The organism is Lewinella sp. JB7 (assembly GCF_024297185.1).
Lineage (GTDB): Bacteria > Bacteroidota > Bacteroidia > Chitinophagales > Saprospiraceae > Neolewinella.
Genome location: NZ_JANCTD010000003.1, coordinates 287,431 through 345,101 on the forward strand (window position 1 = coordinate 287,431; position 57,671 = coordinate 345,101).

Consider the following 57,671-nt stretch of genomic DNA (forward strand, 5'->3'; position numbering starts at 1 on the left):
TTCGTCGTGTTCCCATCGATTACCGCCGGGAGCGGATCCACACCGACGACGGCGATTTTCTCGACCTGGACTGGCTCGATCACCCCGACAGTCGCCGACTGGTCATCCTGAGCCACGGACTGGAGGGCGACAGCAGCCGGGTGTACGTAGCCAGCGCGGCCCACTACTTCGCCCGCCACGGCTGGCAGGTGGTCGCCTGGAATTGCCGCAGTTGCTCGGGAGAGATGAACCTGACCCCGAAGTTATATTCCCACGGCCAGAGCGAAGACCTGGCGGCCGTCGTGGATCACGCGATAGCCCAGGACCGCTTCGATCAGATCGTCCTCGTGGGTTATAGTATGGGCGGCAACCTCACCCTGAAGTACCTGGGTACGGTGGGCGCCGATCGCCCCGCTCAGGTGACTCACGGCGTGGCCTTCTCCGCGCCCTGCTTCATCGAGCACAGCGTCGATAGCCTCGAACGGCCGGATAACTGGGTGTACAAGCGTAAGTTCTATAACTCCTTGTCCGCCAAGATCGCCGCCAAGGAGGCCCAGTTTCCCGGCACCGTTGACCTAAGTTTGTTGGAGGGTATCCGGGTGTGGCGGGACTTCGACCGCGCCTTCTCCGCCCCCATCGGCGGCTACGAGGACCTGGATGAGTTTTATGCCTACCTCTCGTCCGGCAACTTCGTCGCGGAGACCACTGCCCCCGTGCTGATCGTGAACGCCCAGAACGATCCCATCGTGCCGGAAGCCTGCACCCCCGTGGAGCTCGGCCGCAAGCATCCCCTGATCACCGTGGAGCAGCCACGGCGGGGCGGACACGTCGGATTCGCCCTGCGCGGCAGGGACTACAACCGGATGGACGAACGGGCCCTGGCTTTCGTGAACGAGACCGCCGCCCCGCGCGGCATTTGCGTTTAGCGTTCCGCGATTCGGACGAGTACGTTAGCCGAGCGGGGAGCCGCCGCTAAATTGCCGGACTCCGGCGCGGAAGTGATGCCGGTCGGCACGACCCGTTCTCCGTCCACTACCTGGCGCCACTGTCCTTCCGGCAGTTTGACGCTCCGGCGCTCCGCCGCCCCGTTCAGCACGACGAAAATGTCCGACCACTGGTCGCCGGGGGCGTCCGTGATCCGGTACGCGATGAGTTGGCCGTCGCCCGTGGGTATAAAGGTGAGGTGGCGGGCGATCCGGTCGGTACTCCCCAGGCGAAAGGCGGGATGAGCCTTGCGCAGGGCGATCAGGTCCCGCACGTAGGCAGCCGTCTGGGGGTGCCGTCGCTGACCGTCCCACCGAATAGCGTTGACCGCGTCCCCGCTTTGGTAGCTGTTCTCGTCCCCGTCCTTCGAGCGCAGCATTTCCGTACCCGCGTGCAGGAAGGGAATGCCCTGGGACGTGAGGACGGTGGCCAGCGCCAGACGCTGCATTTGTTCCCGGGCGGCGGGAGCATCACCGGCGTTGCTGATGGCCAGCCGGTCCCAGAGCGTATGGTTATCGTGACAGCTCGCGTAGTTGACGCACTGGGCTGGTTGGCGGGCCCAGGGGGCGCGACTGTAGTTGACGCTGTCGTAGGCGATCTGTGGATGGGGCACGGCTCCGACGATCCCGAACTTTACGGATTCCGCGCGATTTCTGGCGCCGCTGACGAACCCCCGTTCCTCTACTTCGAACACACTCCCCTTGAGTCCGTCGCGCATATCGTCACTGAAAGCGGCGATCCGGGTCAGGCGGGCCGTATTGGCCTTGAGGGCGCGCACGCTGTCGGGCAGTGGGCTGTCGCCGGCCGTCCAGCCCTCGCCGTAGAGCAGAATGGTGGAATCGATGCCGTGGAGCGAGGCGCTGACTTCGTTCATCGTGGCGATGTCGTGAATGCCCATCAGGTCGAAGCGGAAGCCGTCGACGTGGTATTCGTCGACCCAGTACTCCAGGGATTCGCGAATGAACTTGCGCACCATGGGCCGCTCGGAGGCGACTTCATTGCCGCAGGCGCTGGCATTGCTGAAGGTGCCGTCCGGATTGAAGCGGTAGAAGTAGTCCGGCACGAGGAGTTGAAAATTGCTGTTCTCCGTACGTCCGGTGTGGTTGTAGACGACGTCCATGACGACGCGGATACCCGCCCGGTGCAGGGCCTGCACCATCTGCTTGAACTCCCGGATGCGGACCTTTCCGTCGGCCGGATCGGTGGAGTAACTTCCCTCGGGCACGTTGTAATTCTGGGGGTCGTAGCCCCAGTTGTACTGCTCCGTGTCGGTGTCGGCTTCGTCGACGCTTACGAAGTCGAAGCTGGGCAGCAAGTGCACGTGGGTGACGCCCAGTTTGACGAGGTAGTCCAGGCCGGTCGTATCTCCCGCCGGCGTGGTGGTCCCGCGTTCGGTGAGCCCCAGGAACTTGCCCTTGTGGGTAATACCGGAACCGGGGTCGCTACTAAAATCGCGGACGTGCATCTCGTAGATCACGGCATCGGTGGGTGCGGTGAAGGGCGGGCGACGGTCGTCGGCCCAACCCGGGGGGTCGGTATCGAGAATATTGACTACCTGCCCACGCATGCCGTTGGTGCCCACGGCGGTAGCGTAGATGTCGGTGGCTTCGGGCAGCCAACGCCCGTTCATTTTGATCTGGAAGGTGTAGTAGGTGCCGTCGATGTCCCCGGCGACGGTGGCGGTCCAGGCGCCGTTTTTCCGTTCCAGATCGATGACTTCGTCGGGTTCGGCCGCCGGGTCGTCGGAGGCGTACAGCCTGAGCCGGGCGTCCTGGGCTGCGGGGGACCACAGTTTAAAGGTGGAGCCGGCGGGCCGGTACGCCACGCCCAGATCGCCGTAGGGGTATACGGGATAGTCCTCCAGGGTGTTGTACTGGGGGCGGGGGTCGGAACAATTCACGAAGAGAATGCTTAGGAGAACAAAAACCAGCGGGCGGATCGGCGTCGGGCAAACGGTGGGCATAAGGGGTAAGTTACTCCAACTTACTTAGAGAGCAGACGATCCATGGTGCGGTGGAAGCGGGGGTGCAGAATGGCACCGCGGTGGCCGGTATCCTCGAGTTCGATCAGCTCCACCCGGTCGGGGGCCGCATCCCGTATTTCCTCGGCCATCGCGTAGGGAATGAGGCCGTCGCGATCGCCGTGCAGGATGGTGATCGGACAGTTCGCCCGGGCGGCGTGGTCCACGTTGTTAAGGGGATACTTGAGGATAAGGTCCGGCACGGCCCACAACCATAGATTTTTCATGGCGGTGATGCTGGCGTAGGGAGCTACCAGCACGCAGTGCCGGGGGTGATTATTGGCCGCCAGGTAGGTGGCCATCCCCGTACCCATGGAGTAGCCGACGAGGATCACGTTGGATTCTCCGTAGCGCGTCGCCAGCGTGTCGTAAACCAGTTGAGCGTCCGCGAAGAGCTGAGTCTCGGACGATATTTCGCCACCGCTCTTTCCGTACCCGCGGTAGTCGAAGAGGTAGAGATCGTGGTCCGTGTCAATGAGATCCCGTGTCTGGTAAAGACTGCGGCGGTTGCTGCCGCGGTTCCCGTGGAGGTAAAGAATCACTCCGGCGGGCGCTTCCTGCTCGAACCGGAGTATGCTCAGATCCACGCCGTCGGGCGTACGCAGACTAGACTCCTCGCCCTGCTCGAAAGCGTAATCGGGCGGCAGCGCGTTCGGGCGGAAAATCAGCCGTTCCTGGAACCCGTACAGCACCAGGCAGAGCAGCAGGTAACCGAGGCCTAGTACGATTCCAATCCGTTTGATCCACTTCATACTACCCTAACGATCGACCGAACGCAGTAGTCCCATTCCGGTGATAAAAAAGATCACGCCGACGATGGCCACGCCCCAGGCGTTCTGTCCGAGGGCCAACTGACCCGGATTGAAGATGGCCAGTACGCCGAAGGCCAGACCGATGGCACCGATGATGGTAAAGACGAGGGCTAAAGACTTTTTCACTTGCTACGATTTGGCCGCGAAGATAATCTAGGCCAGTAGATCCCGGACCACGTGACCGTGCACGTCCGTCAGGCGGTAGCGACGCCCCTGGTGCCTGAAGACCAGGCGTTCGTGGTCCACGCCCAGGAGGTGCAACATGGTAGCTTGCAGATCGTGCACGTGTACGCCCCCCTCCCGGATGTTGTAGCCGAAATCGTCCGTGGACCCGTACACCATCCCCGGCTTTACGCCCCCGCCGGCCATCCAGATGCTGAAACAGCGCGGATGGTGGTCCCGACCGTAATTGTTCCGGGTGAGCGTGCCCTGACTGAAGCTGGTACGCCCGAATTCCCCGCCCCAGATGACCAGGGTATCCTCCAGCAGCCCCCGTTGCTTGAGGTCCTGTACGAGCGCCGCGCTGGCCTGGTCGCTGCTCTTCGCGAGCAACTGGATGTCGTTGGGCAGGTTCCCGTGCTGGTCCCAGCCCATGTGGTAGAGCTGCACGAAGGGAACATCGCGCTCCACCAGCCGGCGGGCCAGTAGGCAATTGGCGGCGAAGGTGCCGGGCTTACGGGCCTCTTCTCCGTACAGGTCGAATACGTGCTGGGGCTCGTCGCTGAAGTCGGTCATCTCGGGAACGCTCGCCTGCATGCGGTAAGCCATTTCGTACTGACTGATCTTCGAGTCGATCTCGGGATCGCCCCAGTGTTCCTGCTGTTCGCGGTCCAGGGCGGCCAGGGCATCGAGTTCGGCGCGCCGCCGGTCCCGGCTGATCCCGTCCGGATTGTTCAGGTACAGCACCGGATCGTTACCGGAGCGAAACTGTACCCCCTGGTGGTGACTGGGCAGAAAACCGCTGCCCCACGACTGCATGTTGAGGTTCTGTACGTCGGGTTTACCGCGGGAGAGCAGCACGACGAAGGCCGGCAAGTTTTTGTTGCTGCTGCCCAGTCCGTAGCTCAGCCAGCTGCCGATGCTGGGGCGGCCTACCTGTTGTGACCCCGTTTGCATGAAGATGGTCGCCGGTTCGTGGTTGATGGCTTCGGTGTACATAGAGTTTACGACGCAAAGGTCGTCGGCCACCTTCGCGGTGTGGGGCATCAGGGAACTGAAGTACCCTCCGGTCTTCGCGTGGCGGGTAAAGGGGAATACCGAGCCTACCAGCGGGAAACTCGACTGGGCGGCCACCATACCGGACAGGCGCTGATTGCCGCGTACGCTGTCGGGGATCTCCTGCCCCCACCGTTCGTTCAGGACGGGCTTGTAGTCGAAGGTTTCTAGCTGGGAGGGCGCTCCGGCCTGGAACAGGTAAATGACCCGTTTGGCGCGCGGGGCGTGGTGCAGTTGCGAGAGTATGCCCCCGCCCGGTCCCCCGGCGGTCGGCGTGGAGGTGGCGGTCAGGCCGTTCGGAAGGAGTAGCGAGCTTAGTGCCAGTCCGCCGAGTCCCTTCGTCGTCGTCTTCAGGAATTCCCGCCGATTGGCGCGGTACAGTGCGCGGTGCAGATCGTTCATGCTTGGCCGTGGTTGAGAATCCTGATGATTTAGTTTTTGTAGTACCCTTCCGTGGAGTTCATGACCGTGTTTGCCACCCGTGCCATGGCGGCTACCCGCGCCGGTCCGGCGGACAGATCGGTCGCGTGAAAACCGGTCCCGAGAAATTCCCGGGTGGCCCCGGGGTTATCCGTAAAGTAGGCGAGCTCATCGTCGTAGAAGTCGGCGACCAATTCGGTTTCCGCTTCGGTAGGCCGGCGGCCGGTGAGCATCCGGAAGATGTCGTCCACAGCGGCCTCCTCGTCGGCGGTACGCGCCAGGGCATTACTGGCCAGCACGCGGCAGGCCTCAATGATCTGGGGGTCGTTGAGTAGCACCAGTGCCTGCAGGGGCGTACTGGAACTTTGTCGCCGAACCTGACACTCACTGCGAATACTGGCGTCAAAGACCATCATGGCCGGCGGCGGAGCGTTGCGTTTCCAGAAAGTGTACATGCTCCGACGGTAGATCCCGTGGACGCTGTCGATCCGGTATCCCGGAAAGAAGGAGTGGGACATGGTTTCCGACCACAGTCCCCGGGGCTGGTAGGGAAAGGTGGAAGCCCCCCCGATACGGGGTTCCAGTAGTCCGCTCGCTGCCAGGGCGTTATCCCGGATCATCTCCGCCGATCGCCGGTACCGGGTGCCCCGGGCCAGCCAGATATTGGACGGGTCCCGCTCCGCCAGTTCGGGGCGGACGACGGACGACTGGCGGTAGGTGGCCGAGGTCACCATCATGCGGACCAAGCGTTTCACGTCCCAGTCACTTTCCCGGAAATCCACGGCGAGCCAGTCCAGCAGCGCCGGATGGGAGGGCAACGCTCCCTGGTTTCCGAAGTCCTCCACCGACTCCACGATTCCCCGCCCGAACATCAGGTACCACATTTGATTCACGGCCACCCGCGCGGTAAGGGGGTGGGCGGGATGGGTGAGCCAGCGACCGAGCCCCAGACGGTTGCGGGGCAGATCGTCCGGCCAGGGCAGCATCGTTTGCGGCACGTCGGCCTCTACCCGTTTGCCGTGGGCATCGTACACCCCCCGCTCGAGGATGTAGGTGGGTCGCAATCGCGTGTCGTCGCCCATTACCATCACCTCACGGACCGTATCGATGGTCGTTACCTCACGGCGGCGCAGCCTCCGTATTTCATCCCGTTGGGCACGCAGGGTTTCGTCCTGGTGGAGGGCACGGTACTCCGCCAGTTCCCGGCGATCATTGCCGACGGTGAACGTTCCCTGCGGGTGCTCGTAGAGATAGCGGGCGACCAGGTCACCGGCCTCGACGTTCAGTATGCGGACCTCGTCGAGTTGGCCGCCGTTGAAGTCGTCGTCGTAGTGGCGATCGCCGATCGTGAAACCACCGTAAGTCATGTACAGCAGGGCCTTCGAATCCGTGTAGGGCCGGGTGGAACGCACCAGGTGGTTCCGGATCACGGTGGGGTTCACCTGACTCCCGTCGACGTACACCCGCATACCGCCGGCGTCGCTGCTGCCGTCGTAGCTCCAGACGAAATGCTTCCAGACGCCGTCCTCCAGGGCTTCGTCGATCCGTAAATCGATGGATTGGTACGGATGAGCGTGATTCAGCCGCAGGTGCACCCGGTTACTGTCCACGATCACGTCCCAGCCTTTGTAGGCCTGAGTGCGAGCGTTACTGTTGTACATCAGGTGCCCCTCCTCGTAAAATTTGGGGGCCATGATCCAGAAACTGACCGTAAAGGGATCGCTACGCTCGAATTGGGAGGCCGTACCGTCGCTTACTAGTTGTCCGCCCGAAAGGGAGATCGCCTTTCCCACCTTTCCGGGCACGGTTTTGAGGTGATTACGCTTTAGGTCGGAGACCGGAGCCAGATCGCGGACCGGTGCCTGATCAAACGTGAGGTGGTGCACGCCATGCTGCGTCACGTAACGCTCCAGGGCAGCCGGCGTCGGGGTTTCGGGCGGGGACGCGGGAGCGGTACGTTGGAGGGAGTCCAGCCGTTGTTCCTCCGCCGCGATCATTTTCAGGAGGTAGTCGTGGATCCGCTTCGTTTCTTCATCGGGCAGGGGCAGGGTGGGTCCGGCATTCATAGCCATGCTGTCGGGGACCATCTGACCGTTTTCGATGCCGTTGTAGCCAAAGATGGCGTCACCCCGCTCGACGGTGTTGTTAAAGAAACCGAACAGCTGGAAGTAGTCCTGCTGACTGAAGGGGTCGTACTTGTGGTCGTGGCAGCGCGCGCAGCCTACGGTGAGGCCCATGAAGGCGGTACCTACGGTATTGGTGCGATCGGCTACGTTCTCCACGCGGAACTCTTCCGGGATGATCCCCCCCTCCGAGTTTTGCTTGTGGTTCCGGTTGAAAGCGGTGGCTACGATCTGCTCCCGGGTGGGGTCTTCGAGCTGGTCTCCCCCCAGTTGCCATTCGATGAAGGTATTGTAGGGCAAGTTGCGATTATAGGCATCGATGACCCAGTCGCGGTACGGCCACATGGCGTGGTGAAGATCATCGAGGTAACCCTCCGAATCGGCGAAGCGGGCAACGTCGAGCCAGTGGGTGGCCATCCGCTCCCCGTAGGCGGGCCGCTCCATCAGTGTATCCACCATCTGCTCGTACCAGTCGGGGTCCGGCCGCGAGACCCACCGATCGATCTCCTCCAAGGAGGGGGGCAGTCCGTTCAGGTCGAAGTACGCCCGACGGATCAGGTAGGGGCGTTCGGCCTCCGGGGCCGGATCTACGTTCTCCAGTTCCAGCTTTTCGGCGATGAAGTGGTCGATGGGGTTCTTCGCCCAGTGAATCCCCGCGGCGGGAACCTCCGGCTTTTCGGGCGCGGTGAAGGCCCAGTGGGGCTTGTATTCCGCCCCCTGTTCCACCCATTTGGTTAGGATGGCTATTTCCTTTACCGAGAGCGTAAGGTGCGACTCCGGGGTCGGCATGATGACGTCCGGATCCAGTGAATTGATCCGTCGTACGAGCTCGCTGCTAGCCGGTTTTCCGGGTTTGATGGCTACCCCGTTTCCGCTTCCGAGTTCGGCGTAGGCGCCTTCCTCGGTGTCCAGCCGCAGGTCGGCCTCCCGTTGCTGGGCGTCGGGACCGTGGCAGGCGAAACAGCGGTCTGACAGGATGGGTTTGACGTCAAAATTATAGTCGATGGTGGGGGGCAAACCGGCGTAAGCCTCCGCGACGCCCTCCCGCAGATCGGGACCACAGGACATCAGGGAAATTGCCCAAAAAATGGACAGCGAGGAAAAAATCGCGGTGCGCAAATCGACTACTTTAGGGTGCCTAATTTACCGCCTTATTTCGACTTGCTTATTTTGGCCAAAATTGTCCGCCTTGCCCCACCTCAGTCGCCGCAGCTTTCTGACCGTTGCCGGTCTGCCCGTCGTTTTCGGTGCCGTTCTTCCTCCCGGCGTCCGGCTCGTCGGTCTCGATACGGAGGATCCTCTGCCCGGTAAACATCCCGGGCTCACCATCCTCAACGACCGCCCCGTCAACGCCGAAACCCCGCCACACCTCCTCGATCAGGAGGTTACGGGCGCCGACCGACTCTTCGTGCGTAATAACGGCATTGCTCCCGCGTCCCCGCCCGATGACCCCTCCGGCTGGACGCTCCGCATCGCCGGCGAAGCCGTCCCCGAACCCGTAGTATTTACCCTCGCGGAACTGCAAGGTCGCTTTACCCACCGGTCGTACCAACTGACGCTCGAGTGCGGGGGGAACGGGCGCAAGGAGTTCAGTCCACCGGCTACCGGTAATCAGTGGAGCACGGGTGCCGTGGGTTGTCCGGAATGGACCGGCGTGCGTTTGCGGGACGTCCTTGAAGCCGCACGCTACGATCGCGACAAAGCGGTCTACATCGGCTACTACGGCCGGGACACCCACCTGAGCGGCGACCCCGATAAAGTGGTCATTTCCCGGGGGGTGCCCATCGCCAAGGCCCTGGAGAACGAGACCCTGATTGCGTGGGCCATGAACGGCGAGCCGATCCCCCACCTCAACGGCTATCCGCTGCGCCTGGTGGCCAGTGGCTACCCGGCTAGTGTATCGGGTAAGTGGTTGTCGGAGATCGTCGTGCGCGACCGGGTACACGACGGGGAGAAAATGAATGGTGCATCCTACCGCGTACCCTGCAAGCCGGTGGCCCCCGGCGCTAAGGTGAACGACGAAGACATGTGCATCATCGAGGAGATGCCCGTCAAATCCCTGATTACCTCCCCCAAGACGGGAGCCGTGCTTACGAACGACCGCACGCTGCCCATAGCGGGTCATGCCTGGTGCGGCTCGGGAGCCGTCGCGCGGGTCGAGTACAGCATCGATTTCGGCAGCAGCTGGCATCCGTGCACCCTTACCCGACCGGTGAACCGCTACGCCTGGCAGCATTTTCGCGCGCGGTGCACCTTTCCCGAATCCGGCTACTACGAAGTCTGGGCCCGGGCCACCGACGAGGCCGGCATCGCCCAGCCGATGGTGCTCCCGAACTGGAACCCCCGCGGATACCTCAATAATGCCTGTCACCGTATTGCCGTCAAAGTGGTCTGAGCGATGAAGTCACTACGCCACTTCCTACTCCTGGGCATCGTGTTGCTCACCCTGACCCTAGCCTGCGGTGAAGCGGATACGGACGCCCCTCCCCCACCCCCGCCCCGGGAAGACGTCGTCGACGGGCTGGATTCCCTGACCGGACTGATCGCCCAGGGCGACTACCGCCTGGTGAAGGGCAATTGCCTGGCCTGCCACAGTGCCAAACTCATTACCCAGAACCGTGCTACGCGGGAGGGCTGGGAGGACATGATCCGCTGGATGCAGGAAAAGCAGGGACTGGCCGATCTCGGTCTCCACGAAGGGCCCATCCTGGATTACCTAGCCACTTATTATGCTCCCGAGGAAACCGGTCGGCGGCCACCACTGGATAGTGTTAAATGGTACATACTGGAGCAATGATTGGAACCTGGGCGATACTTTCAGTTATGAGAAATCCCGTCCACTTCCTATCTGCACTGCTGTTATCCCTTTCTTGCCTCGGCATGGGCGCTCAGACCCTGCCGCCGGAGCTGGTATATCCCGATACCCTGCGGGCGCCGAATGATTCCTTCTCCGTGTATTTTCATTTTCCCAATAGTAGCGGCGAGGTACGTAATAGTCTGTACGACACAGGGTCACACGGTACGGACGGCCTGCCGGGGCGGCGTATGGAATTCCGCACGCAGTACGACACGGTATCCGTGGGTTCGGTGAACACCGTGCACGACCAGCACCTGCTCATTCCCGTCATCGGCCGCACCGACACCTTTTTGTACCGTTTGCGCTTTAACGGCGTACCGCAACCACTTCCCCGGGACTACCGCGAAACTCACGCCGGACGGGTCACCTACGCCGTACCGGAGGTTTACGAACTGGCCAACGTGATCCTTTACCTCAGCACTCTCAGCGACAGCACCGGAAACCACCCCACCGGGAGCGATTACCACAGGGCGGTGGACGAACACTTCGGTGGGATGCGCAATCACGCCCTCGTCCGGTTACTGAATCGCCGGGCCAGTGCCGCTCCCGCGGGTTTCGATCTCTACTACAGTTTCCGGGAAAACAGTTTTGGCTTCACCTTCGATGAGTTTGACCGGCTGACGCCCGTTCCGTATCACCTGCCCGTGTACTTTAACGTCACCTCGACTTCGGCGACGGCTACCTTCATGGAGTTTACCGACCTCCTGTACCTCGTCCAGGACTTCGCCGAGCGGTCGGATTTTCGCCGGTTTTACCGCACCCACGCGGCGTACTATGCCGACCAGGTACGACAGCAACGCGAGTTGATGCCGGTCGAGCGGATGACCGACTGGCTCGACAACGAATTTACCGACCAGACGGATCACTACGTGGTAATCTTCTCCCCGCTCATCGGCGGGTCCCACTCGACCCGGCAGTTCAGTCTGCGGGAGGATCTTGTCCCCGTCACTTACACGGAACGCGTCATGTTCGTAAACGGTCCGGCGGGTATCCTCGCGGCGGATTATGATGTACGGACGAAGCAGGCGCTGCAGTCCGGAATCGTTTTCACCGAGATCGACCATAACCACGTCAACCCCCTGACCGCCGAGCACATTGCCCTCGTGAAGGAACGAATGTCAGACCTGGTCCGGTGGAACGGCCGTGCCGGTACGGGCTATTATGATTCGGCCTATGCCACCTTCAATGAATACCTGACCCACGCGCTTTTCTGCCTCTACGTGCGGGAGACTTACCCCCCGGAAGTAGCGGATCTGGTCATCGAGCGGCGCGAAGCCCTCATGGAGCGGCGCGCGTTTCCCCGCTTCCGTGCCTTTAATCAGGCATTCATGAGCGAGTTCGCGCGGGACAAGCGGACGAGGCCACTTCGCGAAAGCTACCCCGCGATCCTATCGCTACTTACGACGGATTAGCGGTTGATCACGTTCTTGAACCGGGGCCGTTTGGGGGTGACATCTCCGAGACGTTCCTTCTTGGCGGCCTCGTACTGGGAGTAGTTGCCCTCGAAGAATTGGATCTGCCCCTCGTCCTCGAAGCTGAGGATATGGGTGGCCAGTCGGTCGATGAACCAACGGTCGTGACTGATCACGAGTACGCAACCCGCGAAACTGTCGAGGGCATCCTCGAGGGCCCGCAGGGTGTTGATGTCGATGTCATTGGTCGGCTCGTCGAGCAGCAATACGTTGCCGCCCTCCCGTAGGGTCATGGCCAGCTGCAGGCGGTTGCGTTCCCCGCCGGAGAGCACGCCGACTTTTTTCTGCTGATCCGCCCCGGCGAAATTGAAGCGGCTGAGGTAGGCGCGGGCGTTGACGGCCGTGTTGCCCACCTCGATCATATCGTGTCCCTGGCTGACGACGTCGTAGATCGTCTTGTTGCCGTCCTGGAGTTGGGTGTGGGCCTGATCGACGTAGCTGATCTCGACCGTTTCCCCCAGCTTGATCTCCCCGCCGTCGGGCTGCTGTTCGTTGACGAGTAGGCGGAAGAAGGTCGATTTGCCTACGCCGTTCGGTCCGAGGATGCCGACGATGGCGTTCTTCGGAATGGTGAAGGTGGCGTCGTCGAAGAGCACCCGGTCACCGAATCCCTTCTTCAGCTGGCTGACCTCGATCACGACATCGCCGAGGCGGGGCCCCGGGGGGATGTAGATCTCCAGATTCTTCTCCCGCTCCTTCCCCTCGTCGCCGGCCAGCTTATCGTAGGCGTTCAGGCGGGCCTTACCCTTACTTTGCCGGGCCTTCGGGGCCATCTTGATCCACTCCAGCTCCCGCTTGAGGGTCTTCTGCCGTTTGCTCTCCTGCTTTTCTTCCTGGGCCAGTCGCTGCGCCTTTTGCTCCAGCCAGCTGCTGTAATTGCCCTCCCAGGGAATGCCCTCGCCGCGGTCGAGCTCGAGGATCCAGCCGGCGACGTTGTCGAGGAAGTAACGGTCGTGGGTCACCGCGATGACCGTGCCGGGGAAGTTCTGCAGGTACTGTTCCAGCCAGTGTACGGATTCGGCATCCAGGTGGTTGGTGGGCTCGTCCAGGAGCAGGATGTCGGGGTTACTGAGCAGCAGACGGGCCAGGGCCACGCGACGACGCTCTCCGCCGGACAGGACGGCTACCTTAGCCTCATCGGGCGGGCAACGCAGGGCGTCCAGGGCGGTATTCAGCCGGTTGTCCAGGTCCCAGGCGTTGCGGTTTTCGAGCTGCTCCATGAGCTCTCCCTGCCGCTCGATGAGTTTGTTCATCTCGTCGTCGCTCATCGGTTCGCTGAACTTCAGGTTCACCGCGTCGTATTCCTTCATCAGGTCCACGGTGTCCTGTACGCCCTCCTCCACGATTTCGCGCACGGTCTTCGTGGGATCCAGGGTCGGTTCCTGTTCGAGGTACCCGATCTTGTACGTACCGTCGAAGACCACGTTGCCTTCGTAGTTCTTATCCACGCCGGCGATGATCTTCAGCAGAGTCGATTTACCGGAACCGTTGAGGCCCAGTACGCCGATCTTGGCGCCGTAGAAGAAACTCAGCCAGATGTTATTGAGTACTTTCTTGTTCGCTCCGGGAAAGGTCTTGGAGACCCGCTCCATGGAGAAAATGATCTTATTATCGGACATAGTGCAGCGATTTTAGGAGGGCGAACTACCGCCGGGGGGGCGGCAAGGAACGCCAAATTTCGGCATCCACCAAGGTTTCCAGGCGTTCGATGAAGCGGTTCAGGGCATGGGGGGCTCCGTAGTATACCGTAACGGACCGTGGCCGGCCGTCCGCGTCGGGAAGGACCAATCGGGTAAATTGCAAATCGGTCGGCACCTCATCATCCACCGGATAGAGTGGCTCGAAGACGGTGTTCCGGAGGCTGTCGACGACAGTCAAAAGATCCCGTTTGGCAAAGTCGTCCAGTTGCCGCTCGTAGGCACCCTTACCCATTAGTCCGTTGCTGACGTTGAGAAGCATGTTGCCGTCGGGCCGGACTTCGAGGGTATACACGTCGCAATCCCCGTAACAGGCCGACTTACTGAAGGAAAACAGGGGAGCCTCTTTCCGGGCTGCGTCGTCGTCCGCCGGGGCAAGGGGCGCGGTGCCTACGTTGGCCTGATTTTCGATCCGGGCGGTTTCGTTGTCGGTCTTCCCCCGTTGCCGTTCGCGGTACATGTCGCGGGCCGCGGCCGGGTCGGCTACCGTGCCGGCGGACTCACGCGCGGGCACCGCATCGACCGGCCGGTCTTCCGGACGGGCGGGGGGCGGAACGGCGTCTTCCACCGTCGGCTTGGGTACGGGCGGCACGGTGGTAGTAGCTACCCGAACCGGCTGACGGGAGCAGGATACCACCAGTGCGAGCAACACGATCAGGGAGGATAAGTAGCGCACGGTGGGCTTATTTTTTCTTGGACTGGGCGGCCGCCTGCTGGCGTTGCTGTTCCTTCAGGGCTTCCTGCAGGCGTGCGCTAAAGCCACCCTTTTTCTTGGGTTTCTTCTTATTGGCATCCAGCTTGGCCCGCAATTTATCTTCATCGATGATGAAGTTCTTGGTGATCAGCGTCTGGGCGATGTTGAACACGTTGCTGAAGAAGAGGTAGCAGGTCAGACCGGCGGCAAAACTGTTGAAGAAGCCGAGGAACATGATCGGCATGATGTACTGGAAGTACTTCATCATGGGCTGAGCCGAGTAGTCCATGTGCCGGCTGTTGTAGTAGGCGTAGATCACGGTGGTGATGGCCCACAGCACGGCAAACAAGCTCAGGTGGCCCTGCATGAAGGGAATCCATTCCGGAAGGCGCATGATGCTGTCGTAGGTGCTCAGGTCGTTCGCCCAAAGGAAGTTTTCCTGCCGGAAGGTGATCGAAGCCGGGAAGAAACGGTAAAGCGCAAACCAGATCGGCATCTGTAGGACCATGGGCAGACATCCCCCCAGGGGGCTGGCCCCGTATTCCTGGTAGAGCTTCATGGTTTCTACCTGGGCCGTCTGACTGTCGTCCTTGTGCTTGGCCTTGAGCTTTTCAATCTCCGGCTTGAGCACCTGCATCTTCTGGTTGCTAACCAGCATCTTGTAGGTCAGCGGGTATACCAGCATCTTGACCAGCAGGGTCAGTACCAGGATCGCGATGCCCATATTTCCGATGAAGCCCGAGAGGAAATTGAACAACGGCCGGATCACCCAGCGATTAATGGTACCGAAAATGGAGGATCCGAAACTGACGACGTCCGACAGGTCGTAGCCGATGGCCCGCAGACGCTCGAATTCGTTGGGGCCGACGTAGAACGACATGCCGAAGGTTTCCGAAGCGGAGCTGCCGATGGGTAGGTTGAGGTCCGAGACCAGCAGTTTCAGTTCATCGTCGTTCAGTTTATCCTCGTCGGCCACCGTAGTAAGCACGGCGCTGCTGAAGCGATCGTCGGCAATGAGGGCGGAGGTGAAGAACTGCTGGCTACCGGCTACCCACTTGAGGGGCTGGTCGTCCAGGGTTTCCGTATCGTCGCTGGTACAGGAGCAGTAATCGGTATCGTCGTCTACGGGCTTGTAGTAAAGCGTGGAATAACTGGCCTCGTACTGACTGTTCTTTTCAATCTTGTCGAGGTGATTTTCCCAGTGCAGGCGCACGGTACCGTCGGTATTCGCCATGACGGTATTCAGCCCCTCAAATCGGATGTCGTAGTCGATCAGGTAACTTCCGTCTTCCAGGGTATACCGCTGTTCGAAGTAGCCACCCCCCTCTACGGGAGCCCGCAGCATTACGCTGTTGCCCTCCACGGTGGGCGTGAAGTACAGGTCGCTGGTACGCACACCGTCCCCGGCCACGCCGTTGACGGGAATCACGTACTCAAATTTGTTTTTCTCGTCCTCCAGCAGCAACAGGGGGAGGCGTATTTCCTCCTCTCCCCTGCGCTCGACGACCTTAGCGTAGTTCTTCAGTTCCGCCTGACGGATGGTCCCTCCCTTGGTGCTGAAGGTGACTTTCATCAGGTCGTTCTCGAGAATGACGTCTTCGGCGGTACCGACGGCCGAGGCGGCAAAAGCTCCGAACCTGCCCCCGAATTGCACCTTGCGCAGGGAATCGGACAGTTCCGTCGGCGGCACGTCCGCTTGCGGGGCCGGTTGTTCGCCGGCGCGCAGTTCAGCTTCGCTGAGGGCGGCGATGGAGTCCTGATAGCGTTGCTCCATCTCGATCTCCGCCGCGCTGGGGGCGGCTACGTACTGCCAGGCCAGGAACAGCAACATGATGAGGACGATACCAACGATGGAAGTTCTGTCCATCTCCATAAATTAGTCTTTTTCCGTATCTAAGAACGGAACCAGCGCCTTGCTGACGGGTTCCGTTTGGGGCCGCAAAGGTACGTATCAATCGTTTATGCTTCCACCAACAAAAGACAAGACGCCCCCACCCGCCGACCGAGGTCTGGAGGAGGCCTACCGAGCCGCCCGGTATACGGTAAACGGCATACCCCTGCGAATAGGTGAGTCCCACCCGGATTTTGACCGCTGGCTCACGGAGCGTTCCGCCGTCCAGTACACCATCCTGACGGCCCATAACCCCCGCTCGACCCCGCTCCACCCCCCGGTCAATGAGGCACGCCACGCTACCTTGCTGAAACTTCTCGATCAGCTGCGCCTGGACTACGTATCCGCGCGTGGCGAAGACCCCGCCGGTGAGTGGCCGGCCGAGGAGGGTATTTGCCTGCTCAACCTCCGGCCCAACGAAGCCCTCCAGATCGCCGTACTCTACCAGCAGCATGCCGTCGTGCAGGGCGAACGTGGCGGTGTTCCCCGTTTAGTCTGGGTATGACCCCGCCCGGTAGATGGCCTGGATGACGTCCACGACCATCCGCCCCTCCCCCGCCGGCGTGGCCACTTCGGCCCGCCCCCGTAGCACTTCCACCACATTATCGATGACGAAATGGTGGTTAGCCGCCGATCCCTCGTAGGGGCCGTAGTGATTCGGAGGGGCACTGGGCGGGAGCGCGGGAGCAGTGACACCGGCTACGTGACAATACCGCAGGTCGTTCATGTACTGTCCGCCGAGCTTCACGGTTCCACGACTGCCGATGACCGTAAGCGTGGATTCGAAGTTCCGGTCCCAGATCACGGTACTGAAGTTCAGACTGCCGAGCCCGCCGCCCGGAAGCCGGAAGTGAACCATCCCGGAATCGGGGAAAGGATGAACGTTACCGTGGGTCTGGTTGGCCAAAACCACCCGGTCGACTTCGATCCGGCCGAAGGTCCAGCAGAGCAGGTCCACGAAGTGAGCGAACTGGGTGAAGAGTACGCCGCCATCGAGCGCGGCATCCCCGTGCCAGGGATGGGGTTCTCCGTCAGCCGTGCGGTAATAGCGCAGATCCCGGTTCCAGAAACAGTCCAGGTGTACCTGAAGCACCGCTCCCAGCGTCCCCGCATCTACCACTTCCTTCAACCACGCGGAAGCGGGGCTGTACCGGTTTTGCATAACGCCGAATACGTGCAACCCCCGACGGTCGGCGGCGGCCATCAGCGCATCGCATTCGGCCACGGTCAGGGCCATGGGTTTTTCGATCACGACGTGGTGGCCCGCGTACAGGCACTCCAGGGCCTGAGGGGCGTGGAAACCGTTGGGCGTACAGATGCAGGCAACATCGAACCGGACCTGCCGCAGGAGCTCCGTGAGTTCACGGGTATAGTACACGTCCTCCGGGACCCCTTCCGGCCAGTCGAGGGCCTGCCGGGGGAGCCGGTCGCAGATGCCGACTACCTCCGCCTCCGGATGGGCGGCGATGAGCGCGGCGTGCCGCCGACCGATGTGACCGAGTCCGACGACGACGAAGCGAATGGCCATAGTGGGGGTTTGAATTGGGCGGACGAAGGTAGTAACTTACCGTATGCCCGTCAGGATCCGAGCTACACGTCCCGCCGGCTCACCGTCCCGTCGTGCAGGAGGTAGCGCTCGCCGGATTCCGGACAACGGGCGCGGCCCAGTTCGTCAAATTCCAGGCGGTGGCCCGCCGCACTCATATAGCCCGCGGGCCGGGCCGGCACCCCGACGACCAGTTGGTAAGCGGCTACGTCCTTCGTCACCACCGCTCCGGCAGCCACGAAGGCGTACTCGTGCAGGGTTACCCCACACACTATGGTGGCGTTGGCCCCGATGGTCACGCCGTCGTGCAGGACCGTCGTGGCGTACGCCCCCCGTCGATCCACGGCGGAGCGGGGATTGCGCACGTTCGTGAAGACCGCCGACGGACCGATGAACACGTGGTTTCCGATCACGAGCCCGGCGTACAGGCTTACGTTATTCTGCACTTTGCACCCCCGCCCCATACTTACCCCGCCGGCCACGAAGACGTTTTGTCCCAGGCTGCAGTCATCGCCGATTTCGCAGGCGGGCATCAGGTGACAGAAGTGCCAGATCTTGCATCCCGCCCCGACGCGGGCACCGGGATCGACCACGGCCGTGGGATGTACGTAAGGGTCCACCTAAAAGAAAATGAGAAGGCCCAGACCGCCGATGAGCAAGAACTTGATTTCCATACTTAATTTATGGTAGTCTACCTGTTGGCGAGCGCGTGCGAGTTGCAGCAGAATCACCGATATGGCCAGCAGTAGAATACCAATGCAAATGAGCATGGGAGGCTGCATGAATGCCGGCCACCCCAGGAAAACCGGGCTCAGGATGCTGACGATTACCATAACGCCCACCACGATGGCCAGCCGCCGGCTGGTGGTGACGCCCAGGAGCACCGGCAGCGTACGCCGGCCCTCCTGCCGATCGCCCCGGATGTCCTCCAAATCCTTGACCAGCTCCCGGAGCAGCGTGGCCACGAAGGCGAATGCCATAAAGAGGATGCACACCCGGACGGTATCCAGGCCCAGCGCGGGGTTGGCGTCGATGAGGGCGGACAGAGCCCGCCGTTCCGTAACGACCAATATACCGGGTACGCCGGCACAGTACAGCGCCACCAGGAAATTCCCGATGAAGGGGAGTTTTTTCAGGGTGGCGCTGTATAGGGCCAGAATGCCCACGGCCGCGGGAAAGAGAAACAGTAACTGACGCTCGTTCAGCCGCAGGGCGAGTAATAGGGCAAAGAGGTAGCCCACGAAGATCATGGCGGCAAACAACCACTGGACGTTGGGCCGGCCGAGTTTCAGGACCATATTCTTACCCGGTCGGTTGATGGCGTCGATGCGCACGTCCCGCAGGTCGTTGATGAGGTAGCCCGAAGCGGTGATGGCCAGGGTAACCAGACAGAGTTCGAAAAACTTCCAGGGTCGCAGTACTCCGGCAATACCCTCCGCGTCGAGGGCGGGGAGGATAATCCGGTAGTAAACCAATATTTGGGTCAGGGCGACGACCAGCAAGTTTTGCAAGCGGATCAGCCTGAAAAAGTCCAGTATTGGCAAAGGCGACATATAAAGTGATTACTTCTTCAGCAGCTCACGGCTGATGACCAGGCGTTGGATCTCGGAAGTTCCTTCGCCGATCGTGCACAATTTACAGTCACGGTAGTATTTCTCGACCGGATAGTCCTTGGTAAATCCATACCCTCCGAAGATCTGTACCGCATCGTTGGCTACGCGCACGCTGGTCTCCGAAGCGTATAACTTCGCCATGGCGGATTCACGGGTTACGGGCAGACCGGCATCCTTAAGACGGCCGGCGTTGCGGGTAAGGAGTTCGGCGGCCTCGATTTCGGTGGCCATATCGGACAGCTTGAAGGCGATCGACTGGAAGCGGCTGATGGCTTTGCCGAATTGCTCGCGTTCCTGACTGTAGGCGAGGGCGGCCTGCATGGCTCCCTTCGCGATGCCCAGGCTCAGGGCGGCAATGCTGATGCGCCCTCCGTCCAGGATCTTCATACTCTGAATGAAGCCTTCACCCACTTCACCGATGACGCGATCGGCGGGCAGGTAGCAATCCTCGAAAATGATCTCGGCCGTTTCACTGGCGCGCATGCCCAGCTTGTCTTCCTTCTTTCCGCCCCGGAACCCCTTATCGCCACGCTCGACGATGAAGGCGGTCATGCCGTGGCTGTCGAGCAATTCACCCGTACGGGCGATGACGACGATCACTTCGGCGCTGATGCCGTGGGTGATGAAATTTTTGGCTCCGTTGAGGATGTAACCACCGTCTTCCTGCCGTTCGGCGACCGTGCGCATGCGACCGGCATCGGAACCCGTGTTCGGCTCCGTGAGGCCCCAGGCACCGAGGTGCTCACCGCTGGCCAGGGCGGGCAGGTACTTATTCTTCTGCTCCTCACTGGCAAACTGAAGAATGTGGTTGGTGCACAGCGAGTTGTGGGCCGCGACACTGAGGCCGATGCTTCCGCATACCTGGGCGATCTCGTCGATGATGGTGATGTACTCCGCGTAACTCAGACCGGTACCGCCGTAGGCTTCGGGCACGAGTACGCCCAGAAAGCCGTACTCCCCCATCTGGCGGAACAGCTCGCGGGGAAAATGCTGACGCTCGTCCCAGTCCATGACGTTAGGGAGAATGTGGGTACGGGCAAAATCGGCGGCACTCTGCCGGATCATTTCCCGCTGCTCGTCGGTGGTGGTAGGAGCGGCAGTGGTCATTGCAGTCATGTGGTCATTATTTAGAAAAGGGCTATACCTAAAAGTGTTTAAGCGGAACAAATGTTAGTGAACGCCCCGTCAAAATGCCGACGGGGAGCGCCTTACCGCGCCGTGGGGGTCTCCGGCGAAGCCGCCGACATCCCGCTGTCACTTAATTTTCTCCGAAAAGAACACGGATAAAAATTTGTTTATTTACGATCTACAAAGCTACGTAAAACTGAAATCAATCCGCACTTTCTTCCGCAACATTGGTTGACGCCCCGCACACAATACTCCTAACGATCGGGGCGGCGGACGTGATTTTGTCGTCGCAAACATTAAGTTTTCGCTGACCGGTCCGGCGGGCGGGCCAGGAATCAACGTGCCGTCCGTACTTACGACCCGTCGGCTACCGCCGCTGCGGATCGGTAATTACCTTTGCGGCATGATGCAACCCAACCAGACCCGGTCGCGCGCTCAGGAGAGCCGGGCCGCCGTCCAGCGACTCTACATTGCCATGCGCCACCTGCTGATCCGGGGCAGCTACAAACCCGGCGGCATGAGCGGCAAGACGCTGCTCGACAATCTCATGATCCTGCGCCCGGAAATTTACGGTTCCATCACCGACCAGGAGCGGGTCGAACTTAACGGACTGCATTACGTGTTCCAGCGCCTCCCTCAGGGCATCGAGGAGTGCCGCTTCATTCGCCTCATTACCCGCGAGGGCTACGAACATAGCCACTTCGAACCCATCGTACCCCCGAAGCGCCGCCGCAACGCCTACCGCATCGACGTCCTGGAGATGTACATCGAAATGACGCGCGGCCGCAGCGACATCTACGACATCCTTACTCACCTGACCTTCCTGTACGCGGAAGCCAGCAAGATCTACCGCAACAGTCTCGACAGCAAGGGCCGGCAGAAACGCGAATGGCGGCTCCTGGCCGAGATCGTCGAGCACGAAAAGAAGGGGGAAGAATTCAAGGTGGAAACCGCGTACACCTACCTGAGTACCCTGCTGGGGCGTACCTACGACGAGATCGTACACGCCTGCCGCCGCTTCGCGGAGGAGGACATGGTCAATTCCTTATTTCACATCACCTACTGGCTCGGTCAGATGGCCAAGGACGAGATTGAATCCGATCTGGACCGGGAAATTTCCTTCTCCAGCTCCCTGCGCGAGAAAACCGGGCACCACTATTACGGCGAATTGTGGGCGGCGGCCGTCAAGGAAACCTTGCTGGAAAGAGGACTCATCGAGCGCCCCCTGCACATCGTGAGCGCCAACTTGCACAGCACGATGAACGCCCTCTTTGCTCCCGCGGCCACCGCCCAAAAATTGCGCGGCAGCCGCTCGGTGTTCGACGTCGCCCGCGCCCTTTCCCAACCCGAGCACCGCCCCCTGCGACAGGTCGTGACCAATATGGCCCTGAAGAACGGCATGACCGAACTGATCGACACCAGCGGCAGCAACATCGGGGTGCAAATCTTCGACACGGCGGCCTGCGACCCCAAGCTCATCAGTGCCGAACTGAATTTCGCGGCAGCAGCCAACCCGGACACCGCGCCCGTCATCCTCGTCATGGACTACGCCTTCGGGGAGCAGGCCTACGAGAGCATGGACGAGCTACTGCGGCCCTACCACGTGCCGGGGTCGGACAAGGTCTACGACATGCCCGTCGAGAGCATCAACATTATGGGGAAGGCCGGCATTCTGGAGGGCATCAAGGGTGACCTGATGATTCCTGACGCCCACATTTTCGAGGGGACGGCCGATAATTACCCCTTCTCCAATGATTTCACGGCCGAGCGCTTCGAAAACCACGGACTGGGCGTGTACGCCGGTCCGATGGTGACGGTGCTCGGTACCAGTCTGCAGAACCGACAGATCCTGGAATACTTCGTGGAGAGCAGCTGGCGGGCCGTGGGCCTGGAGATGGAGGGCGCCCACTACCAGAAGGCCATTCAGGCGGCCACCCACATCCGCAAAAGCGTCAATCCCGACCTGCGGCTGCGTTACGCGTATTACGCCAGCGATAACCCCCTCGTGACCGGCCACACGCTGGCGAGCGGAAGCCTCGGCGTGGACGGCGTCAAACCGACCTACTTGATCACGGTGGAAATACTCAAGAGCATCTTCCAGTCCTGAGCATCGCATCCGGCGGCGGAGGGCGGGAGCAAACATCTTACCCGATCCGACGATTTATAAAACCCTTACTCACCCTACACCATTCCCGCATGCGTAGCCTGCTGACCTGCCTGGTTTTGCTGACCACCACCCTCCTGCCCGCCCAAAGTACTTCCTCCGACTCCCTGTCCGCCGAGCGGGGTGGGTTCTTTGCCGCCTTCCGGTCTTCGGAACGCTACGCCGTCAATCCGTGGGTAAGCATCCCCCTGGTCGCCGGCGGCGCCTACCTCAGTCAGCAGCGACTGCTGGAGCTACAGGATAAGCCCCGCATCGCCATCGAGGTGATCCAGGGACTGGACAAGGACGACATCAACGGCTTCGACCGGGTAGCCGTGACCCGCGACTACGATCGCCACAAGCAGGCACTGATCCAGTCGGACTACTTCTTCAACACCGGACAGTGGGCGCCCTTCGGCCTCTTTATCTGGAAGAAGTACCGCCAGGACTGGTTCGACATTACCCTGATGTACCTCGAGGCGCAGACCTCCCAGGGGCTATTTTACGGATTTGCCCCGTTCGGGCCCACGGGCATCGACCGCTTCCGCCCCGTCGTTTATTACGATGAGATCGATCCCGAGCGGGAGACCGACGGCAACAACCGCAACAGTACGTTCAGCGGTCACGTATCGACCATGTCTACGGGCTTCTACTATATGGCCCGGATGATCGACGACTACAATCCCGACCTCACGGGCGGGCAGCGCGTGTTGCTCTACACCGGGGCCACGCTGCCCTCCCTATACGGCGGTTGGCTGCGGGTTAAGGCCCTCAAGCATTACCCCTCCGACGTGCTCATCGGCCTGGGGGTAGGTGCCATCAGCGGCATCGGCGTTCCCTCCCTGCACAAGTGGTGGAAACAGCGGCACTCCAGCGACCTCGTCCTGCAGCCCGTGTACGGCGGGGGCGCCGGCGGTTTCTCCCTGGTGTTGCGGTACTGACCCGAACTCCGGTTCGCCAATCACAGTTGGAAGGGTGACTTAACCCCGACCGAATGATCCGATACCTACCCAGCTTTTGCCTTTTCCTGTTACTGACCCCGCTCACGGCCCAACGGGCGGTCGCGATCGACCCGGAGGAATCCTCCGTGTACCGGGTCAAAACCCTCTACGAAGGGCTGGGCGGACTCGCGCTGATGCTGGGGAGCACCGCCGGAATCGAGAGTCTGCGCCGTAAGCCGGACATCGATGACGGCACCCTGCGGCGGCTGCAGGAAACCGGCACGAGCCGGCTCGACCGGTGGGGACTGGAACAGGACGCGCTGCGGCGATTCCGGGGGGAGGATGCGAGCGACCGGGTCTTCAACGCCTCGATGCTGTTGCCCGCTACCCTATTCGTCAGTCGCAAGTTCCGTAAGGACTTTCTGGACATTACGGTGCTCTACCTCGAAGCGCATGCGCTGTCGGCGGCGACGTACGCCTTCAGTCCGCTGGGCCCCCGCTTCATCGACCGGTACCGCCCCGTCGTGTACTACGACGAACTGAGTTTCGAGGATCGCCGGGCGGGCAATAACCGTAATGGATTCTTCAGCGGCCACGTGAGTACCACGGCGGTGGGCACCTTCTTCTTCACGAAGGTGCTTTCCGACTACAACCCTCAGTGGACCGGGGGACAGCGGGCCCTGGCCTTTACGCTGGCCGCCATTCCGCCGGCGTTTGTCGGGGTACAGCGCGTACGGGCCCTGAAGCATTTTCCGACTGACTCGGTGGTGGGCCTGGGGGTCGGTGCGTTTTTCGGCATTATGGTTCCTCACGTGCACAAGGTTTGGGCCCGCAATCACCGCAGCCGTCTCTCCCTCGGTGGAGGATATTCGAACGGGGCCGGGGGCGGCGGACTTACGCTGACATTTTAGCGGGACCGAGCCGGGGAAAGTCGGGGTGAAAAGCTATCTTTCCAGCTAATTTCAACCCACCGCACATGCTTGACATCCTCTCCATTCACGACACCGCCTCCGCCGATATTTCCTACCGCCACGTCGGCAGTACGGACATTACGCGCTACGAGAAGATGCACGTCGAGGTCTTTAAGGATGCGGCCAAGGCCTCGATCGCCGTGGCCCACGAGATCGCGGATCTTATGCGGACCAAGGCGGGCAGGGGAGAAAAGTGCGTACTGGGTCTGGCCACCGGATCGTCGCCTATCCGGGTGTACGCCGAACTGGTAAGGATGCACAAGGAGGAAGGCCTGGACTTCTCGCACGTAATCACCTTTAACCTCGATGAGTACTTCCAGTTGGAACCGGGCAGCCGGCAGTCGTATTGGTACTTCATGCACGAACACCTGTTCAATCACGTCAATGTTCGGCCGAAGAATATCAACATCCCCCGCGGCAATATCCCCCTGGACGAAGTGTACGAACACTGTATGGATTACGAGGCGCGGATCGAAGCGGCGGGCGGACTGGACTTCCAGTTACTCGGCATCGGCCGTACCGGTCACGTCGGGTTCAATGAACCGGGCTCCAACTCGCGATCCCTTACGCGACTGATCACCCTCGACCACCTTACGCGGGTCGACGCGGCGGGTGACTTCCAGGGGATCTCCAACGTACCCACCCGCGCGATCACCATGGGAATCCAAACCATCAACAAGGCTCGCCGAATCGTGCTGCTGGCCTGGGGCCACAAGAAAGCGGAGATCATTCAGCAGACGATCGAGGGAGAACGCACCTCGGAAATCCCGGCCACTTACCTGCAGGACCACCCCAACGTAACCATCCTGCTCGACGAAGAATCCAGTGCCGAACTGCGCCGCTTCAACACGCCCTGGCTGGTGGGGCCCTGTGAGTGGACCGAAACCCTCGAACGCAAGGCCATCATCTGGCTTAGCCGCCACGTCGATCGTCCGATCCTGAAGCTTACCGAACGCGACTACAACAGCAACGGGATGTCCGATCTGCTCGCACTCCACGGTTCCGCTTACGAATTGAACATCCGGATGTTCAACATCCTCCAGCGGACGATTACGGGTTGGCCGGGGGGTAAGTACGGCGTGGATGACTCCCAGCGCCCGGAGCGTGCCGACCCCAAGCGCAAGCGGGTCATCATTTTCAGCCCCCACCCCGACGACGACGTGATCTCCATGGGCGGCACCTTCGAACGTCTCGTAACCCAGGGGCACGAAGTCCACGTAGCCTACCAAACCAGTGGTAACATTGCCGTCACCGACGTTGACGCGCTGCGGTACGCCGAGTTTACCCGGGACCTCAACGACGGTTTCGGTGCGGGCAACGCGCGGCTCGACTTCATCATCGAGGAACTCTCCGGCAACCGGCAGAAATCGGAACCCGATTCTCCGGACATCCGGAAGATCAAGGGACTCATCCGGCGGGGGGAAGCCGTCGCCGGAGCCCGCTTTACGGGCCTCACGGACGAGTACATTCACTTTCTCGACATGCCCTTCTACGAGACGGGTAAACACCTGAAGAACGACCTGGGCCCGGAAGACATCCGGCTGGTCCGCGAGCTCATCGAACGGGTGCGCCCCCACCAGATCTTCGCCGCCGGCGACCTGGCGGACCCCCACGGTACCCACAAGGTCTGTCTGGACGCCATCTTCCGGGCGCTCGCCGAACTGAAGTCCGATAGCCCGAACACGGTGGAGGATACCTGGCTGTGGTTGTACCGCGGGGCGTGGCAGGAGTGGCCCATCCACGAAATCGAAATGGCTGTCCCCCTCAGTCCCGCGCAGGTGGAAGCTAAGCGCAACGCTATCTTTTTCCATCAAAGCCAGAAGGACGGAGCCATGTTCCAGGGAGAGGATCAACGCGAGTTCTGGCAGCGTGCCGAACAGCGCAACCGGGAAACCGCCCGCCTCTACAATCAACTCGGACTCACCGAGTACGAGGCCATGGAGGCTTTTCGTCGCTGGCATTTTTAGGCCCCACACACTTTTAGCAGGGGAAATGTAGTTAATGAGCTGACTTCGATGATTTCCGTTTAGCGGAAATCATACCCGTGTACTGTTCGTCTCTCATTATTACACCTTCTTACCTGTGTTGTCCCGAAAACAATTTCGCGCACGCTTTTGCGTGACCATCCTCCTATTGTCCCTACTCACCTCTCTGGCCGGCCAGGAAAACTGCGCCAACGGTATAGACGACGACGGGGACGGACTGATCGATCTCAACGATACTGCCGACTGTGATTGCGGACTCCCCTCCGTAACGCCTTCGCTGTTGCCCAATCCATCGCTGGAAGCGTTCGACTCCGGTCAGGAGGGCTGCTCCTCCCGGCAACCGGGCGGGCTTCCCGACGGTACCAACCAGGCCAATTGCCTGGAAGGCTGGCAGCGGGTTTCGCTGGGCACGACCGATGCCTGGAACGCCTTTACCCTTCCCGGCTCGCCGCCCGCCTTCCCCTCCGAACTTCCCCAACCCCTACCGAGCGGCACCAGTGTTGCCGGCTTCTGGGTAGGCGTCAAGGACACGCGCGGCCGTCAGTTTCGTAACAGCAACGGAACCTTCGCCAAGCGTTACCGGGAATACCTGGCCGCATGCCTGGAAGACGGACAGTCCATCCGCAAGGCTCAGGAATACCGGCTAACCTTCCAACTGGGCTTTATGAAACCCCAGACACTGGAAATCGAATACAGCGGGGCCATCGTTGACCTCGCTTCCCCCGGGCCGGTCGAGCTCAGCATTTACGGCGTCCGCGACTGCGCCCAGCTGGACTTCGGCGGTTTCTACGACTGCCCCGAGGAGGCCGGCGCCGAAGGGTACGAACTCATTGCCAACGTCAAGGTCCCGGGAACGCCCGGAGAGTGGACGCCCGCGAGTGTCGACTTCACCGCCGCCGAAGACTACGCCGGGTTTGCCATCGGGGGATCCTGCGCCGCGGATATCGGGCGACCAGACGGTGGGCTGTACCGCAACTACTACTTTATTGACGACCTGATCCTCAACGAACGTTCCGCCTTCGAACAACCGGTGGCCGGCCCCGTGTCCGTAAAGGGACAGACCGTTTGCGCCGATGAGATCGTGCTAACGGGAACAGCCACGCAGGATGCTACCTACCAGTGGTACCGCGATGGAGTGGCGATACCCGGAGCAACCGACCGTCAGCACACCATTACGCCCGATCTGCACACCGACGGCAACTACACGATGCGGGTCACCACCCCCGGCGGCTGTGCCGTCACCGAGGGCGTGACCATTCAGCGGCCATTGGTCTTCGATCAGTTTCCGGACTCCGTGGCACTCTGTCGGCCCGGCGAATCCGTGACGCTCTACCCCGCCCACTACGGTAAGGCTACCTATACCTGGAGCGACGGCAGCACCGGAGAATCCTACGCGGTGAGCGAACCGGGCGACTACTCCGTGACCGTCAGTACGGCCTGCATTCAACGGGTGGAGCGGTTTACGGCGGTACACACTACGGAGATCCCACATACCTACACCCTTACGCCGGCTTACCCCTGTCCCGGAGACACCGTCGAAGTGGCGCTGTCCACCGACTGGTATACCTCGCTGACCGTTTACAGCCTACCGAACGGTGAACGCCACTACGCGTACAAATCCGACCCCATCCGGGTAGTGGCCGGGGAAACGGAAGAGCTACAAGCCCTCCTGATCTCGGCCTGCGGAGTTACTTCCGAAACCATTTCCATTCCCCTGGCTACCCCCTTCGCGCCCGAGGCCCGGATCACCGATACCAACTGCCGGGGGCCTCAGGGGAAGATCGAACTTGCCGTGGAGGGCGACGAGATTAGTTACGCCTGGACCGATGCTGACGGTCGGTCCGTCGGCGACGCCTCCACTACCCTACTGGTCGACGCTCCCGGCACGTATACCGTGACCCTCACCGGCCCGGGTCATTGTCCTACCACCCGTTCGTACGAAGTCACCGATAACCAACGATTTAATCTACAGGTAAACGCTACGGACGTAACCTGCGGAAACGACGCCATGGCCATTGCACTGGTCACCGGCGGCACTCCTCCCTACGCCGTCAACTGGTTGCGGGAAGCGGACGCCGCACCCGTTGCCCGCAATAGTTCCATCGCCACCCAGCTGAACCTGGGCACGTATGCCGCCGTGGTAACGGATGCCGCCGGCTGCGTCGACACCACGACCTTTGCCGTAACCGGGGCCGAACCGCTCCGGGTCACGGCCACTCCCACGGTAGCCGGTTGCCATCCGGATTCCGCCGGTACGCTCACCGTGACCGCCCGGGGGGGGACCCTACCCTATACCTACGTACTCGCCGATACGCTCCAGCAGGGCGGGCCGGTCTTTACGGGGCTTCAGGAGGGGATGCACCAGGTCATGGTCACCGATGCGGCGAATTGTAAGGCTTATCCCTTACCCACCCGGGTAGACGCCCCCACCCGATTCACGGTCGATGCCGGACAAGACCACCGCATCACGCTGGGCGAGTCCGCCAGCCTCGATGTACGGATCGAAGGCATCGACCCCTACCTCAATACGGTAAACTGGCAGCCCGCCGGCGAAACCTTGCCCTCGGAGGTACAATCCACCCTGAGCACGATCGTCAGTCCCGAAGCCACCACTACCTACACCGTGACCGTGACTTCTCCCGAACAGTGCAGCGTGACCGATTCGGTGCGGGTCGTTGTGGATAACTCGCCGCGCGTGTACGCACCTACGGCCTTCAGTCCGAACAACGACGGAACGAACGACCGCTTCGCCCTGTACTCCAACCCCATGATCGCCGACGTGCTGGACCTGCGCGTCTTCGACCGCTGGGGAGGAATGATCTGGCAGAAACGGATCGACGAAGCAGCGGAGTGGGACGGCACCGTTGACGGAGAACCCCTGCGCACCGGAGTGTACGTGTACCAGGGAGCCCTCCGTTTGCGGGACGGCACCACGACGACCGTGCACGGAACGGTGATGCTTATGCGATAAATTTCGGGGGCGCGCGCGAACAACTGGGGCGTGTTACGTTTATTAGTGTGTAGTTATTGCGCTGCGTATAAAGTTTTCTTTATATTTGTAGCGACTTACAACACTATTGAACTAAACACAACACAGTGACAACCGCCCAGCCTGTCCTCTTCATGAGGACTTGGGCGTTGCTGCTAGCCTTCTTTTTAGTAGGCCCCTCTTTATTCGCACAAGAAGACTGCACCAATTCCATTGACGACGATGGCGACGGTTTGGTTGATCTGAACGATAAAGACGATTGCAGCTGCGCTCTCTCTTCCGACGTTATTTCCTTATTGCCCAATCCCTCGTTGGAACACTTCAACGGCGATCAGTCCGGCTGTACTTCCGTGCAGCCCGGTGGTCTCCCCGACGCGGTGAACCAGGCCAACTGCCTGACCGGTTGGCAACGGGTTTCTCTGGGGACCACCGATTCCTGGAATGCCTTTACCCTCCCCGGTGCCGGACCTTACTTCCCGGCCCAACTTCCCCTGCCCCTCCCCAGCGGGACGGGCGTAAGCGGGTTCTGGGTAGGCATCAAGGACGCGCCCAACCGGAACTTCGTGAACGGCAACGGCTCCACGACCGAACAGTACCGGGAGTACCTCGCCGCCTGCCTGGTTGACGGCCAACGGATGCAAACCGGCCAGGCTTACCGCCTGACCTTCTCGCTCGGCTTTATGGAACCGCAGGTAGCCGTAGAGGACAGCAGCTCCATTGATATTCAGTCGCCCGGCCCCATCGAACTCAGCATCTACGGCGTGCGCGAATGCGGACAACTGAACTTCGGGGAGTTTTATTCCTGCCCCGAGGAAGCCGGCGCGGCCGGTTACGAACTGATCACCAACATTACCCTTGACGGTAGCCCCGGCAGCTGGACCGCCGCTCAGGCCGATTTTATCGCCCGGGGCTCTTACGCCGGTTTTGCCATTGGCGGCTCCTGCGCTCCCGACCACGAACGCCCCAACGGCGGACTCTACCGCAACTACTACTTCATCGATAACCTGATCCTGAACACCCCCGATGCCTTCACCCAACCGGTCGCCGGACCGGTGCAGGTAGACGGATTGACCGTGTGTGACGAACAAATCACCCTGACGGGAAAAGCCACCCCCGGGGCCACCTATCAGTGGTACCGCAACGGTATCGCAATGGTCGGCCAGACCGGCCGCGTGCTTACCCTGCGGGGTGGGCCGTCGGTCGACGGGCGTTACGCACTGCGGGTGTCCACCCCCCTGGGCTGTGCCGTGACCGACGAAGTGAACGTACAGCGTCCCGTGATCTCCGATCTATTCGCCGATACGGTAGCCATCTGCAATCCCGGTGATACCGTCGTAGTGTATCCCCGCCGCACGAGTGGAGCGAGTTTCCGCTGGAGCGACGGCAGCACGGGCGGTAGCCTGGCGGTATCCGAACCGGGTACTTACTCCGTCACCATCACCGAGGCCTGTATCGAACATACGGAATCCTTTACGGCCGCCATCGATCCGCCCTTCACTTACGAGATCACGACCACCCCCGCTAATCCCTGTCCCGGCGATACCGTTACCGTCCGGGTTTCCTCCAATTCCTACGCGCCGTCGGTATACTTCCGCTCCCTTCCGGATGAGCGGATGTTACGGGCCGACCGGGGATCCGTGCAGGTGATCGCCGGAGAAACCGATGCCCTCCTGGCCTTCGTCGGTAACAAGTGCGGGCTGTCCATGGACACCGTTTACCTGTCCACCGCCGACATCTTCACCGTCCGGGACGTCGCGATCAACCACCTCGTCTGCGGAGAAGGTAGCGGCCGCATCTCGGTCACCGTCGCGGACGACGACGCCGTGAGTTACGAATGGACGGACGCCGCCGGCCAACCGATCGGCGACGATGCCCCCGTACTCGAAGTCACGGAAGCCGGCACCTACACGCTTACCCTCATGGATGGTGTCAGGTGCCCACGCACGTACACCTATACCGTAGAAAATGAGACCACCTTTGCCGCGACCTTCTCCGTCGATCAGGGAGGGTGCGGTATCGGCGGCGGCATTACTACTACGAAGCTCACCGGTCAATCTCCCTACTCGTTCCGGTGGTTCCGTGACGGAGCTCCCCTGGCGGGCACGGATGACCGCCGGGCCCTCACCAAGCTATACGAGGGCGATTACCGGGTACGTATTACGGATGCGACCGGATGTACGATCACTTACGACTTTGCCCTGCGGGGCTCTCCCCCACTCCGGGCAAGTGCCGCTTCCACCCCGCTTGCCTGCGGCATGCCCTACAGCGGCTCCATCACGGTCTCGGCCGAAGGTGGCGTGCCTCCCTACACCTACCGCCTGAACGCTACCCGGGAGCAAACTTTTCCAGCCTTCGAAGGCCTCCCGGCCGGAACGTACCGGATCGCGGTGATCGACTCCCGCGGTTGCGCTTTCCCCCTGGAGCCCATCGTGTTCCGGGAGCCTACGCCCACCGCGATCGAGTTGGTCAATTCCCGTGCTATTCACCTGGGAGATACGGTTGTCCTGAACGTCGGAACCCGGGAGGCCCCCGGAGCTTCCGGTACCTTTGAGTGGACGCCGGCCCGGGGACTCAGCTGTACCGACTGCGCCGCTCCCGCGGCCGCGCCCGCCGTCACGACCGAGTACACGGTCACCTACACCAACGCGGACAACTGCAGTACGAGCGAACGCATCGTGGTCAACGTGAACCAGTTGCCCCGCATTTACGCCCCTACGGCCTTCAGCCCGAACGGGGATGACGTCAACGACGTGTTCCGGGTACACCGGGGCGGCAGCGTGGTTTCCGTGACCGACCTGCGCATCTTCGACCGCTGGGGTGAGCTCATCTGGGTGCAGGACAGCGAGGAGGATCCGGGCTGGGACGGCACCTTCCGGGGCAAACCCCTGTCCGGAGCCGTATTTGCTTACGTAGGCACGGTTCTTCTCCGCAACGGTATGACGGTTCCCTTCAAGGGATCGGTGACGCTGATCAACTAGCCGATAGGCCGGTACGCAAACCTTCGAGTTCCGCCAGGCCCCGCATCCGTCCGTATAGGCTATAGCCCGGATTGGTGCGGCGCTTGCGGTCGTCGAAAATGGTAAATCCGTGGTCCGGGCGGTAGGGAATTTTTGCTCCCCGCTGCAACAACTCCCGGACGACGGCCGCCATGTCCACGTCTCCCTGCAGGTGACCGCTTTCCGTGAAGCTCTCGTGGAGATCGCGTTTAACGTTGCGCAAGTGAACGAAATTGATGCGATCTACGAACTCGCGGGCTATGGTAGGTAGGTCGTTGTCCGAACGGGCCCCCAGGGATCCGGTGCACAGACAGAGTCCGTTGGCCGGATCATCTACCATGGCAAGCAGCTCGCGCAGGTCATCGGCGGTGGAGACGATGCGCGGCAGGCCGACGACGGGCCAGGGCGGATCGTCGGGGTGGATAGTCAGTTTAATGCCTTCGCGGGCGGCGGTGGGAACGACCCCCTCCAGAAAACGGCGTAGGTTGTCTTTGAAGGTAGCCCGGTTGAGGTGGCGGTAGGGCTCGATGGCATCCCGGAAGGTGGCCAGCGTAAAGCTCTCCTCCGACCCCGGAAGTCCCTTGAGCATGGTAGCACTTACCTCTTCGCGGTCGGCCGGCGACATTTCCTCGTAGTGGTCGGCGGCCAGCTCGACCACCTCGGCCGGATAATCCTCTGCCGCGTGTTCCCGGGCCAGGATGAATACATCGAAGGCGACGAGATCGAGTCCGTACAGGGCCACCGTCGTGCCTCCCGGAACGGGTACGGCCAGCCGGGTCCGCGTCCAGTCGAGGACGGGCATGAAATTGTAGCAGACGGTCGTAATGCCCTCGGCGGCCAGATTCCTCAGGCACTGCCGGTAGTTTTCCATCAGTTGGGGGGCAGCCTCCGCGTTCTGTTTGATGCCCTCGTGAACGGGAACGCTTTCTACAACCGACCACGGCAGCGAGCCGAGTTCCTTCTTCCTTTGGCGAATCTCCGCCCGGTCCCAGACCGCTCCGTTGTCTACGTGATGCAGTGCCGTCACCACGCCCTCTACGCCGAGGGCGGTCACTTCGTCGATGGTGATGGGATCATTGGGACCGTACCAGCGCCAGGTCGGATACATATGCAAGAAGTTTAGGGTTTCAAATGTACACTTTGCCCGGCAGCTCTCCCTACGCGTTTCGCGGCTACTCCGACGGCCAGCCGGAATCCGGCGGGGCCATCTGCCATCTTTGAACGTGTCCATCCATCCCCTTCCCCCTAGATCGTCACTTCCCGGCCGGTTTCGGCGCTCTCGATGATGGCGCGAATAACGGCAATGTCCGCCTTGCCCATCGTTCCGGGAGCGAGGACTTCGGTGTCGTTGAGGATAGCCAGCGCGTCGTCGTCCATCTGAATGGACTGTTGATTGGGCACGGGCGGGCCCAGAATTTTCCCGTCGCTCGTTTTACCCTTTACGCCCTGGTAGGGTTGCATGGGTTGCACCTCGTACCAGCCTTTCGCGGCCTCGATGTGCAGTTCGTTATAGTCTTCCACTACGCTGGTCTTGCCTTCGGCGGTCATGCCGTTGGCGTACCGGAGCGTATACGTGGTGGTGAGATCGACGCCGTTGGGTCGCTCCTGCCGCCGCTGCATGGCCTTTACCACGGCCGTGGGGGACATCTGCGTTCCGTAACGCAGGCCATTCACGGTGTACACTCCCATATCGTAGAGCGCCCCGCCGCCCATATCGCGTTGGCCACGCCAGTAATCGGCCGGGGGTGGGTTGCCCGCGTAGCCCGCGTAGGAATGGGCGGAGGTCAGATCCCCGTACACCTTATCCTTAGTGAGCTGAATGAGTTTGCGGGTATTGGGCTCGTGGAGCATGCGGTAGCCGATGCTGAGCTTGACGTTGGCCCGGTTGGCCGCATCGATGATGTCCTGGCACTCTTCCGGCGTCATGGCCATCGGCTTTTCGCACCATACGTGCTTGCCGGTGGCGGCGGCCCGGACGGCAAAATCGCGGTGGGTCGCCGTGGGGGTGATTACGTAGATGACGTCGATGTCGTCATTGTCGGCGATACCTTCCATCGTGTCGTAGCTGTACACGTTCTCATCCCTGATTGCGTACTTCCGTTGCCACTCGGGAATTTTGTCCGGGCTGCCCGTAATGATTCCCCGCAGTTCACAGTGCTGGGTGAGTTGCAGGGCGGGTGCGATCTGTCCGCGGGCGTAGCCGCCCAGTCCGAGAATGGCGACGCCTACCTTACGCTCTTCTCCCGGCGGCGGGGACGCGGGAGCCGGGCTTTCACCGGTGGAAGCCGTGTTGTTGCGCCCGCAGGCAATGAGCGTCGGGGCAAGCAGCAATGCGGATGCGGCCGCGGTAGATTGCCGCAGGAACCGGCGGCGGGTGGAAGTGGGCATGTCTCAGGTGTAGGTTTGGTGATTCCGTAAGTCGGTTTCCGCTTGTTTAGTTCGCCTTCCTCCCCCGCTGACGCACCAACAGGGCTAAGCCCAGGCACGCGGCAATCAGGAGAATGTTCAGCAGAACGGGCATATCTCCACCGTAGACTCCGTACTTCAAGCCGAAGTAGCTGGCGAAGTAGACGGCCGTCATGAGGAGGAAAAGGCCCGGACCGGGCTTGTCTTTGCGGAGCGGTTCCATGACGGCAAGATAAGGGGCGGGATGCCGCAAAAAAAAGAGACCCGGGCGCAATTGCCCGGGTCCTTGTTATACGACTGTGTTGTCCACAGCGTCTCTCATGAAAAATAAACCTACTCTTTATATCAACTTGCAAGCAAGTCGATTTTATGGCGCTAAGATAGCGCACATTTATTCAACGTTAAGTGGCCATTAATGCAATTTTATGCATACAGGCTTATCGAATATTAATAATTCCGGCTAGCCACCGAAACTATACGTGATAAGTTACGTGGTTTTACCCGAATTTGTTCGAATACGGGTATGATTTACGAAATTTTAACATGTTTTCACACCTTCACCCCCCCTAAAACACCTGCTGGCTGATCATTATCCGCTCGCGGTGTTGTTTAATTTGGCTGCGGAGGTAGCCGAAGTACTGGGCGGCGTACTTCCCGGCTTCCGAATGCAGGGCGCTGCCGTGTTCGATCAGGTTATCGAACCACTGCCGGGCTTCGTTGTACAGCTCCGGATCGGACGTCGCGATGTAGTTGGGAGTGACCAGCGTAGTGAACAAGTAGGAGCGGACTTCCGAGTTCACTAGAATGATATTATTGGTGTTCGATAGCTCGTTGTGGTACACGCGGAAGGCCGGGCTGTCGTCCGTGGGAGTTTCCCCCAGCGGAAAACGCTTGCCGGTACGCACCATTTGCTCCAGGTGATCGACGATGGTGAAGAGTTCATCGAAGAGTTGGTAGAGGTGTTCGGTGTTTTCGAACCGGCCTACCTGCGCCAGGTAGTTGATCTGCCGGAGCGTCACGTCCAGGATACCGACCGACCACAGTTCCCGGGCCGGGACGGTGTAGTGCCCCCGGATCACCTGATGAACGATGTCGTGGAGTGGGGGGCTGATGAGGTCGGGCGAGAAGTTGCGGTGCTTCCACTTCTTGAGGTTCCAGGTCGTGATGCCGTACATGAATATCTTGAAGCTTCGCAGCATCGGCGTTGACATTTCGTAGTACATCGGCAGTTCGGGAGTGGCCAGATCGGCCCGTGCTCCCGGCAACTTCTTCATTTCGTTCAACCCCTTCATCAGCTGGATGAAGTGATCGAACTCATTCTTTACGAAGTTCCGGCTCTCCGGATACCGCAGCGTCGGTACGCGATCCTTCCGTAGGTGTCCGCTCTCCGTCTGCACTTTGAATACATCGGCCAGCAACATCAGCTCGTCGGCGGTCAGGGCGGTATCACCCCGCAACCGGCGGTAAACGGCATCGCGTCCAACGTGCAGGACCTTCGCGACTTCCTGTACCAACTGGCTGCGCGAGGCAAATTGTCGACTCAAGCGGTCAAAGAATATCTGTTGGTAGCTGTTGCTTGCCTGATTCATACCCGTATTTTGTTCTGTAGTGTCTCGCTACCTAGATATAACCTTAAGATTATCCCAATATAAACAATTGCAATAATCAGCCACGCCCTACGGCACGCAATAACGTGCGGACGACGACCCGGTAACGGACAATAAACTACTACCTAAATTGTTTTTTAATTATTTTTAAAACAAATTATTTGTTTTAAAGTTAGACGACACGCTACCTTGCGGGTGAAAACGTGTAGGTACATACGCTTCCGGGGCGCGTTCGGTTTGCGTGTACTTGCGGTTTTTGCTCGCTATCCCCCGTTTTTGTTTGCTTTTTCAGTTTAGTTAATACTCACGAAACATGTACTTCACCCATTCCCGGGGTACGGTGGCACGCTCAGCCACCCACTACCCCGCCCTGCCCTCCCGTGTCTGTTCCCCCGCATCAGTCGTTCGCAACTGATCATTCGTGCACCTGAATTGCCATACTTCCTTCAGCCTACGCTACGGGGTGCTGCCTCCACGTGACCTGGTGGAGAAAGCCGCCGCCTGGGGAGTGGAATGCCTGGCACTGGCCGACAACAACAACACGAGTTGCGCCGTGGAATTCGTCGCCCACTGTCGCCGGGCGGGCATCAAACCCATCCTGGGCATCACCTTTCGCGACGACGACGCCCAGTGGCTCTACACCGGGCTGGCCCGTAACGCCCGGGGCTGGCACAACCTCTGCCGGTTCCTGAGCGAGCACTCCCTCGACGACCGTCCCCTGCCCGCCGTGCCCCCGCGGATGGACGATGTCTGGATCGTCTACCCCCGCCTCTGTAAACCCATTCGCGACTTTCGCGATAATGAACTGCTCGGCATCCGCCCCCAGCACGTCAACCGCCTCTTCAGTCACGAGTTGCTGCACTACCAGCATAAACTCGTAGTACTGGCGCCGGTCGTCGCCGTCAACGAAGACGACTACGAACTGCACCGTACCCTGAGGGCCATCGACCGCAATACGGTGCACACCAAACTTACGCCCCGCGACCTGGCCAAGCGCGGCGACCGGCTGCTTCCCCCCGCTACCCTCCAACAGTTCTACCGCCCCTACCCCGCCATCGTACGCAATACCCAGCGCATCATCGACTCCTGTACCGCCGAACTCGAAACCGGACTACAGATCAACCGCCAGCACTTTACCGGTTCCAAGGAAGGCGACTACCACCTCCTCGAGAAACTCGCCCTGGCCGGCGTCGCCCGCCGCTATCCCCCCGGCCCCCGCTTTCAGAAGGCCCGCCTACGTACCGAACGGGAGCTGGCCGTAATCAAAAAGCAGGATTTCTGCCCCTACTTCCTCATCACCTACGACATCGTTCGTTACGCCCGCATGGCCGGCTACCAACACGTGGGCCGGGGCTCCGGGGCCAACTCGATCGTGGCGTACTGCATCGGCATCTCCGACGTCGACCCCCTGGAACTCGACCTCTACTTCGAGCGCTTCATCAACCCCTACCGTGCCAGTCCGCCGGACTTCGACATCGATTTCAGCTGGGACGAGCGGGACGACGTGACCGACTACGTCTTCAAACGCTACGGCCGGGAGCATACCGCGCTGCTGGCTACGTACGCAACCTTTCAGGGCCGCGCCGCGCTGCGGGAGGTGGGCAAGGTGTACGGCCTGCCGAAGGAAGAGATCGACCAACTCGTCCGCGACCCCCACGGTCGGGCCGCAGCCGATCCCAAGGCGCGCACCGTGGTCGACCTTGCCCGCCGGCTGGTCGGCCTGCCCAATCACCTCAGCATTCACGCCGGGGGCATCGTCATCACCGAGCGACCCATCTATTACCATACGGCCCAGCGACTGATGCCGAAGGGCTTCCCGGTAGCCCACGTCGACATGTACCACGCGGAAGATCTCGGCTTGCACAAGTACGACGTGCTGAGTCAGCGGGGACTCGGGCACCTGCGCTCCGCCGCCGATCTCGTGCGCCGCAATCACGGCCGCACCGTCGACCTGCAGGATCTCGACGCCATCAAGACCGACTCCCGCGTTCGGGCCATGCTCAAATCAGGCCGTGCTCTGGGTTGTTTTTACATCGAGTCGCCGGCCATGCGGGGCCTGCTCACCAAACTGGGCTGCGATAATTACGTACACCTGGTGGCGGCCTCGAGCATCATCCGGCCCGGCGTGGCCAAGTCGGGCATGATGAAGGAATACATTCGCCGTTACCACTCCCCGCACAGTTTCGATTACATCGACCCCGTCTTCGAGGAGCACCTGGGCGAGACCTTCGGTATTATGGTTTACCAGGAGGACGTGATGAAGATCGTCCACCACTTTGCCGGCCTGGACCTCGACGAGAGCGACGTACTGCGCCGCATCATGAGTGGAAAGAAGCACAACGGAGATACCTTCGAGAAACTGCGGCAGAAGTTCTTTGCGGGAGCGCGGGAGCGGGGCCATTCCGACCAAGTAGCCGCGGAGGTCTGGCGACAGGTCGAGAGCTTTTCCGGGTACTCCTTCTGTAAGGCCCACTCGGCCAGCTTTGCCGTGGAGAGTTTTCAGAGTCTCTACCTGAAGGCCTACTTCCCCCTGGAGTTTATCGTCGGTGTGATCAACAACTTCGGGGGTTTCTACAAAACGGAGTTCTACGTACACGAAGCCCGCATGGCCGGAGCACGGATCCACGCTCCCTGCATCAACCGTAGCCTCTACCTGACCGATCTCCGGGGCAAGGACCTCTTCCTCGGCTTTATTCACCTGAAGGGGGTGTCGGAACAGCTCATCCACCGCGTCATACTGGACCGGCAGCGGGAGGGTCCCTTCGGCGATCTGGCTGACTTCTGTTCCCGCGTCGACGTGGAGAGCAGTCAGTTGGAACTGCTCATCCGTATCGGGGCCTTTCGCTTTACCGGTAAACGCAAATCTGAATTGCTGTGGGAAAAAAACGCCGTATTCAATCCCCGCCTGCGCCGTGAACCGTCCATGAACCTCTTCGTCCGCTCTCCTCCCGACCACGACTTTCAGCTCGACGAGACGCCTAATTACCGTCCCGGCCACCGATTGTCCTCAGCGGAATTCGATCAGGCCTTCGACGAAATGGAACTCCTGGGCTTTCCGCTCTGCTCCCCCTTCTGGCTCACCGCAGCCGCCACCGAACGGAGGGCGGGTCAGGAAGTAGAGACCGACCCGACCCACCGGATGCCCGTGAATTCATGGGATCTTTGCGTGGCGGATCCCGCCGCCGCCCGGCCGACCCATCCTCTGGTCCACGTTCCGAATAACGGAACCATCGTACTGCGGGGCTACTTCGTGTGCGATAAGGTCGTCCCCACGGTGAAGGGCGAACGTATGAGTTTCGGCTGCTGGCTGGATGAGCGTGGGCGGTATTTCGACAGTGTTCACTTCCCGGACGTATACGCGCGCTGCCCCTTCCGGGGGGCCGGGGTATACCGACTGCGCGGCCGCGTGACCCGGGAATTCGATTTTCTGAGTCTGGAGGTTCTGGAGATGGAGCGACTGGCTTACGTGCGGGACCTGCGGTTTACGGAGTAAGGGTCGTCTATTTCGTCCCGCGGGGGATCAGCGTACTCGGGAATACAACCACGCTTTCGTTGCCGTCGACACCGACGCTGGAGACGCCGAAGAAGTAATTATCGACGACGATGTTTTCGAGGGTGTAGTCAAGCTGCCCGGCGGGTACGAAGCGTTTGTGCTGCCACTGGGGGGCGGTGGTCAGCCGCCAGTGAACGTAATAACCGGCAATGGGCGTAGCGGTTTCCGGCTCCTCCCACCGTAGTCGGGTGCTGGGCTCTACCGCGCCTCCGATCATCACCAGGGGCGGGGCGGCGGGGGCGGCGGCCAGGCCGGCCAGGGTGATGGCGTTTACGCCCGTCAGTTTCGCGGCGTAGGGGAAGTTGACGTGCTTGAGTCGGTCGCCGTACTCGATGCCGTCTTCCGTACGCAGATCCTGGTGCTGCTGGGTGTAATTTTCGTGGGTTTCCATGATCCGTACGCCGGGAATGTTGGCGTCGTTGAAGGGCCGATGGTGACCACCGCGGCCGAAGCGATCCAGGCGGTAGACCATCATGGGTTCCAGGTTGGTGGCGTACTGACGGGTCTGGCGCTCGATGTACCGGGCCAATTGACGGCTGGGGCCATCGACTTCCCCCCCGAAGAAGCGCCGGTAGATATTCTTGCGTTCGTCGTTCACGTCGTCCGGGAAGTAGGGCTCGGAGAAGATGCGAAAGCTGGTATTGTCGGTCACGCCGTCCACGCCGGTGATGTTGCCGATCATATCGTTGTTGAGGGTGCCGGTAAGTTCCCATTCGCGTTCCGCGACCCAGTCGGCCATTCCCTTTCCGCCGAAGAGACCCTGCTCCTCGCCACTCAATCCGACGTACAGGATGGATCCGGGGAAGTCGTACTGCGTCAGTACCCGGGCGGCCTCCAGTACACCCGCCATCCCGCTGGCGTTGTCGTTCGCGCCGGGGCTGTCGCTGCTGCCGTCGAGGGCATCGCTGACCCGACTGTCGATGTCGCCGCTCATCATGATGAAGCGGTTGGGGTCGCGGTCGCCGCGCTGCACGGCGATGACGTTTACGACCCAGGTGTCCTCCCGGATACGGCTTTCGGGATCCCCCTCGACCAGGTTGCGCTGGTACATTACTTCCAGACAACCTCCGCACGCGTCACTGATGCGCTCAAACTCGGCAAAGATCCACCGGCGGGCCGCTCCGATGCCCCGGGTGGTGCTGACCGTATCGCTGAGAGTATGCCGGGTACCGAAGTTGACGAGTGTCGTCACGTCCGCCTCGATGCGGGCCGGATCGGGCGCGTCGGCGATGTCGTACATTCGTAAATCAGCGGCGGGGGGCGGACTCGGGGGGGTATCCTGGGCCTGGGTGGTCAGTCCCGGCAAACAGAGTAGTAATGATAGTAAGGGCTTGTACATACGAGAGGGGCATTTAGGGTCACAATGTACAATGCGCCCCTTACCCGAAGGCACGGTGCGGTACGCCTCCGCTCTCACTGCTCCCGCGCGCCCGCCGTATACGAATTATTCCTCGTCCTCCTCCGGCCGGCAGATCAGCGGGAGCACCGAATCGTACCAATCGATGAGGGCGATCTCCCTAGCCAGGGTAAGGTCCTGGCAGGCTTCCGCGAGCCGGTTGTTGTCGAGCAGGGTCTGGCCGCGTAAAATGCGGAAGCGCCCATCGCGGGGAAAAGATTCGACCACGCTATCCATCTTCGCGAGCCCCGCGGTCAGCGAGCTACTGTCACGTACGAGCAACTGGGCCTCCTGCATCGTGGCAAGCGCCGTGTTGTAATCCTGGACCAGGTACTGGCATCCGGGATCGGTGGGTGCGAAGGTGAAGGAGACGTCGTAGGCACTGGCGACCTTGCGCCCCTCGTACTCGGCGGCGATCCACTTGCCGAACGACCCGGTGGCCGCGTCGATAGCCTTGGCGGTAAAGGCCACCCCCAGATCGTTGTAATCGATGATGTCGTTGACGGCAACTAGGCCGTTGGGCTGAATGATGAGTTGCATATCCATCTGCCCGGTGGCGCAGCTGTCCTGATCGATGTCGGGGTAAGTTATTTTTTCGTTCAGGTAGCCGGCCAGATTCCCGTCGTTGCCGGTGAAGGTGGCCCCCTTCGTCAGTTCGGTATACACCGTATCGCGATCGATGATCACGTAGGGCTTGGGCTCTTCCAACCGGAAGCGGACGGGCAGCACCACGCGGTAACGGACGGGCGCTCCGTCCTTGAAGGCGGGTCGCCAGAGTACTTCCCGTTGCATACCGATCACGCTGCGCAGGGCGGAGAGGCCGAGACCGCCTCCCGGGTCACGCAGTATTTCCGGGCGGTTGATCAGGCCGTTACGTTCGACGATGAAGGCGACGACGGCCGTTCCGCTGATCCCCTGTTCGCGGGCTTCGGCGGGGTATAGCGCGCGCTGGTAGATGTATTCGAGCAGGTAATTCTGCGCGCACTGCCACTTGGCCGCGGCGGTGGTGTCGTAGCGCTCACAGGGGCTCGGAAAGCGGGCCACCTCGTCGGCAAAACTGTAAATGGTGGTATCGACCGGGGCTACGGCGGTGGTGTCCTGACCGTACGCCAGCAGGGGCAACAGTGCAAGAAGAATAAGAAAGGTTTTCATTGGTTGACTTTAAGCCGGAGCGCGTTGAACTTCAAGTTGGGGGCCATAGCGCTAATGCGGTACTCGAACCGCTTCGCGATCACTACGCGGTCGTAGGGTGAATATAGAAAGATCATCGGTTGGTTGGCGTAGATGATCTCCTGGAACCGCCGGTAGAGCGTGTCCCTTACATCGGCGTCCGGAGTCACGGCAATCCGCCGAATGAGGCTATCCGCCTCGACATTGTGAAAGTTACCCCGGTTGGTTCCGCCGGGCGGCACGGAGGTGGAGGCCCATACCTGGGTAAAATCGTCCGGAGTCGGTTTGAACCCCTGACCGTAAAAGGATGCCGTGAAGTCACCGGCATCGAGCATGGACGTCAGGGCGCGCGGTTCCATCCTGACCACTTCGATATCGATGCCCACCTTACGTGCCCCTTCGGCAATCACGAGCGTGACCGCTTCGCTCGTCGGCATGGCGAAGGAGAGCAATTGAAACTGGAATTCCCGTCGCTCCCCCTCGATGACGCGATCCAGGATACCGTTGCCGTTGGTATCCGACCAGCCGGCCTGCCGCAGTAAGCGCTCCGCGGCGGCGAGATCGTACGGAATGACCGGAAGATCGTCGTTGTAATAAGATTTCGTGGGCAGCACCGGACCGACGACGCGCTGGGCGAGTCCGGGCAGCAACTGTTCGATGAGTTGGTCCACGTTTGCCGTGTGGGCCAGCGCCCGCCGCGTGAGGGAATCGCCGAGCAGGGGATCGTCGCTGTTGAGCAGAACGGCAAAATACTTGAAGCCGGGAATGGCTACGAAGTCGTAGCTCGCCGTGAGGTATTCGTCGTCCTGCAGGTCCCGGAATACGTCGACCGGCATATCGAGGGCTACGTCGACGATATTATCGCGCAGCGCGTTGATCTCGGCCGAGTAGTCGGAAATGATGCGAAAGTTGAGATAATCGGGATAGGCCACCAGTCCTTCCTCGGTCCGGTCTTGCGCCCAGTAATTGTCGCGCCGCTTCAATCGGATCCGCTGACCGGGTTCCCAGCCGATCAGGGCGTATCCACCGCTGCCGACGATACGGTCGGGGTTAAGGGCCGTGTCCGGGCTGTTGAACACGTCGGCGAAGGCCCGTAGGTCCTCGTTACTTTCGGCCAGCTCTTCCGCCCGCCGGGGATCGGCGAGGTCGGCGAGGGAGACGTCACTGAGGTAGCCCTCCGGATCGTAAGCATATTGCGGATAGACGTACAGATCCCCGATGGCGTGCTCGGACAGGATGTAGGGACTTTCGGTAATGACGTAAAAAGTACGCTGGTCGGCGGAGTCGACCACCACGTCCTGGATCATGTCATAATAGGGACGATAGGGTCCGGCTTCCACCAGGGGGTTGAGGAGCGCCTTAAGGCTGAAGATGACATCGGCGGCGGTGACGTCGGTGCCGTTGGGCCACCGGGCCAGCGAATCGATGGTATACCGATAGCTGGTGGTGCCGTCGGCCCCGCTCTCGACTACGGGGGTGGAAGCCAGCAGGGGCACCAGTTCGAAGGTATCCGGATCGCGATCGTTGAGGGTCTGAAAGATGTTTCCGTAGACGTACCGGGAGATGTTGTGTATCGATAGAATCGGATTGAGCCCGACCGGCTCGGCCCGTATGGAGATCGTCACTTCGGAGGCACCGGCTCCACTTTCCCACACTCCGGCTGCCTGGCCCGACTCCCCTCCCGTACAGGAGAGTATCCCGCACAGAATGGCGGTCATAGTCAGTACGTACAATTTCATGAGGTCGGTGTGGCTACAAAACTCTCCTGCGAAGGTATTCTTTTTTTACGTATGCCCCCGGCGGCCCGCCCCCCTATTTCACTATTCCGTGTACTCTATAAATGTTCAAACAAATAAAGTACCCGGATAATGCGATGTGGGCCCGCAACGGGGCTGTACTACCCTTCCTGCTTCCTGGTCTCGGCGTGTCCGTTGCTAGGCTTAGCGGCTACCGGGGGAGTGGGCGAATCCTCCACCAGCCCCCGGGGCAGCGTCATGCCACTCTGCCGGAGAAAATCGTTGAGTTGGGGCACCATTCCGTAAAGCCCCTGCACGAAGTTTCCGACGCCCTTTCCGTTGCCGCTGTCGTACACCACGACTTTATCGATGTCGATATCCTTGATGGCATCCGTCTGGATCCGCGTGAGCTCGGTGAGTTTATCGAGCATGAGGTAATTGATCGCGCTTTCGGGGTTGCCACCGGCGGCACTGACCAACTTCTGAAAGCCATCGGCTTGCTTACGGAGAAGTTCTTCCATGCCCTGGGCTTCGGCCTGGTACCGGAGGAGTACGGCGTCGGCTTCACCGCGGGCAATCTCCCGGCGGCGTTCCGCCTCGGCCTGAGCGGCGATGATGGCCTTCTGTTTCTCGATATCGGCCACGACCACCTGCTCGGCTTCCATGCGTGCTTTTTCGGTAGCGGCCCGGGCTACTTCCGCCTCCCGCTCGGCCTTATAGGCTTCCTCCCGGGCGTTGGCTTCGGCGACTTTGCGGGCGGCTTCGGCACGGCGGCGGGCCTCGGCCATCGCTACGTCCCGTGCCGCGTTGCTTTCGGCGATCTTGATTTCGGAGGTGTTCTTCCCCTGGGTGGCGTCGGCGCGGGCCGCCGCTTCCCCGATCTGGGCGAAGCTTTCCGCCTCGGACACTTTGATGCGGCGCTCCCGTTGTGCTTCGGCCTCTCCGATTTCCGCCCGGCTGTTGGCGGCGGCCACCTGGATGCGCTGCGACTGCAGCGCGGCGGCTTCGCCGATCTCCGCCCGGCTGTTGGCATCGGCTACCTTCGAACGCTGATCCTGTTGGGCTTCCGCTTCACCAATGCTGCCGGTACGCAATTCGTTGGCTACCTTGATCTTGGCGTCGTTGATGGCCTTGGCGGCCGCTTCCTGTCCGAGGGCTTTGATGTAGCCGGATTCGTCCTGAATGTCGGTTACGTTGACGTTGATCAACTCGAGGCCGATTTTGTGCAACTCCTCGCCTACGTTGCGGTAGACGCTTTCGACGAATTTATCGCGATCGATATTGAGTTCCTCAATGTCCATATTAGCGATCACCAGGCGCATCTGCCCCATGATGATGTCGTGGCTAAGGCTCGAGATGTTGCTCCGCTCCAGGGCCAGTAACCGTTCGGCGGCCGCCAACATCAGATGTGGTTTGTTGCTGATGCCCACGGTGAACTGGGCCGGTACGCTTACCCGGATGTTCTGCTTGGAGAGTGCATCCTGTAGGTTGACGTCTATGGAAAGTGGCGTAAGATCCAGGTAACGGTAGTCCTGAATCACGGGCCAGACGAAGGTGCCCCCGCCCGCATAGCACTTCGCCGAAGCCTCGCTACCGGTACGGCCGTAGACCACCAGGATCTTATCCGACGGACACCGTTTGTACCGGCTAACCAGCCACAGCAGGAAAATAAACAGAACGCCGGCAATCGCACCGGTCATAATTAAGGGTTCCATGGTCATAGAATTTTAGGGTGAGGTAGGGGGTAAGGCCAGGTTCGTCGCTGCATCGCTATCGCTGACGAGCAAGGTGCCCTCCGCGGTATAATCTTCTACGTATACATTGGCCCCGGTCGGAATTTCCGTCCCCGAACTGCTGCGGGCCTTAAGTTCCCGTACCGCTCCCTTCACGGTGACGTGCACGATCCCCTCCCCCGCCGCCGGGATTCTCAGGTATACCCGACCGGATTGCAGGAGCGTATCCTCGACCGACCAGTTGACGTTTTCCTCGTAGCCGAGTATCCACTTTACCAGTAAAGACATCAAATACACCGCTACGGCTCCCGCGCCCACGCCCGATACGATTGCCGCCACGGGATGGGTACTGGCCAGGAGTAGCAGCTTAGCCACCCAGGCCCCCACGGAGAGGAAGGTAAGGCCACCCTTTACGATCCCAAAGCCGAACCCACTTCCGCCTTCCGCTCCGCCCTCCGCGTCAATATCCACGTCGGCGTCCACTCCACCGACGATACCCGCCAGCAGGAGAAGCACGAGGAGGCCTCCGGCGATCAAAGAAATGTACTGTAGCCAAACAACCATTTGCCAAACGCTTTTATAACACATTAACGTTTGGCACACCCCCTTACGTTGCTACGTTAATTACGTCCTGGTCGATACGGGAGCATCGCTGGTCGATTAAAGCCGGCCGGCCGCCACCGGACCTAGGGAATATTGGGAGAAGCACCGCCCCGCTCCACGCTCTTATCCGCGTAACGGACCGGGCGCTCATTACCGAATAGGTAGTCTAAGCCACCGGATACGTGACGGACGAACTCGGGTTCCCGGTAGGATTCGTCGGTATGGCCCAGACCGGTGTAGAACATACGCCCGTTAGCCACTGCCTTATACCACGCGATGGGGTGGTTATCACCGTTTTTGCCGCCCTCGTAGGTACTCTCGTCCAGGCGCAGTAAGGTCGTAAAATCGTCCTGAATGGATTTATAGTTGTACCATTCGTCGTTGCGCACCCAGGTATCACCGAGAAAGGCCGTTGCCGGATGGTCGTGATTTTCGACGATGATGGTAGCCCGGGGTTGTCCCCGCGGGTGACTGAGAAAATAAGCGCCTACCAGCTGATTGTACCACGGCCAGTCGTATTCGGTATCCGCCGCCGCGTGAATACCCATCCAGTTCCCGCCGGCTTCCAGGAAGCGCTCGAGCTCCCGCTGCTGGGCATCGTTGAGAATATCTCCCGTGGTGCTCAGGAACACGACGACCTTATACTTACTCAAATTGTCCTGGTTAAAGACCGTTGCATCTTCGGAGAAATCGACGGTGAAGGATTTCTCGCTGGCCAGTTTGCGAAACATTTCCTGCCCGGCTTCGATGGAAGCATGGCGAAAGCCGGCCGTCTTAGAGAAGACGAGCACCCGGTTCGTTTCCCCACCGCATCCACAGGCCAGGAAAAGGATAACGGCCACGATGAAGAGCACCGTAGCGGGCTGTAGGGGGGCTGGGGAGTTATTCGTCATCTGGGTTCAGCTCTAATCAAAACGAAAACGGAAATCCGGCTACCGGAGTTTCGCAGAAAGTTTGCTTACGCTTCCTCCGACCCGTTGAATGTTCGGAAAGGATAAGCAATACTATAGGAAAATTCTAATTTAAGCCTAACAAAGGTGAAACCGCGAAAATAAAAAAAAGGATGCGAGGTCGTCTGACCCCGCATCCTTTGCGAATTTTTCTGTTCCGGGCAACTTACATCTTGGCGACGATGCCGGAAAGCTTGTACTTCCCCTGAATAACCTGGGCGGCCTGCTGCGCTTCGTTGACACTGCCGAAACTTCCGGAGTAGACGCGGTTGATGACCTGCCCGTCGGGCTTGGTGAAGGCGCGGTAGAAGGCGTCGGTAAGCCCCTGTTCCTTCAGTTCGGCAACGCGTCGCTGGGCATAGGTTTCGTTGTTGTAAGCACCTAACTGAACGGCAAATGCTTCCTGCTGGGGAGCGGCGGCGGCGGCGGCGGCAGCGGGGGGCAGGGCGGTACCACCCCGGGCTTCCTGACGACCGGGTACGGTGGGTGAGGGTGGCTTCACCGCAGCGACTTCCGGGGAAGCGGTCGAGGGATAGCGATTAAAGGTAGCCGGCGTGGGCGCAACCTCGCGGTTCATCACACTAGAGCGGGTCGGTTCGGCGGCGGGCTTGCGTACGGCTACGTCCGGAGACGGTGCGACGATACCCCCGCCGGTCGGTTCCGTGGAGGCGGCAAGCACGGGGGCCCGGTTGTACGTGGACGGAGCGGCAATTTCGGAAGGGGGAAGCGGATTCCAGTTGCTGAAACCACTGCGTTCGAGGCTGACGGGAGCGGAGGAGGTGATGCCCAGTTTGTCCGCGGCAACCCGGCTCAGGGTAACGAGACAGTCTTCGCACTCGCGGCCGCGGTCCGTAACCCGAACCACGACGCTGCGGCCGTTCTCGGTATTCGTAACCCGTAGGAGGGTACCCAACGGGAGGGCGGCGTGGCTGGTGGTCATCTCTTCCGCGTAGTAGGTTTCCCCGTAGGCGGTCGGTGTACCCTCGGCGTCGGCGGCGTAAATACCGGCCAGACCGGTCTGTCGCTCGCTGTATGCCCGGTCGTACGACTGTGGATCGTGCTGCACTTCCTTGGGGTGGGCGGCGGGTTTGTCCTTGTTCCACTCAAAGCTCTGCCCACTAAGGGCAGTGGCCGAGAGTAAGATTCCGAGAGAGAGTAAACGTTTCATTTATACGTCAAGATTAAGGCTGGTGGTGGCCGGAGCCGATCCGCGCAACCGGGTAAATACCCTGAGGAGGCAAATAACGCCCAAGTATGGTAATTCATTGGCCATCCAACGAATTATCGTCCTGTAGGGGACCATTGTAACGGTTGAGCCGGCAAAATGCTCGCTGCTTACTACAAATTGATTGAAATTTAACTTATTGCACCGGATCGACGTCCGTACGCCAGCGGCGCACCTCCCGCCAGGCGTAGGCCTCGTCCTCCCAGCGCAGCAGCTCGGTCGCGTTGGGTCCCTTATAGTTCAGGAACCAGGTTTCGATGATCCGTTTAGCGGCATCGTTGCCGAGCGAAAAATCGAGAAAGTTATCCGCCCGGTAAACCCGTGCACTGGTATCGGCCGGTACGGCGATGATCTTGGTGTCGATTTCCCCCCGGTCCCGCAGCATCAGGGTACCGATGGGATGAACGCGCAACTTGGTGCCCGTAGGCACCGATTCCCCGATCACGAGTACGTCCAGGGCATCGCCGTCACCGCCCCGGGTCTTTTCTACCAGCGTCGAAGGGATGAAACCGTAATTACCGGGGTACGGCAGGAAATTGATCACCCGCAAAGAGCCGTCCGGTAAGGTGTCGTTGGCGTATCCCCGATCGGGATGGTACTCGATCTTGTGGCTGGTGCCGGCGGGAATCTCCACGATTACGTTAAAGGCGTCTCCGTCGATGCTGGGAAGGGAGTACGGATCCGTCAGTTCCACCGCTTCCGCCGTGGGGGTAGTCGGTTCGGTGGGGGTAGTCGCGTCGCAGGCCCACAGCAAAAGAAGCGGGAGTGCAGTAAGGTATTTCATGTAAGTAGTGATTTAGCATACGGGGAGTGCGGGAATGAGGAAGCTATTGCTCGAAGTAACCGAGGGTACCGCCGACCCAGGTCTTACCCTTATTGTAGCGGACGCCGATCATCTCGCCCTTCGACAACCGGACCAGGTTGTTCACCAGGGTCGGACGTTCGTTTCCCGGTAGCCAGAGGTACATCATCCGCAGCTCCACCCGGGCCATTTCGTCCGGCGTACGGACGATGGGAACGTACTCCACTTTCTTTTGCAGGATGAAGTGTTCGGGCCGTTCGAGATCGCGCAGATCGCTTTCGGTAGGATGAAGGTTGACGCCCATACCGGCAAAGCTGTGCAGGGGTTTGAGTACGTAATCCGCCAGATTCACCGGCGGGTGATCCAGTTCGGAAACGAAAGTCGTCTCCGGCACGTACGGACTGCGGATGAACGGCAGGCTGTACTTGCTGATGAGGAAGAACCAGTTGGGGTGCCCGGCCCACTCCACGTCCGCCACTTCGATCATATTGAACCGCCGCCGCAGATCGGTCCGGGCCTTGAGTTCGTCAAAGATCACGCGATTGTAGATGCGCCTGACCCGCGTGCGCTCCCCGTCCCGGTCGTAGTACAGTACGCCGGCGTCGAGTTCCAGTTCGCTGATACAAACTTCCCGGATCCCGAGTTCGGCACAGGCAACCACCAGGTCGATGCGGGTAGTCTGGGCCTTTGGGTCCACCTCGAGCAACACGACGTGCTCCGGGGCATGCCCCCCCAGAATAGCGCCGCGTAAGGTTTCCAGGTATTCTTCGTCGGTAGACCCGTCGAAGCGGGCGGAAAATCCTTTGGGGACGGGAAAAAAGCGGCGAAAACTGCGGTCCAGCAGATGCTGAAAGTGGTACAGGGAAGGAAAGCCCTGCGCCTCCACGAGCTGGGGTACGACGGTACCGTCCTCGGCCCGGCAGACTCCGAAGTCCAGTTGCAGGAAGAGGGGGTGTTCGTTCTGTCCCGGCACGAACTCTCCCGGCGGAATGGCGGCGGCTACCCGCTCCGCGTAACCGGGGGCGGCGATCACGTCCAGCACATCCTCACAGGCGGCAAAGACACGGTCCCGAAAGGCCCGGGGAAAGAACACGGGCGTTTCCGCTACGTGGAATTTGGGATCGTGGTTGTACTGACCGCCGAGCCAGGCGATCATGGCCTGGTAGGCCTCGTTGGTAAAGGAATCGTTGTAACGCTGGCGAATGTCGGGTATCATAGGTTACGTTAACCACCCCCGCCGATAGTTGTTTGTTGGGCTAGGTATTTGCTACCGGATCCCGCTGGGCCACGGTGCCTACCCCGCCGTCACCGTCCAGGTCCTGGTGGAAGATGCGCTCCATCAGCGCGAAAAGCTCGGGATGTTTGCTGGCGAAGGCCGCCGGGCGGTTAAAGAAGTACTCGGCCGCTACGGCGAAAAACTCCGCCTTGTTCGTGGCTCCGTAGTTATCGATGTCGGAATCGCCCCGCTGGATGGCTTCCATCTCTCCGCGCATCATCTCCACCCAGGGAATGAGGTACTGGTGGTCCAGGAAGTAGTCGGGAATACCGTCGGTATCTCCGTCGGCCTTGTCCAGCAGGTGGGTAAACTCGTGAATGCCGGTATTGTCGCGGCCGGCGTTGGCGAAACCGCGCCGCAGTGCCTGCTGGGAGAGCAGGAGCTTGCCGTTCATGTACCCGCCGCCGACCATACCGGCTACGTCGCGCCCCTCCCCTTCCGTCGCGAAAGTGTCCCGGTTAAACGTATTAGCGTAAAGCAGCACTTCCCGCAATTTCGGGTACTGGTTCCAGTCTTCGAACCCGAAGGTGGGAATCAGTCCGCTGGCGGCTACGAGTACCCGGTCGAGTTCGGTCACTTCGGTATCGATGCCGGTGATCTTGACCCGCTGAAAGAAGTAGCGCATCCGGTCCTGGAAGCGCTTTTTTTCCGAACGACTCAGCGTGGAATAAAAGGTGACTTCCTTGCGCAGTAAGCGCCGCCACTGTTTCCGAAATTCGGGCAGCGGGCCCATGGGCTCATCCCGGAAAATGTAGTAGAGTAGTCCACCGGCCAGGGCTAGTACGGCTAGGGCGACCAGGGTAGCGGAAGTTGTCATCGTTCGTTCGGTTTACGGGGCGGGGCCGCGGGAGCGGTGTGATTTGGTTAGATGCCGCGTAGGTGGGTAAATGTTCGAGTGAGTGCACGGGGCAGCGTACTTTGTCGGCATGAACGTTCTCGATCGCTTCCTTCGCTACGTGCGCATCGATACCCAGTCGGATCCGCACTCCAAATCCCAACCGTCCACCGATAAGCAACGCGACCTCGGCCGCCTTCTGGCGGAGGAGCTCCGCGAACTCGGGCTCACCGATGCCGCCCTCGACCGCTACGGCTACGTCTACGCCACCCTGCCCGCCTCCCCGGGGATGGAGCAGCTGCCCGTCATCTGTTTCTGCGCGCATATGGATACGAGTCCCGACGCCAGCGGCAGCGGAGTGAAGCCCATCGTACACCGTAACTACCAGGGCCAGGATCTCGTCCTGCCCGACGACCCCCAGGTAGTCCTGCGGGCGGACGACTTCCCGGGACTCCGCCAAAACATCGGGCACGACATCGTCACGGCCAGCGGCACCACGCTGTTGGGCGCCGACAACAAATCCGGCATCGCCGCGATCATGGCGGCGGTGGAGTATCTGGGGGAGCACCCCGAAGTGCCCCACGGGCGCATTCGCATCCTCTTCACGCCGGATGAGGAGATCGGTCGCGGAGTCAACGCGGTGGATATGGAGAAGTTGGGCGCCGACTTCGGCTATACCATCGACGGGGAGGCCCGGGGCAGCATCGAGGACGAAACCTTCAGCGCGGACGGTGCCGTGATCACCATCGCCGGCGTGAGCAGCCACCCGGGATTCGCGAAGGGGAAACTGGAGAACGCCGTCAAGATCGCCGCCGACATTATTGCCGCCCTGCCCCGGGCGGAGCTGAGTCCGGAAACTACCGACGACCGCGCGGGCTTCATTCATCCGGTAGAACTCTCCGCCAAGGCCGAAAGCGCGCGCATCGAGTTCATTCTGCGGGACTTCGACACCGCCCGGCTCGACGACCACGCCCGGGTACTGCGCGACATCATCTCCGAGGTGGGGCCGAATTATCCCAACAGCTTCATCCACCTGGAAGTGACCGAACAGTACCGCAACATGAAAGAAGTGCTCGACCAGCATCCCCGCGTGACGCGACTGGCCGAGGAGGCCATCCGTGCCGTAGGGCTACGGGTGCGTCGATCCCACATCCGCGGCGGAACCGACGGATCGCGACTCAGTTTCATGGGTCTGCCCTGCCCCAACATCTTCGCCGGGGAGCACGCCTTCCACTCCCGCTACGAATGGGCAAGCGTATTCGAGATGCAAAAGGCGGCGGAAGTGATCGTGGAGATCAGTCGCCGCAATACCCTCACCGAGCCGGCCACCGCGGTATGATCTGGAAGACACCCCCTACCCTCGCCGCTCTCAACGCCCTGAACGAAGGAACCCTCGGGGCTACCCTCGGCATCCGGTTCGTAGAGATCGGCGACGATTACCTTACGGCCGAGATGCCGGTGGACGAACGCACCGTACAACCCTTTCGCTTACTCCACGGCGGGGCCTCCGTAGCCCTGGCCGAGACTCTCGGCAGCGTGGCGGGCTTCCTCAGCCTCACCGATCCCGGGGCGTATATCGTGGTGGGCGTGGACATCAACGCCAGCCACCTGCGCAGCGTACCGGAGGGGGGGCGCGTAAGGGGGACGGTGCGCCCCGTACGGGTCGGCAGAACCGTACAGGTGTGGCAAATTGACATCGAAAACGAGCAGGGCAGGACCATCTGTACCTCCCGACTGACGTGCCAGGTGGTAAAACGGCGATAAAACTCGATCTTTTTTTTGGGTTACGGTTTCCGTGGAAAATTGGGGAAATCACCGCCCCGGCCCAGTAAATGCCGTACCGGGCCGCAAAACGGCGCAGCATATTAGGTCTGTAAACCAATAGGCATTGCTCACGTTACCCCATTGCACCTGCGACCCCGCCCAAAGCTTTGACGTTCAGGGCGTATCGCTATAATTTTGTACTAAATACACACACTACCATGATCAAGTCCACCTACGTAAAGTCCAAGCAGCAGTACAAGGTCACCTTCGAACTGCCCCAGGAGCGCGTCGGCGAAAGCCGCGACGTACGGGTACTCGGCAACTTCAACGACTGGAACTGGGAGCAGGGCCTTAAGCTGAAGGCCTCTAAAGGATCGTACGCCGGCAACACCGAATTGCCCGCCGGCCATTACCAGTTCCGCTACCTGGTAGACGGTCACCACTGGGCCAACGACGACAGCGCCGAGGCTTACACCGACAGCGGACACGGCTCCACCAACTGCTGCTTCTCCCTGGAGCAGGTACAGGAAGCCGCCAAAGCCGCCCCCAAGAAGAAGGCCGCCGCCGCGAAGAAGGCACCCGCCAAAAAGACCGCGAAGCAGGATACCACCATCAAGGCCGCGGCCGGTGCCCCCGCCAGCAAACCGGTCATGACGCCCCAGGACAAGCCCATGGCCGACGCGAAGACCAAGAAGACCGCCGCCCCGAAAAAGGCCGCCGCCCCCAAAAAAGCCACCAAGGCTAAGGGCGACGATCTAAAGAAGATCGAGGGCGTAGGCCCCAAAATCGCCGGTCTGCTGAACAAGGCCGGGATCAACACTTACGCCGACCTCGCCGGTGCCAGTGAAAAGAAACTTGCCGACGTGCTGCAGGAGGCCGGAGCCCGCTTCCGCCTGGCTAAGCCCGATACCTGGCAGGAACAGGCCAAACTGGCCGCCGCCGGAAAGACCGAAGAGCTGAAGAAGCTTCAGGACGAGCTGAAGGGCGGCCGGAAGTAATTCCTACGAGCTTAAGACTATTTTCCTGACGGGATCCGGGCCATGCGGTCACCGGGTCCCGTTTTTTATGGGGTACGCTTTCGCGCTGGCGCAAGTGTACAGGGCGGCGTTTGGCCCCGGGCCGGTGGTCCGTGAAGGGCGCGTACCGCCTTTATCTCCGAGAACCCGTCAATGCGCTTAACATCCACCGGCCTTTGGCGTTACCAAACGTAAATCGGATCATCACCACCAAAATTATTGCCTGTGCCAGTGCCTGCTACCGTTACCTCACACTCCCTCTTCACCGATTACGACATCAACCTATTTCGCGCCGGAAAGAACTTCCGCATCTACGATAAACTCGGCAGCCACGTCATCGAAGTGGACGGGAAACGCGGTACCTATTTCGCGGTATGGGCGCCGAGCGCTAAGTCGGTAGGCGTGATCGGTGACTTTAACGGTTGGAACCGGGACGGCCACCGTCTCTTTCCCCGCTGGGACAGTAGCGGTATCTACGAGGGCTTCATCGAAGGCGTCGAGAGCGGCACGGTATATAAATACGCGGTCGAAAGTCAGAACGGCGAGCAACTCGAAAAGGGAGATCCCTACGCTCGGCTCTGGGAAACGCCGCCGAAGACCGCCAGCATCGTGTGGGACACCTTCTACGAGTGGGAAGACGAAAGCTGGATGAAGGATCGCTACCGCCACAACGGTATCGACCGGCCCTACTCGGTCTACGAAGTGCACCTCGGCAGCTGGAAGAAGAACGAAAAGAACGAGAGCCTCTCGTACCGTGAGCTCGCCACGGAACTGGTCGACTACGTGCGGCGGATGAACTATACCCACGTCGAGTTCCTACCGGTCATGGAGCACCCCTACTTCCCGAGTTGGGGGTACCAGATCACCGGATATTTTGCCCCGTCGAGCCGCTTCGGGGGGCCGCAGGATTTCATGTACCTGGTCGACAAATTGCACACGGCGGGCATCGGCGTCATCCTTGACTGGGTCCCCAGTCACTTTCCTAACGACGCCCACGGTCTGGCTCAGTTCGACGGCACCCACCTCTACGACCACGCCGATCCGCGCAAGGGCTTCCACCCCGACTGGAAGAGCGCGATCTTCAACTACGGACGTAACGAAGTCCGTTCGTTTCTGATCTCCAATGCACTGTTCTGGCTCGACCGCTACCACATCGACGGCCTGCGCGTGGACGCCGTAGCTTCCATGCTGTACCTCGACTACAGCCGTAAGGCCGGGGAGTGGATCCCGAACCAGTACGGGGGTAACGAGAACCTGGAGGCCATCGACTTCATCCGGGAGTTCAACGAAGCGGTTTACCGCGACTTCCCCGATACGATGACAATCGCCGAGGAATCCACTGCCTTCAGCGGCGTAAGCCGCCCCACCTACATCGGCGGACTCGGTTTCGGGCAGAAGTGGATGATGGGCTGGATGCACGACACCCTGAATTACTTCAAGAACGATCCGGTTCACCGCAGCTACCACCACGGCGAACTGACCTTCTCCCTCGTGTATGCCTTCAGCGAAAATTTCATGTTACCGTTGAGCCACGACGAGGTGGTCCATGGTAAGGGTCCCCTCATCGACCGGATGCCCGGCGACGAATGGCAGCGGTTCGCGAATATGCGCCTGCTCTACGGCTACATGATGACCCACCCGGGGAGTAAACTGAACTTTATGGGCGGTGAATTCGGGCAGACCAGTGAATGGAGCATCGAGCGCGGCATCGACTGGAGCCTGACGCAGTACAAGCCCCACGCCACGCTCCAGAAGTTCGTGGCGGACCTCAACGATCTCTACCGTAGCACGACCGCCCTCTACGAGTACGCCTACGACCCGAAAGGTTTCGAATGGATCGATATCGGTGATCACCAGCACAGCGTACTCAGCTACCTGCGCCGGGGAAAGGACGAAGAGGACATCGTGGCCATCATCCACAACTTCACGCCGACCGTTCGCAACAAGTACCGCATCGGAGTGCCCTTCGCGGGCAGTTATGAGCCCGTCATCAACAGCGACGACGAGCAGTACGGCGGTACCGGCAACTACTCGCTGGAAACCATGTCGTCAGTCCCCAGCGAATGGAACGGCCGTCCCAACCACATCGAGCTCACCCTTCCCCCCCTGGCTACGCTCGTCTTCCGTTTCCGGTCGGCGGCAAAGGCCAAAAAGGGAGCGAAGAAGTCGGCGAAGAAGAAGTAAGGACCTAGAACAGAATGCAGACGGGAACGGGCGCCGATACCGAACTCACGTAATCGAGGAGTCCGGTGTCGGCGTCGCGCCGGAGCGTCGTGATGTTCTTGGAGCGCTGGTTCGCGACCAGAAGAAAATCTTCCCGTGGAGATAAGGCGAAATTGCGGGGCCAGTCGCCCGCTACGGGCTCGTGCTCGAGCGTGGTCAGGGCGCCCGTCGCTTGGTCGATGGCGTAGGCTACGATGCTGTTATGTCCGCGATTGGAGCCGTACAGAAAGCGGCCGTCGGTGCTCACGTGCACGTCCGCGCAAAAGCTCTCTCCGGCGAAGTCGTCGGGCAGCGTGGACCAGCTATCGCGGACCGTCAGCTTACCGTCCCTGCGCTCCAGCTGGGTGACCGTGCTGTTCAGCTCGTTGATGACGTAGATCCACCGTCCGTTGGGATGGACCGAGAGGTGGCGGGGGCCGGCGCCGTCCTTCATTTTCGCGGCCGGGGGGGTCATGGGGATGAGCGCCTCCCGCGCCGTATCGATGCGGTAATGCCAGACCTCATCGGTGCCCAGGTCGACGCTGAGGACTTCGGTGCCGCCGTTCAGAAAGTAGGAGGAATGGGCGTGGGGTGTTTCCGCGCCGCGTTGGCGGTGGTCCTGCAGGTCGAGGGGCTCGGATAAGTTCCCCCGGCCGTCGATCCGCAGCAACTCTGCGTTGCCTCCATTGTAGTTCGCCACCATCACGTAGCCCTGCGGGCCGACGTTGACGTGGCACGGGCCGTTGCCGCCGGACGTTTGCCGGTTGCGTACGCTTAGGCTGTCACCGGCAACGGCGAACGATACCACCCGGCCGTCCCCCTGCTGGACTTGTTCGACCGACACCAGCACGCTACGGTCGGTACTGTACGCGAGGAAACTGGGGTTTTCGGCCTCTACTACCCGCCCCCGATTGGTGACCG

General features: G+C 60.8%; 43 protein-coding genes (2 of these 43 only partly in view). 16 read left to right on the forward strand and 27 right to left on the reverse strand.

Annotation, left to right across the window (positions count from 1 at the left end):
• A protein-coding gene (locus tag NMA52_RS07385) for a YheT family hydrolase (protein WP_254827019.1) crosses the window boundary here: on the forward strand, nucleotides 1-905 show its 3' portion. The gene continues 49 nt to the left of window position 1, outside the view; only the last 905 of its 954 coding nucleotides appear in the window; the start codon falls outside the window, past its left edge; its stop codon occupies nucleotides 903-905.
• Here the strand turns inward: NMA52_RS07385 and pulA are convergent.
• The 5 genes from pulA to NMA52_RS07410 are packed head-to-tail and all read right to left on the reverse strand — an operon-like array spanning nucleotide 902 to nucleotide 8,672.
• On the reverse strand, nucleotides 902-2,926 hold the full coding sequence (gene pulA, locus NMA52_RS07390) for a type I pullulanase (protein WP_254827020.1): 2,025 nt from the start codon (nucleotides 2,924-2,926) through the stop codon (nucleotides 902-904). The genes NMA52_RS07385 and pulA overlap by 4 nt on opposite strands.
• A 20-nt stretch (nucleotides 2,927-2,946) precedes the next feature.
• The gene (locus NMA52_RS07395; RefSeq protein ID WP_254827021.1) at nucleotides 2,947-3,735 is read right to left on the reverse strand and encodes an alpha/beta hydrolase; all 789 of its coding nucleotides are present in this window, start codon (nucleotides 3,733-3,735) and stop codon (nucleotides 2,947-2,949) included.
• Between the two features lie 6 nt (nucleotides 3,736-3,741).
• Nucleotides 3,742-3,921 (reverse strand): hypothetical protein, encoded by a 180-nt coding sequence (locus tag NMA52_RS07400; protein ID WP_183494791.1) that lies wholly within the window; start codon nucleotides 3,919-3,921, stop codon nucleotides 3,742-3,744.
• 27 nt (nucleotides 3,922-3,948) lie between these two features.
• On the reverse strand, nucleotides 3,949-5,412 hold the full coding sequence (locus tag NMA52_RS07405; protein ID WP_254827022.1) for a DUF1501 domain-containing protein: 1,464 nt from the start codon (nucleotides 5,410-5,412) through the stop codon (nucleotides 3,949-3,951).
• A gap of 29 nt (nucleotides 5,413-5,441) precedes the next feature.
• Nucleotides 5,442-8,672 carry a DUF1553 domain-containing protein gene (locus NMA52_RS07410; protein WP_254827023.1) on the reverse strand — a complete coding sequence of 1,077 codons (3,231 nt, stop codon included), beginning with the start codon at nucleotides 8,670-8,672 and terminating at the stop codon, nucleotides 5,442-5,444.
• A gap of 70 nt (nucleotides 8,673-8,742) precedes the next feature.
• On the opposite strand from NMA52_RS07410, the gene NMA52_RS07415 reads away from it, so the two are divergent.
• The 3 genes from NMA52_RS07415 to NMA52_RS07425 are packed head-to-tail and all read left to right on the forward strand — an operon-like array spanning nucleotide 8,743 to nucleotide 11,822.
• Nucleotides 8,743-9,948, forward strand: coding sequence for a sulfite oxidase (locus tag NMA52_RS07415; protein ID WP_254827024.1), 1,206 nt, complete (start codon nucleotides 8,743-8,745; stop codon nucleotides 9,946-9,948).
• 3 nt (nucleotides 9,949-9,951) lie between these two features.
• A complete protein-coding gene (locus tag NMA52_RS07420) occupies nucleotides 9,952-10,350 on the forward strand; it encodes a hypothetical protein (protein WP_254827025.1) in 399 nt (132 codons plus the stop codon).
• Nucleotides 10,351-10,376: 26 nt separating this feature from the next.
• On the forward strand, nucleotides 10,377-11,822 hold the full coding sequence (locus tag NMA52_RS07425; protein WP_254827026.1) for a DUF4932 domain-containing protein: 1,446 nt from the start codon (nucleotides 10,377-10,379) through the stop codon (nucleotides 11,820-11,822).
• Here NMA52_RS07425 and ettA read toward each other — a convergent pair.
• Genes ettA through yidC form a run of 3 tightly spaced genes read right to left on the reverse strand, consistent with a single transcriptional unit; the run spans nucleotide 11,819 to nucleotide 16,140 of the window.
• Nucleotides 11,819-13,501, reverse strand: coding sequence for an energy-dependent translational throttle protein EttA (gene ettA, locus NMA52_RS07430; protein WP_254827027.1), 1,683 nt, complete (start codon nucleotides 13,499-13,501; stop codon nucleotides 11,819-11,821). The two genes, NMA52_RS07425 and ettA, sit on opposite strands and share 4 nt — an antisense overlap.
• Nucleotides 13,502-13,526: 25 nt before the next feature.
• Nucleotides 13,527-14,255 (reverse strand): DUF6438 domain-containing protein, encoded by a 729-nt coding sequence (locus NMA52_RS07435; protein ID WP_254827028.1) that lies wholly within the window; start codon nucleotides 14,253-14,255, stop codon nucleotides 13,527-13,529.
• A 7-nt stretch (nucleotides 14,256-14,262) separates the two neighbouring features.
• Nucleotides 14,263-16,140, reverse strand: a complete 1,878-nt coding sequence (gene yidC, locus NMA52_RS07440; RefSeq protein WP_254827029.1) for a membrane protein insertase YidC — start codon at nucleotides 16,138-16,140, stop codon at nucleotides 14,263-14,265.
• A 94-nt stretch (nucleotides 16,141-16,234) separates the two neighbouring features.
• Here yidC and NMA52_RS07445 point away from each other — a divergent pair, with 94 nt between their 5' ends.
• On the forward strand, nucleotides 16,235-16,669 hold the full coding sequence (locus NMA52_RS07445; protein ID WP_254827030.1) for a DUF3293 domain-containing protein: 435 nt from the start codon (nucleotides 16,235-16,237) through the stop codon (nucleotides 16,667-16,669).
• Here NMA52_RS07445 and NMA52_RS07450 read toward each other — a convergent pair.
• The 4 genes from NMA52_RS07450 to NMA52_RS07465 all read right to left on the reverse strand — a co-directional run bounded on the left by NMA52_RS07450 (nucleotide 16,655) and on the right by NMA52_RS07465 (nucleotide 20,439).
• Complete coding sequence (locus NMA52_RS07450) at nucleotides 16,655-17,692, reverse strand: Gfo/Idh/MocA family protein (protein ID WP_254827031.1); 1,038 nt, start codon at nucleotides 17,690-17,692, stop codon at nucleotides 16,655-16,657. The genes NMA52_RS07445 and NMA52_RS07450 overlap by 15 nt on opposite strands.
• A 62-nt stretch (nucleotides 17,693-17,754) precedes the next feature.
• Nucleotides 17,755-18,330, reverse strand: a complete 576-nt coding sequence (locus NMA52_RS19110; protein ID WP_254827032.1) for an N-acetyltransferase — start codon at nucleotides 18,328-18,330, stop codon at nucleotides 17,755-17,757.
• Nucleotides 18,331-19,263, reverse strand: a complete 933-nt coding sequence (locus NMA52_RS07460; RefSeq protein WP_254827033.1) for a UbiA family prenyltransferase — start codon at nucleotides 19,261-19,263, stop codon at nucleotides 18,331-18,333.
• A gap of 9 nt (nucleotides 19,264-19,272) precedes the next feature.
• Nucleotides 19,273-20,439, reverse strand: a complete 1,167-nt coding sequence (locus tag NMA52_RS07465; RefSeq protein WP_254827034.1) for an acyl-CoA dehydrogenase family protein — start codon at nucleotides 20,437-20,439, stop codon at nucleotides 19,273-19,275.
• A gap of 415 nt (nucleotides 20,440-20,854) precedes the next feature.
• Here NMA52_RS07465 and NMA52_RS07470 point away from each other — a divergent pair, with 415 nt between their 5' ends.
• From NMA52_RS07470 to NMA52_RS07495, 6 genes are all read left to right on the forward strand, one after another.
• Nucleotides 20,855-22,558, forward strand: coding sequence for a hypothetical protein (locus NMA52_RS07470; protein ID WP_254827035.1), 1,704 nt, complete (start codon nucleotides 20,855-20,857; stop codon nucleotides 22,556-22,558).
• Between the two features lie 89 nt (nucleotides 22,559-22,647).
• Nucleotides 22,648-23,535 carry a phosphatase PAP2 family protein gene (locus NMA52_RS07475; protein ID WP_254827036.1) on the forward strand — a complete coding sequence of 296 codons (888 nt, stop codon included), beginning with the start codon at nucleotides 22,648-22,650 and terminating at the stop codon, nucleotides 23,533-23,535.
• 53 nt (nucleotides 23,536-23,588) lie between these two features.
• Complete coding sequence (locus tag NMA52_RS07480; RefSeq protein WP_254827037.1) at nucleotides 23,589-24,446, forward strand: phosphatase PAP2 family protein; 858 nt, start codon at nucleotides 23,589-23,591, stop codon at nucleotides 24,444-24,446.
• Between the two features lie 65 nt (nucleotides 24,447-24,511).
• Nucleotides 24,512-26,473 carry a glucosamine-6-phosphate deaminase gene (gene nagB / locus NMA52_RS07485; protein WP_254827038.1) on the forward strand — a complete coding sequence of 654 codons (1,962 nt, stop codon included), beginning with the start codon at nucleotides 24,512-24,514 and terminating at the stop codon, nucleotides 26,471-26,473.
• A 151-nt stretch (nucleotides 26,474-26,624) separates the two neighbouring features.
• Nucleotides 26,625-29,462, forward strand: coding sequence for a gliding motility-associated C-terminal domain-containing protein (locus NMA52_RS19115; protein WP_254827039.1), 2,838 nt, complete (start codon nucleotides 26,625-26,627; stop codon nucleotides 29,460-29,462).
• 314 nt (nucleotides 29,463-29,776) lie between these two features.
• Nucleotides 29,777-32,458: a T9SS type B sorting domain-containing protein gene (locus NMA52_RS07495; RefSeq protein ID WP_254827040.1), complete on the forward strand. Its 2,682-nt coding sequence runs from the start codon at nucleotides 29,777-29,779 to the stop codon at nucleotides 32,456-32,458.
• Here NMA52_RS07495 and uxuA read toward each other — a convergent pair.
• The 4 genes from uxuA to NMA52_RS07515 form a co-directional block, all read right to left on the reverse strand.
• Nucleotides 32,451-33,584 carry a mannonate dehydratase gene (gene uxuA / locus NMA52_RS07500; RefSeq protein WP_254827041.1) on the reverse strand — a complete coding sequence of 378 codons (1,134 nt, stop codon included), beginning with the start codon at nucleotides 33,582-33,584 and terminating at the stop codon, nucleotides 32,451-32,453. The genes NMA52_RS07495 and uxuA overlap by 8 nt on opposite strands.
• 137 nt (nucleotides 33,585-33,721) lie before the next feature.
• Nucleotides 33,722-34,864 carry a Gfo/Idh/MocA family protein gene (locus tag NMA52_RS07505; protein WP_254827042.1) on the reverse strand — a complete coding sequence of 381 codons (1,143 nt, stop codon included), beginning with the start codon at nucleotides 34,862-34,864 and terminating at the stop codon, nucleotides 33,722-33,724.
• A 46-nt stretch (nucleotides 34,865-34,910) separates the two neighbouring features.
• The gene (locus tag NMA52_RS07510) at nucleotides 34,911-35,105 is read right to left on the reverse strand and encodes a hypothetical protein (RefSeq protein ID WP_254827043.1); all 195 of its coding nucleotides are present in this window, start codon (nucleotides 35,103-35,105) and stop codon (nucleotides 34,911-34,913) included.
• Nucleotides 35,106-35,448: 343 nt separating this feature from the next.
• Nucleotides 35,449-36,471, reverse strand: coding sequence for a hypothetical protein (locus NMA52_RS07515; protein WP_254827044.1), 1,023 nt, complete (start codon nucleotides 36,469-36,471; stop codon nucleotides 35,449-35,451).
• Between the two features lie 439 nt (nucleotides 36,472-36,910).
• Here NMA52_RS07515 and NMA52_RS07520 point away from each other — a divergent pair, with 439 nt between their 5' ends.
• Nucleotides 36,911-39,982 (forward strand): DNA polymerase III subunit alpha, encoded by a 3,072-nt coding sequence (locus NMA52_RS07520; protein ID WP_254827045.1) that lies wholly within the window; start codon nucleotides 36,911-36,913, stop codon nucleotides 39,980-39,982.
• A gap of 7 nt (nucleotides 39,983-39,989) precedes the next feature.
• On the opposite strand, the gene NMA52_RS07525 is transcribed toward NMA52_RS07520, so the two are convergent.
• From NMA52_RS07525 to NMA52_RS07570, 10 genes are all read right to left on the reverse strand, one after another.
• Nucleotides 39,990-41,381 carry a M28 family metallopeptidase gene (locus NMA52_RS07525; protein WP_254827046.1) on the reverse strand — a complete coding sequence of 464 codons (1,392 nt, stop codon included), beginning with the start codon at nucleotides 41,379-41,381 and terminating at the stop codon, nucleotides 39,990-39,992.
• A gap of 105 nt (nucleotides 41,382-41,486) precedes the next feature.
• The gene (locus tag NMA52_RS07530; protein ID WP_254827047.1) at nucleotides 41,487-42,590 is read right to left on the reverse strand and encodes an energy transducer TonB; all 1,104 of its coding nucleotides are present in this window, start codon (nucleotides 42,588-42,590) and stop codon (nucleotides 41,487-41,489) included.
• Nucleotides 42,587-44,326, reverse strand: a complete 1,740-nt coding sequence (locus NMA52_RS07535; protein ID WP_254827048.1) for an ABC transporter substrate-binding protein — start codon at nucleotides 44,324-44,326, stop codon at nucleotides 42,587-42,589. Before NMA52_RS07535 ends, NMA52_RS07530 begins: the two co-directional genes overlap by 4 nt.
• 179 nt (nucleotides 44,327-44,505) lie before the next feature.
• Nucleotides 44,506-46,059 (reverse strand): flotillin family protein, encoded by a 1,554-nt coding sequence (locus tag NMA52_RS07540; protein ID WP_254827049.1) that lies wholly within the window; start codon nucleotides 46,057-46,059, stop codon nucleotides 44,506-44,508.
• A 12-nt stretch (nucleotides 46,060-46,071) separates the two neighbouring features.
• Nucleotides 46,072-46,641: a hypothetical protein gene (locus NMA52_RS07545; RefSeq protein ID WP_254827050.1), complete on the reverse strand. Its 570-nt coding sequence runs from the start codon at nucleotides 46,639-46,641 to the stop codon at nucleotides 46,072-46,074.
• A gap of 122 nt (nucleotides 46,642-46,763) precedes the next feature.
• The gene (locus tag NMA52_RS07550) at nucleotides 46,764-47,573 is read right to left on the reverse strand and encodes a ThuA domain-containing protein (RefSeq protein ID WP_254827051.1); all 810 of its coding nucleotides are present in this window, start codon (nucleotides 47,571-47,573) and stop codon (nucleotides 46,764-46,766) included.
• Between the two features lie 223 nt (nucleotides 47,574-47,796).
• A complete protein-coding gene (locus NMA52_RS07555) occupies nucleotides 47,797-48,798 on the reverse strand; it encodes a septal ring lytic transglycosylase RlpA family protein (protein WP_254827052.1) in 1,002 nt (333 codons plus the stop codon).
• Nucleotides 48,799-48,991: 193 nt separating this feature from the next.
• Nucleotides 48,992-49,639 carry an inorganic diphosphatase gene (locus NMA52_RS07560; RefSeq protein ID WP_254827053.1) on the reverse strand — a complete coding sequence of 216 codons (648 nt, stop codon included), beginning with the start codon at nucleotides 49,637-49,639 and terminating at the stop codon, nucleotides 48,992-48,994.
• 43 nt (nucleotides 49,640-49,682) lie between these two features.
• Complete coding sequence (locus NMA52_RS07565) at nucleotides 49,683-50,873, reverse strand: hypothetical protein (protein WP_254827054.1); 1,191 nt, start codon at nucleotides 50,871-50,873, stop codon at nucleotides 49,683-49,685.
• A gap of 40 nt (nucleotides 50,874-50,913) precedes the next feature.
• A complete protein-coding gene (locus NMA52_RS07570) occupies nucleotides 50,914-51,750 on the reverse strand; it encodes a zinc-dependent peptidase (protein ID WP_254827055.1) in 837 nt (278 codons plus the stop codon).
• Nucleotides 51,751-51,859: 109 nt separating this feature from the next.
• On the opposite strand from NMA52_RS07570, the gene pepT reads away from it, so the two are divergent.
• The 4 genes from pepT to glgB all read left to right on the forward strand — a co-directional run bounded on the left by pepT (nucleotide 51,860) and on the right by glgB (nucleotide 56,732).
• Nucleotides 51,860-53,107, forward strand: coding sequence for a peptidase T (pepT, locus tag NMA52_RS07575; protein WP_254827056.1), 1,248 nt, complete (start codon nucleotides 51,860-51,862; stop codon nucleotides 53,105-53,107).
• On the forward strand, nucleotides 53,104-53,532 hold the full coding sequence (locus NMA52_RS07580; protein ID WP_254827057.1) for a hotdog fold thioesterase: 429 nt from the start codon (nucleotides 53,104-53,106) through the stop codon (nucleotides 53,530-53,532). The genes pepT and NMA52_RS07580 overlap by 4 nt, the downstream gene beginning before the upstream one ends.
• Nucleotides 53,533-53,750: 218 nt before the next feature.
• Nucleotides 53,751-54,530, forward strand: a complete 780-nt coding sequence (locus NMA52_RS07585) for a helix-hairpin-helix domain-containing protein (RefSeq protein WP_254827058.1) — start codon at nucleotides 53,751-53,753, stop codon at nucleotides 54,528-54,530.
• Between the two features lie 249 nt (nucleotides 54,531-54,779).
• Nucleotides 54,780-56,732, forward strand: coding sequence for a 1,4-alpha-glucan branching protein GlgB (gene glgB, locus NMA52_RS07590; protein WP_371930949.1), 1,953 nt, complete (start codon nucleotides 54,780-54,782; stop codon nucleotides 56,730-56,732).
• Nucleotides 56,733-56,736: 4 nt separating this feature from the next.
• On the opposite strand, the gene NMA52_RS07595 is transcribed toward glgB, so the two are convergent.
• Nucleotides 56,737-57,671: the 3' portion of a lactonase family protein gene (locus NMA52_RS07595; RefSeq protein ID WP_254827060.1), read on the reverse strand. 178 nt of this gene lie beyond the right edge of the window; the window shows 935 of its 1,113 coding nt (coding positions 179-1,113); the start codon falls outside the window, past its right edge; its stop codon occupies nucleotides 56,737-56,739.

Coding starts and splice junctions, on each gene's coding strand:
- pulA (WP_254827020.1), bottom strand. CDS start 2,926: ATGCCCACCGTTTGCCCGACGCCGATCCGCCCGCTGGTTTTTGTTCTC.
- NMA52_RS07395 (WP_254827021.1), bottom strand. CDS start 3,735: ATGAAGTGGATCAAACGGATTGGAATCGTACTAGGCCTCGGTTACCTG.
- NMA52_RS07405 (WP_254827022.1), bottom strand. CDS start 5,412: ATGAACGATCTGCACCGCGCACTGTACCGCGCCAATCGGCGGGAATTC.
- NMA52_RS07420 (WP_254827025.1), top strand. CDS start 9,952: ATGAAGTCACTACGCCACTTCCTACTCCTGGGCATCGTGTTGCTCACC.
- NMA52_RS07425 (WP_254827026.1), top strand. CDS start 10,377: ATGAGAAATCCCGTCCACTTCCTATCTGCACTGCTGTTATCCCTTTCT.
- ettA (WP_254827027.1), bottom strand. CDS start 13,501: ATGTCCGATAATAAGATCATTTTCTCCATGGAGCGGGTCTCCAAGACC.
- yidC (WP_254827029.1), bottom strand. CDS start 16,140: ATGGACAGAACTTCCATCGTTGGTATCGTCCTCATCATGTTGCTGTTC.
- NMA52_RS07445 (WP_254827030.1), top strand. CDS start 16,235: ATGCTTCCACCAACAAAAGACAAGACGCCCCCACCCGCCGACCGAGGT.
- NMA52_RS07450 (WP_254827031.1), bottom strand. CDS start 17,692: ATGGCCATTCGCTTCGTCGTCGTCGGACTCGGTCACATCGGTCGGCGG.
- NMA52_RS07460 (WP_254827033.1), bottom strand. CDS start 19,263: ATGTCGCCTTTGCCAATACTGGACTTTTTCAGGCTGATCCGCTTGCAA.
- NMA52_RS07465 (WP_254827034.1), bottom strand. CDS start 20,439: ATGACTGCAATGACCACTGCCGCTCCTACCACCACCGACGAGCAGCGG.
- NMA52_RS07470 (WP_254827035.1), top strand. CDS start 20,855: ATGATGCAACCCAACCAGACCCGGTCGCGCGCTCAGGAGAGCCGGGCC.
- NMA52_RS07475 (WP_254827036.1), top strand. CDS start 22,648: ATGCGTAGCCTGCTGACCTGCCTGGTTTTGCTGACCACCACCCTCCTG.
- NMA52_RS07480 (WP_254827037.1), top strand. CDS start 23,589: ATGATCCGATACCTACCCAGCTTTTGCCTTTTCCTGTTACTGACCCCG.
- nagB (WP_254827038.1), top strand. CDS start 24,512: ATGCTTGACATCCTCTCCATTCACGACACCGCCTCCGCCGATATTTCC.
- uxuA (WP_254827041.1), bottom strand. CDS start 33,584: ATGTATCCGACCTGGCGCTGGTACGGTCCCAATGATCCCATCACCATC.
- NMA52_RS07505 (WP_254827042.1), bottom strand. CDS start 34,864: ATGCCCACTTCCACCCGCCGCCGGTTCCTGCGGCAATCTACCGCGGCC.
- NMA52_RS07510 (WP_254827043.1), bottom strand. CDS start 35,105: ATGGAACCGCTCCGCAAAGACAAGCCCGGTCCGGGCCTTTTCCTCCTC.
- NMA52_RS07515 (WP_254827044.1), bottom strand. CDS start 36,471: ATGAATCAGGCAAGCAACAGCTACCAACAGATATTCTTTGACCGCTTG.
- NMA52_RS07525 (WP_254827046.1), bottom strand. CDS start 41,381: ATGTACAAGCCCTTACTATCATTACTACTCTGTTTGCCGGGACTGACC.
- NMA52_RS07530 (WP_254827047.1), bottom strand. CDS start 42,590: ATGAAAACCTTTCTTATTCTTCTTGCACTGTTGCCCCTGCTGGCGTAC.
- NMA52_RS07535 (WP_254827048.1), bottom strand. CDS start 44,326: ATGACCGCCATTCTGTGCGGGATACTCTCCTGTACGGGAGGGGAGTCG.
- NMA52_RS07540 (WP_254827049.1), bottom strand. CDS start 46,059: ATGGAACCCTTAATTATGACCGGTGCGATTGCCGGCGTTCTGTTTATT.
- NMA52_RS07545 (WP_254827050.1), bottom strand. CDS start 46,641: ATGGTTGTTTGGCTACAGTACATTTCTTTGATCGCCGGAGGCCTCCTC.
- NMA52_RS07550 (WP_254827051.1), bottom strand. CDS start 47,573: ATGACGAATAACTCCCCAGCCCCCCTACAGCCCGCTACGGTGCTCTTC.
- NMA52_RS07555 (WP_254827052.1), bottom strand. CDS start 48,798: ATGAAACGTTTACTCTCTCTCGGAATCTTACTCTCGGCCACTGCCCTT.
- NMA52_RS07560 (WP_254827053.1), bottom strand. CDS start 49,639: ATGAAATACCTTACTGCACTCCCGCTTCTTTTGCTGTGGGCCTGCGAC.
- NMA52_RS07565 (WP_254827054.1), bottom strand. CDS start 50,873: ATGATACCCGACATTCGCCAGCGTTACAACGATTCCTTTACCAACGAG.
- NMA52_RS07570 (WP_254827055.1), bottom strand. CDS start 51,750: ATGACAACTTCCGCTACCCTGGTCGCCCTAGCCGTACTAGCCCTGGCC.
- pepT (WP_254827056.1), top strand. CDS start 51,860: ATGAACGTTCTCGATCGCTTCCTTCGCTACGTGCGCATCGATACCCAG.
- NMA52_RS07580 (WP_254827057.1), top strand. CDS start 53,104: ATGATCTGGAAGACACCCCCTACCCTCGCCGCTCTCAACGCCCTGAAC.
- NMA52_RS07585 (WP_254827058.1), top strand. CDS start 53,751: ATGATCAAGTCCACCTACGTAAAGTCCAAGCAGCAGTACAAGGTCACC.